The sequence below is a fragment of the Streptomyces sp. NPDC050842 genome (genome assembly GCF_044456565.1).
Lineage (GTDB): Bacteria > Actinomycetota > Actinomycetes > Streptomycetales > Streptomycetaceae > Streptomyces.
In genome coordinates this window covers 1-57671 of record NZ_JBITGA010000004.1, presented here as the reverse complement: position 1 = coordinate 57671, position 57671 = coordinate 1, and the positions used below count along the sequence as shown (strand labels likewise).

Sequence of the window (57671 nt, the reverse complement as noted above, 5' to 3'; positions counted from 1 at the left end):
TTCCTGCCCCGCCTCGCCCGTACGGACCTCTCCGCCTTCCTTCTCACCGAGCCCGACGTCGGCTCCGACCCGGCCCGCCTCGCCACCACCGCCGTGCCGGAGGACGACACGTACGTCCTCGACGGGGTGAAGCTGTGGACCACCAATGGCGTCGTCGCCGACCTGCTGGTCGTCATGGCCCGCGTGCCCGCCTCCGAGGGGCACCGCGGCGGCATCACCGCCTTCGTCGTCGAGGCCGACTCGCCCGGCATCACCGTCGAGCACCGCAACGCCTTCATGGGCCTGCGCGGCCTGGAGAACGGCCTCACCCGCTTCCACCGCGTCCGCGTCCCGGCCGGCAACCGCATCGGCCCCGAGGGCAGCGGTCTCAAGATCGCCCTCACCACCCTCAACACCGGCCGCCTCTCGCTCCCCGCCGCGTGCGCGGGCGCCGGCAAGTGGTGCCTGAAGATCGCCCGCGAATGGTCCGGGGTCCGCGAGCAGTGGGGCGGGCCCGTCGCCCGCCACGAGGCCGTCGGCACCAAGATCTCCTTCATCGCGGCCACCACCTTCGCCCTGGAGGCCGTCGTCGACCTCGCCTCGCAGCTGGCCGACGAGGACCGCAACGACATCCGCATCGAGGCCGCCCTCGCCAAGCTGTACGCCTCCGAGATGGCCTGGCTGATCGCCGACGAACTGGTCCAGATCCGCGGCGGCCGCGGCTACGAGACCGCCGACTCCCTCGCCGCCCGCGGCGAGCGCGCCGTCCCCGCCGAGCAGGTCCTGCGTGACCTGCGCATCAACCGGATCTTCGAGGGCTCGACCGAGATCATGCACCTGCTGATCGCCCGCGAGGCCGTCGACGCCCACCTCTCCGTCGCCGGCGACCTCATCGACCCCGACGCGTCGCTCGCCGACAAGGCGCGGGCCGGCGCCCGGGCCGGCGGCTTCTACGCCCGCTGGCTGCCGGGACTCATCGCCGGCGCGGGGCAACTGCCCGGTGCGTACGGGGAGTTCCGCGACCTCGCCGGTCACCTCCGGTACGTCGAGCGGACCTCCCGCAAGCTCGCCCGCTCGACGTTCTACGCGATGTCCCGCTGGCAGGGCCGCATGGAGCTCAAGCAGGCCTTCCTCGGGCGGATCGTCGACATCGGCGCCGAACTCTTCGCGATGAGCGCCGCCTGCGTACGGGCCGAACTCCTCCGCACCACCGGCGACCACGGCCGGGAGGCGCACGAGCTCGCGGACACCTTCTGCCGCCAGTCCCGGCTGCGGACCGAGGAACTCTTCGGCCGCCTCTGGTCCAACACCGACGACCTCGACCGGCGGATCGTCGAGGGCGTCCTCGACGGCCGGTACACCTGGCTGGAGGCCGGCATCGTCGACCCCGGCGACGACGGCCCGTGGATCGCGGACGCCACCCCGGGGCCGTCGACGGAGGAGAACGTCCACCGCAGGATCCCCTGAGGCGCCCGCCCGCCGACCGCCCGGTGACCGCCCCCGTTCCGCCATGCGGAACGCGGGGCCGCCCGCCCCGCCCACACGGCAGGATGACGCCCGTGACCGTCATCGACATCCCCGGCTCCAAGTCCGTCACCGCCCGCGCGCTCTTCCTCGCCGCCGCCGCGGAGGGCACCACCACCCTCCTCGGGCCGCTCGTCTCCGACGACACCGAGGGCTTCGCCGAAGGCCTCGCCGCCCTCGGCTACGAGGTCCGCCGCGAGCCCGGTGCCTGGCACATCGAGGGCCGTCCCGACGGCCCCGGCGCGGACACGGCCGAGGTCTACTGCCGCGACGGCGCCACCACCGCCCGCTTCCTGCCCACCCTCGTCGCCGCGGGCCGCGGCACGTACCGCTTCGACGCCTCGGCCCAGATGCGAGGCCGTCCTCTCGGACCCTTGTCGACGGCTCTGCGTACTCTCGGTGTCGATCTGCGGCACCTGGAGAAGGAGGGCCACCACCCGCTCGCCGTCCACGCCCACGGTGTGAAGGGCGGCGCGCTCACCCTCGACGCCGGGCAGTCCTCCCAGTACCTGACGGCCCTGCTCATGCTGGGCCCGCTCACCGCCGAGGGCCTCGACATCACCGTCACCGACCTGGTCTCGGAGCCGTACGTCGAGATCACCCTCGCGATGATGCGCGCCTTCGGGGCCGAGATCGCCCAGGACGGCCGTACGTACCGGGTCGCCCCCACCGGCTACCGGGCGAGGACGTACGGCATCGAGCCCGACGCCTCCACGGCCAGCTACTTCTTCGCCGCGGCCGCCCTCGAACCGGGCCGCTCCGTCACCGTCCCCGGCCTCGGCACCGGCGCCCTCCAGGGCGACCTGGCCTTCGTCGACGTCCTGCGCCGCATGGGCGCCGACGTCGAGATCACCGGCACCGGCACGACCGTCCGCTCCACCGGCACCCTGCGCGGACTCACCGTCAACATGCGGGACATCTCCGACACCATGCCGACCCTCGCCGCGATCGCGCCCTTCGCCGACGGCCCCGTCCGCATCGAGGACGTCGCCAACACCCGGGTCAAGGAGTGCGACCGCCTCGACGCCTGCGCCGAGAACCTGCGCCGCCTCGGCATCACCGTCCGCACCGGCCCCGACTGGATCGAGATCCACCCCGGCACCCCCGCCGGACCCGTCGAGATCGCCACCCACGGCGACCACCGGATCGTCATGTCCTTCGCCGTCACCGCCCTGCGCACCCCCGGGATCACCTTCGACGACCCCGGCTGTGTGAAGAAGACGTTCCCCGACTTCCACCGGGTCTTCGACGCGTTTGTCCACACCCCGTGAAGTCCGCACAGCGTTTGCGGCAAGAATGGGGGGCATGAGCGACCGCCCCTCTCCTCTCGCCGATCCCCATATCGCCTTCGACGTGTCCGAAGGACGCCGGGACATCGTCGTCCTCGGCTCGACCGGGTCCATCGGCACCCAGGCCATCGACCTGGTGCTGCGCAACCCCGACCGCTTCCGGGTCACCGCCCTGGCCGCCTCCGGCGGCCGGGTCGCCCTGCTCGCGGAGCAGGCGCACCGGCTGAAGGTCGCCGCGGTCGCGGTCGCCCGTGAGGAGGTGCTGCCCGCGCTGCGCGAGGCGCTGAAGGCGCTGTACGGCTCCGAGCCGCTGCCGGAGCTCCTGGCCGGGCCGGACGCGGCCACCCAGCTGGCCGCCTCCCCGTGCCACACCGTGCTCAACGGCATCACCGGCTCCATCGGCCTCGCGCCCACGCTCGCCGCCCTCGAAGCCGGCCGCACGCTCGCCCTCGCCAACAAGGAGTCGCTGATCGTCGGCGGCCCGCTGGTCAAGGCGCTCGCGAAGCCGGGGCAGATCATCCCGGTCGACTCCGAGCACGCGGCCCTCTTCCAGGCGCTCGCCGCCGGCACCCGCGCCGACGTCCGCAAGCTGGTCGTCACGGCCTCCGGCGGCCCCTTCCGCGGCCGTACGCGCGAGCAGCTGGCCGACGTCACCCGCGAGGACGCGCTGGCCCACCCGACCTGGGCCATGGGCCCGGTGATCACGGTGAACAGCGCCACCCTGGTGAACAAGGGCCTGGAGGTCATCGAGGCGCACCTGCTGTACGACATCCCCTTCGACCGCATCGAGGTCGTCGTGCACCCCCAGTCGTACGTCCACTCGATGGTGGAGTTCACGGACGGCTCCACGCTCGCGCAGGCGACCCCGCCCGACATGCGCGGCCCCATCGCCATCGGCATCGGCTGGCCCGAGCGCGTCCCGGACGCGGCCCCGGCCTTCGACTGGACCAAGGCCTCCACCTGGGAGTTCTTCCCGCTCGACACGGAGGCCTTCCCGTCGGTCGGCCTCGCCCGGCACGTCGGCGAACTGGGCGGCACGGCCCCCGCCGTCTTCAACGCGGCGAACGAGGAGTGCGTCGAGGCGTTTCTCGCCGGGCGGCTGCCGTTCAACGGCATCATGGATACGGTCACAGCGGTCGTCGCGGAGCACGGCGTTCCCGGTACGGGAACCTCCCTCACCGTCCCGGACGTCCTCGAAGCGGAGACCTGGGCACGGGCCCGGGCCCGTGAGCTGGCGGCGAAGGCAACGGCGGAGGCGCGCGCATGACCGAAGTGCTCTTGTACACGCTGGGCATCGTGCTGTTCGCCCTCGGCCTCCTCGTCTCCATCGCGTGGCACGAGCTGGGCCACCTCTCCACCGCCAAGCTCTTCGGCATCCGCGTGCCCCAGTACATGGTCGGCTTCGGCCCCACGATCTGGTCGAAGAAGCGCGGCGAGACCGAGTACGGCATCAAGGCCATCCCCGCCGGCGGCTACATCCGCATGATCGGGATGTTCCCGCCGGGCGAGGACGGCAAGATCGAGGCCCGCTCCACCTCGCCCTGGCGCTCGATGATCGAGGACGCCCGCGAGGCCTCCTACGAGGAGCTGAAGCCCGGCGACGAGTCCCGGCTCTTCTACACGCGCAAGCCCTGGAAGCGCGTGATCGTGATGTTCGCCGGACCGTTCATGAACCTGGTCCTGGCGGCGGCGCTGTTCTTCGGCTCGATGATGACGCTGGGCATCGAGGGCCAGACGACCAAGGTCGCCGGCGTCCAGAAGTGCGTCATCAAGCAGAGCGAGAACCGCGAGAAGTGCGCTGCCAGTGACCCCGTCTCCCCGGCCTTCCGGGCGGGCCTGAAGGAGGGCGACCAGATCGTCGCCTTCAACGGCGCGCCGGTGGGGGACTGGGACACGCTCTCGGACCGCATCCGCGACACCATCGGCGCGGCGACGATCACCGTCGAGCGGGACGGGCAGCGCGTCGACCTGCACCCGACGCTCGTCTCCAACAAGGTGCCGAAGAAGGACGAGGACGGTCAGGTCGTCCAGCCGCTCCAGTACATCGACGCCGGTTACCTCGGCTTCGCCTCGAAGACCGAGGTCGCCGCCCTCAGCTTCGGCGAGACCACCGAACGGATGTCCGACCTCCTGGAGAACGGCGTCGAGTCGGTCATCGCCCTCCCCGGCAAGATCCCCGGCCTCTGGGACGCCACCTTCGGCGACGGAGAGCGCGCCAAGGACTCCCCGGTCGGCGTCGTCGGCGCCGCGCGGCTCACCGGTGAACTCATGAACGTCGAGGCGCCGCCGACGACGATCCTCGTGATGTTCATGAACCTCCTGGTGTTCTTCAACGTCTCGTTGTTCCTGTTCAACATGCTTCCGCTGCTGCCGCTCGACGGCGGCCACATCGCGGGCGCGCTGTGGGAGTCCGTACGCCGCCACACGGCCCGGATCTTCAAGCGACCCGACCCGGGCCCGTTCGACGTGGCCAAACTGATGCCCGCCGCGTACGTGGTGGCCGGTGTCTTCGTCTGTTTCACGCTGCTCGTCCTCGCCGCCGACATCGTCAACCCGGTGAGACTGACGTAGCGCCCGTCCCTGGGGGCCCGACCCGCTGGTGTCGGGCCCCCGCCCCCGGGGCGGTAACCTCGGAGACCTGAGCCCGCCGACGCACAACCTTGAGGTTGCACAAAAGATGACCGCGATTTCTCTCGGTATCCCGACCGTCCCGACCCGGCTCGCCGAGCGGCGCAAGAGCCGCCAGATCCAGGTCGGCAGCGTGGCCGTCGGCGGTGACGCCCCCGTCTCCGTGCAGTCGATGACGACGACCCGCACCTCCGACATCGGCGCCACGCTCCAGCAGATCGCCGAGCTGACCGCCTCCGGCTGCCAGATCGTGCGCGTGGCCTGCCCGACGCAGGACGACGCCGACGCGCTCGCCACGATCGCCCGGAAGTCGTCGATCCCGGTCATCGCCGACATCCACTTCCAGCCGAAGTACGTCTTCGCCGCGATCGACGCGGGCTGCGCGGCCGTCCGCGTCAACCCGGGCAACATCAAGCAGTTCGACGACAAGGTCAAGGAGATCGCCAAGGCGGCCGGCGACGCCGGTACCCCGATCCGTATCGGCGTCAACGCCGGTTCGCTCGACGCGCGGCTCCTGAAGAAGTACGGCAAGGCCACTCCCGAGGCGCTCGTCGAGTCCGCCCTCTGGGAGGCCGGCCTCTTCGAGGAGCACGGCTTCCGCGACATCAAGATCTCGGTCAAGCACAACGACCCGGTGGTCATGGTCGAGGCCTACCGCCAGCTCGCCGCCCAGTCCGACTACCCGCTGCACCTCGGCGTCACCGAGGCGGGCCCGGCCTTCCAGGGCACCATCAAGTCGGCCGTCGCCTTCGGCGCGCTCCTCGCCCAGGGCATCGGCGACACCATCCGCGTCTCGCTCTCCGCGCCGCCGGTCGAGGAGATCAAGGTCGGCATCCAGATCCTGGAGTCGCTGAACCTGCGCCAGCGCCGCCTGGAGATCGTCTCCTGCCCGTCCTGCGGCCGCGCCCAGGTCGACGTCTACAAGCTCGCGGAGGAGGTCACCGCCGGCCTCGACGGCATGACCGTCCCGCTGCGCGTCGCCGTCATGGGCTGCGTCGTCAACGGCCCGGGCGAGGCCCGCGAGGCCGACCTCGGCGTCGCCTCCGGCAACGGCAAGGGACAGATCTTCGTGAAGGGCGAGGTCATCAAGACCGTCCCCGAGTCGAAGATCGTCGAGACCCTCATCGAAGAGGCGCTCAAGATCGCCGAGCAGATGGAGAAGGACGGGGTCGCCAGCGGCGAGCCGTTCGTCGCCGTCGCGGGCTAGCCGGCGGGACCTTCACACGAAACCCCTCCACCCCACCGGGTGGAGGGGTTTCGTGTGCGGGACAGGCATCGCCACAGGGCGCAGGGGTAAAGTGCGGAGACCAGCAGATCCGTACCGTGAGGCCCCCTCGTGCTGACAGAGACCACCACCCGGGTCCTCGAACCCGCCGACCTCGGCGCCGCCCTGGCCGTCCTGGAGAGCTCCCCCGTCGAGAACGCCTTCGTGACCGCCCGCGTCCAGGTCGCCGGGCTCGATCCCTGGCGGCTCGGCGGCGAGATGTGGGGCTGGTACGCCGAGGGGCGACTGCGCTCGCTCTGCTACTCCGGCGCCAACCTCGTCCCCATCTGCGCCACCCCCGAGGCCGTCCGCGCCTTCGCCGACCGGGCCCGCAGGATCGGCCGCCGCTGCTCCTCGATCGTCGGCCCCGTCGAGCCCACCACCGACCTGTGGCGGCTTCTGGAGCCCAGCTGGGGCCCGGCGAGGGACGTCCGCGCCCGCCAGCCGCTGATGATCGCCGAGGAGCCCTCGACCACGGTCGCCGCCGATCCGCTGGTCCGCCGCGTCCGCAAGAACGAGATGGACGCGATCATGCCCGCCTGCATCGCCATGTTCACCGAGGAGGTCGGCGTCTCCCCGCTCGCGAACGACGGCGGACTGCTCTACCAGGCCCGGGTCGCCGAGCTCGTCGGCGCGGGCCGCTCCTTCGCCCGGATCGAGGACGGCAAGGTCGTCTTCAAGGCGGAGATCGGCGCCGCGACCCGCCTGGCCTGCCAGATCCAGGGCGTCTGGGTCGCCCCCGAGCACCGCGGCAAGGGCCTGTCGGAGACGGGCATGGCCGCCGTCCTCCAGTACGCCCTCGCCGACGTCGCCCCCGTGGTCAGCCTGTACGTCAACGACTACAACACCCCCGCGAGGGCCTCGTACCGCCGCGTCGGCTTCCGGGAGACCGGCGCCTTCATGAGCGTGCTGTTCTAGGGGGCTTGTAGGGTGCGCCGCATGGATGACGCAGACGTCGTGATCGGACCGGTCAATCTCGCCGCCCGGGTGGACGAGGCCCTCGCCGTGCAGGCGGTCGCCTTCGGCCTGGACCAGGACGAGGTCGCCGTGCGCCGCCACATCGTCCTGCGCCACCTCATGAGCCCCGGCGCGTGCGCCTACGGCGCCATGACGCCCGACGGGCGGCTCGTCGGCTTCGTGTACGGCATGCCCAACGACCGTACGCACTGGTGGTCCACGGTCGTGGAGCCGTACCTGCGCGCCACGGGCACCGCCGACTGGCTCGACGGCTCCTTCGTCATCACCGAACTCCACGTCCACCCCGACTTCCAGGGGCGGGGCGTGGGCAGCGAGCTGATCACCACGATCACGGACAAGGCGGACGAGTCGCGCTCGATCCTCTCCGCCATCGACACCGATTCCCCGGCCCGCGGCCTCTACCGCGCCCTCGGGTACGACGACCTCGCGCGCCAGGTGCACTTCCCGAGCGCCGCCCGCCCGTACGCCGTGATGGGCGCCGCCCTGCCGCTCAAGCGCCGGAACTGATTTCTCCGAGGAGGGGCGGCCCGGCTAATCTCGGGCCATCACCCTTCCCCCGGCAGGAGTACGAGAACCATGGCCAACGTTCCGGTCCAGCGCATGTCGAAGTTGATGGCGAAGACGCTGCGCGACGACCCGGCGGACGCCGAGGTCCTCAGCCACAAGCTCCTCGTCCGCGCCGGCTACGTCCGCCGTACGGCCGCCGGCATCTGGAGCTGGCTGCCCCTCGGCAAGAAGGTCCTCGCCAACGTCGAGCGGATCGTCCGCGAGGAGATGGACGCCATCGGCGCCCAGGAGGTCTCGCTGCCGGCGCTGCTGCCCCGCGAGCCCTACGACGCCACCGGCCGCTGGGACGAGTACGGCGCCGAGCTGTTCCGCCTCCAGGACCGCAAGGGCGGCGACTACCTCCTCGGCCCGACCCACGAGGAGATCTTCACCCTGCTGGTGAAGGACCAGTGCTCGTCCTACAAGGACCTGCCGGTCATCCTGTACCAGATCCAGAACAAGTTCCGCGACGAGGCCCGTCCCCGGGCCGGCATCCTGCGCGGCCGCGAGTTCCTCATGAAGGACTCGTACTCCTTCGACACGGAGGACGAGGGCCTCGCCCAGTCCTACGCCCTGCACCGCCAGGCCTACCAGCGCGTCTTCGAGCGCCTCGGCCTCGACTACCGCATCGTCGCCGCGACCGCCGGCGCGATGGGCGGCTCGAAGTCCGAGGAGTTCCTGGCCCCGGCCGAGGCCGGCGAGGACACCTTCGCCGACTGCCCGAACTGCGACTTCGCTGCCAACACCGAGGCCGTCTCCTACGAGCTCGCGCCGGTCGACGGCTCCGCCGTCCCGGCCGCCGAGGAGATCCCCACCCCCGACACCCCGACCATCGAGACGCTCGCCGCCTCGCTCGGCGTGCCGGCCTCCGCCACGCTCAAGAACCTCCTGGTCAAGATCGACGGCGAGATCGTCGCCGTGGGCGTCCCCGGCGACCGCGAGGTCGACCTGGGCAAGGTCGAGGAGCACTTCGCCCCGGCGACCGTCGAGATGGTCACCGAGTCCGACTTCGCCGATCGCGCGGACCTGGTGCGCGGCTACGTCGGCCCGCAGGGCCTGGAGAAGGTGACGTACATCGCCGACCCGCGCGTCGCGCCGGGCACGGCGTGGATCACCGGCGCCAACAAGGACGGCATGCACGCGAAGAACGTGGTCGCGGGCCGTGACTTCGAGGTCGACGAGTACGTCGACGTCGTCGTCGTGACGGAGGGCGACCCGTGCCCGAAGTGCGGCACCGGCCTGAAGCTGGACCGCGCCATCGAGATCGGCCACATCTTCCAGCTGGGCCGCAAGTACGCCGACGCCCTCAAGCTCGACGTCCTCGGCCAGCAGGGCAAGCCGGTCCGCGTGACCATGGGCTCGTACGGCATCGGCGTCTCGCGCGCCGTGGCCGCGCTCGCCGAGCAGACCGCCGACGAGAAGGGCCTGTGCTGGTCCGCCGAGGTCGCCCCGGCCGACGTCCACGTCGTCGCCGCCGGCAAGGCCCTCCAGACCGAGCTGGCCCTGGAGGTCTCCGACAAGCTGGCCGCCGCCGGCCTCCGCGTCCTGGTCGACGACCGCGCGGGCGTCTCCCCGGGCGTCAAGTTCACCGACGCGGAGCTCATCGGCGTCCCGAAGATCCTGGTCGCGGGCCGCCGCTCCGGCGAGGGTGTCGTGGAGCTGAAGGACCGCCGCACGGGCGAGCGCGAGGAGCTCACGGTCGACGAGGCGATCGCCCGCCTGACCGCCTGACGGTCACACACGCGACGGAGGGGCCGGGCCCGCGTGGCCCGGCCCCTCCGCCGTGCCGCGTGCGGCTCGGCGGCGTGGGTCTCACTCGCGGGCGCTGTCCTCCCGCGGGGACGGCTCCACCGACGCACCGGTCAGGTCTTCCACGGCCTCCGTCGCGTCCACCCGCCCCTTCAGGTACGCGTCACTCAGCGGCGCGGTCACCGGCTCCGGGCCCGCCGCCGGGCCCGCCACTGCCTTGTCCGTCCCGGGCATTGGCGCCGCACGCTCCAGGAACCTCAGCAGTTCCACCGGGATCGGCAGGACCAGCGTCGAGTTCTTCTCCGCCGACACCGCCATCACCGTCTGCAGCAGCCGCAGCTGGAGCGCCGCCGGCTGCGCCGACATCACCCCCGCCGCCTCGGCCAGCTTCTTCGACGCCTGGAGCTCCGCGTCCGCGTTGATCACCCGCGCCCGCCGCTCCCGGTCCGCCTCCGCCTGCCGTGCCATCGAGCGCTTCATCGTCTCCGGCAGCGAGACGTCCTTGATCTCGACCCGGTCGATGGCGACGCCCCAGCCCATCGCCGGGCTGTCGAGCATCAGCTCCAGGCCCTGGTTGAGCTTCTCCCGGTTGGACAGCAGGTCGTCCAGGTCGCTCTTGCCGATGATCGACCGCAGCGAGGTCTGCGCCATCTGCGAGACCGCGAACTTGTAGTCCTCCACCCGGACCAGCGCGTCCGCCGCGTCGACCACCTTGAAGTAGACGACCGCGTCCACGCGCACCGTGACGTTGTCCCGGGTGATGCCCTCCTGTGCGGGCACGGGCATCGTGACGATCTGCATATTGACCTTGTGGAGGCGGTCGACGACCGGAACGATCATCGTGAAGCCGGGCGACCGTATCTCGTCGCGCAGCCGGCCGAAGCGGAAGACGACCCCGCGCTCGTACTGCTTCACGACCCGCGCCGCCGCGCCCGCGTACACCGCGACCGCCGCGGCCGTGCCGGCCACCGCCACCAGCAGCTCTTCGATCATCACGGCCCCCTGGAGCCGAGCCGGTCGTACGCCGAGGACCGGCGAACGTTACAAAAAGGGTATTCCCCTACAGCCAGCTCGCGAACTCCATGAGCAGCTCGGCGTCCTGCCGCCGCCCCGCCGTGTACGCCCGCGTCCCCGACTCGACCGCGCGGAACAGCGTCCAGCCGCGCAGCCGCTCCCGGTCCATGTCCAGGGAGTCCGCCAGCTTGTTCACCCGCCGCCGGGCGGTCGAGGCACCCGCCGAGGCGCCCACCAGGTCCTCCACCCGGTCGCGGACGAGCCGCGCCAGGTCGTAGGCGCGCTCGCCGACGAGCGGCTCGGGCCCGACGGCGAGCCAGGGGGCCCGGTCGCCGCCCAGCACCTTGCCCTGGCGGAAGCAGCCGTGCAGCAGCAGCGACTCGTCCGGGGCGGCCACCAGCTCCTCGCGGGCGGCGAGCGCCGCCGCGGTCAGCTCACCGGTCGCCGGGTCCGCGCGGTACGGCTCCATCGCCGCGGCCTGCCGCGCCGTCCGCTCGGCCACCGACTCGAAGCCGTGCCCCGCCGGAGGCTCGACCCACAGCTTCCGTACGGTCCCCGCGGCCTCCAGGAGCGCCTTGGCCTCCGGCAGGGAGCGCAGCGACACCTCGGGGTGCAGCCGTTCGAGGACGAGTCCGCCCTCGGCGGTCTCGTCGAGCAGCCGGACGGCGCCCCAGCCGTTCCAGTGCGCCAGCGCGTCCCGCTCCAGCTCCGGCCGGGCGAACGACGGCGCGATCTTGAGGGCGGCGGAGGAGTCGTCGGGGCGCCGGACGAGGAGGACCAGACTGCTCCGCCCGCCGGGGGCCATCACCCGCTCGGCGTCGAGGGACGCCTGGTCGAGCATGGTCCGCGTGCGCTCCGGCAGCGGCCCGAGCCACTCGGTCGCCGCGGTGTCCCCGTACGTCTCGCCGAGCGCCCGTACGAGTCGCTGCGGCGGTTCGAAAACCATGCGTGCGTTGTCCTTCTGACGTTCGGTCGGTCCCCGGTCGGGGGCGGGCTCACACCCGCTCGGCGAGCCCAGGAAAGGTTACGTCGCTGCCGCGCCAGCGGACGGCGCGTACCGCCGCCTCCCGCAGCGCGGCGGCCGCGTCGCGCCGCAGCGGTCCCTCGGCGGCCCTGACGAGGTCGGAGTAGACCCCGGCCACCCGGTCCTCCAGGACGGCCGCCAGCCGCACGGCGCCGGCCGCGTCGGCGACCCGGAACGGCAGCTCGTACGCGGCGGCCGCGACCACCGGCGCGCCGCCGAGGTCGCGCACGGTGCGGCGCAGCGCGTCCCGGCGGGCCCGGTGGGCCTCGTACGCGGCGGTGGCCTCCGCCCGGCGCGCCGTACCGATCCGGCCGCCGACGACCCCGTACCCGTACACCGCCGCGTGTTCGGCGGCCAGGGCCGCCTGGGCGGCGTCGAGGGCGCTCATGCCGGTGCTCCTTCGGTCAGCAGGTAGGCGTGCGCGGCGCCCGCCGCCGCCACGGAGGCGAGCAGCCTGGCGTACTCGGGCGGCGCCGTGAGCAGGGCGTTCGTGTGTCCGTCGGCGGCCTTGCGCGCGGCCCCCGCGAGTTCCTCGAGGGCCGCGCGGGGATCGGCCGGGACCCGTACGGGTGCGGGTGCCACCGCCGATGCCGATGCCGATGCCGAAGGGGAGGCGGTCACGGGCTTCACCGTCGTCCCGCCCTCGCCCAGGGCCGTCGCGTGCGCCGCCACCGAGCGCCGCAACGGGGTCAGCCGGGGCGCGAGGGCGGGATGGGCGGCGAGCACCGCGTCGTAACGTTCCAGCAGGTTCCGCGCGGCGGTCACCGAGCGGAGCCGCAGCGCCGCCTCGGCGCGCGCCACCCGTTCGGCCTCGAGCTCGGCGGCGCTCGGCCGCCGCGGGCTCTCGCCGTCACCGGAGGAGGTGCAGCCCACGAGGGCCGTCGCGCCCGCCGCCGCGCCCGCCCTGAGGAGTGCGCGCCTGCCCGTCGTCGTCACGCTCTCTCCCTCGTCCGTCGTCCGTCGTCGAAGATCGTCGAGATCACCGCAGGCGAGCGTACCCGCGGGCCCCGGGGCGGTGGACGGCAACACCCTCCGGGACCGGATACCCTTTGGTCTGACGCGCGACGACACGCGACGAACCCACAACAGCACACGCGGCCGAGGAGTCACCCGGATGAGCACCACCCAGAGCGACAGGCTGCGCGGACTCCTTGAGCCGCTCGTCCACGCGAAGGACCTGGATCTGGAAGAGATCGAGGTGTCCCGGGCCGGCCGTCGCGGACTGCTGCGGGTGGTCGTCGATTCGGAAGAGGGCGTGGAGCTGGACGTCTGCGCCGAGCTGAGCCGTGAGATCTCCGAGAAGCTCGACGAGACCGACGTCATGGGCGAGGGCGAGTACGTCCTCGAAGTCAGCTCTCCCGGCGCCGACCGCCCCCTGACCGAGCACCGCCACTACGTGCGGGCCACCGGCCGGCTGGCCAAGCTCCAGCTCGTCGAGGGCGACGAACTCGTCGCCCGGATCCTCGCCGTGGACGAGGACGGCCTCGACCTCGAAGTACCGGGCGTGAAGGGGCGCAAGCCCACCGCCCGCCGGGTCGAGTTCGCCGACATCGCCAAGGCGCGTGTCGAGATCGAGTTCAACCGCAAGGACAAGAAGGAAGAGGAGGCGTAGCCGTGGACATCGACGTGAAGCTGCTCAAGGGCTTGGCGAATGAGAAGGAGATCTCCTTCGACCTGCTGGTCGAGGCGATCGAGTCGGCCCTCCTCATCGCCTACCACCGCACCCCCGACGCCCGCCGCCACGCGCGTGTGGAGCTGAACCGGCAGACCGGTCACGTGACGGTGTGGGCGAAGGAAGACCCCTCCGAGCTGGAGGAGGGCCAGGAGCCCAAGGACTTCGACGACACCCCGTCGGACTTCGGCCGGATCGCGGCGAGCACGGCTCGCCAGGTGATCCAGCAGCGTCTGCGGGACGCCGAGAACGACGTGACGTTCGGCGAGTACGCGCGCCGTGAGGGCGACGTCGTCGCCGGTGTGGTGCAGCAGGGCAAGGACCCGAAGAACGTCCTGGTCCGTCTGGACGACAAGCTGGAGGCCATTCTTCCGGTGCAGGAGCAGGTGCCGGGCGAGGACTACTCGCACGGTCTGCGGCTGCGGACGTACGTCGTCCGGGTGGCCCGCGGTGTCCGTGGTCCGTCCGTCACCCTCTCGCGCACGCACCCCAATCTGGTGAAGAAGCTCTTCGCCCTCGAGGTGCCGGAGATCGCCGACGGTTCCGTCGAGATCTCGGCCATCGCGCGTGAGGCCGGTCACCGCACCAAGATCGCCGTGCGTTCCACCCGTTCGGGCCTGAACGCCAAGGGCGCCTGCATCGGCCCGATGGGCAGCCGCGTCCGCAACGTGATGGCGGAGCTGCTCGGCGAGAAGATCGACATCGTCGACTGGTCGGACGACCCGGCCGAGATGGTGGCGAACGCGCTCTCCCCGGCGCGGGTCTCCAGGGTCGAGGTCGTGGACCTGGCCGCCCGGTCCGCCCGGGTGACGGTGCCCGACTACCAGCTGTCGCTGGCGATCGGCAAGGAGGGCCAGAACGCCCGCCTGGCCGCCCGCCTCACCGGCTGGCGGATCGACATCCGTCCGGACACGGAGCCGACCGGTCCGCAGGACTGAGACCGCTTTTTGGCCAACAGCTGTTCGATTCTTGCCCCGAACGGGTGGGGTCGGTACGGGGAGGTAGACTTAATCGTGTCTGGCCGGACGCAAGCCCGCGTATGCCCTGAACGAACCTGTGTGGGATGTCGGGAGCGAGCGGCCAAGAGCGATCTACTGCGGATCGTGGTGAATAAGGACGAGTGTGTTCCGGATCATCGCGGTACGCTGCCCGGCCGGGGTGCGTACCTGCACCCCGCCGTGGTCTGTCTCGACCTGGCGGTCCGCCGCCGAGCGTTCCCGAGGGCCTTCAAGGTCCAGGGCCCACTCGACACCGCGGAACTCCGTCACCACGTCGAGAGGCCGGCACCGCAGTGAAGAAGTACGGCACGGATCACCGTGCGGTCAGGTACCTCGCGAGTTGGAAGTAGGTCGAGATTGCGATGAGCACTCGATGAGTACGCGATGAGTACGCCCATGAAGTAGCGACGGTCCGGCGGTAACCGGACCTAAAAGGAGCGAAGTGGCTAAGGTCCGGGTATACGAACTCGCCAAGGAGTTCGGCGTAGAGAGCAAGGTCGTCATGGCCAAGCTCCAAGAACTCGGTGAATTCGTCCGTTCGGCGTCCTCGACTATCGAGGCGCCGGTCGTGCGCAAGTTGACTGACGCTTTGCAGGGTCCCGGCGGCAACGCCGGCAAGACCGCTGCCAAGCCCGGCGCGCCCCGCAAGGCAGCGCCCTCCCCCGCCGCGCCGAAGCCGGCTGCGGCATCCCCCGCGCCGTCCCCGGCGCAGGCTGTACGTCCCTCGGCCCCGAAGCCTGGAGCGCCCGCCCCGGCGGCGCCCAAGCCCGTGGTCGCGGAGAAGCCCGCCGCGGCGCCCACCTCGGGCTCGCGTCCCACCCCGGGTCCGAAGCCCCCGGCCGCGCCCAAGCCGGCGCCGGCCTCCCCGGCTCCGACGACTCCGGAGTTCACCGCGCCTCCGGCGGCTCCGGCCGCCGCACAGCGTCCCTCCGGCGCGACCCCGGGCCCCCGCCCGGCGGCTGCCCGCCCCGCCCAGCAGGCCCCGCGCCAGCAGGGTCAGGGCCAGGGTGCCCCGCGTCCGCAGGGCCAGGGTGCCCCGCGTCCGGGCGGTGCCCGTCCGGCCGGTCCGCGTCCGGGCAACAACCCGTTCACCTCGGGTGGCTCCACCGGCATGGCGCGCCCGCAGGCGCCCCGTCCCGGTGGCGGCGCCCCGCGTCCGCAGGGCGGCCCCGGCGCCGCTCCGGGCGCTCCGCGTCCGCAGGGTGGCCCCGGTGGCGCCCCGCGTCCGCAGGGCCAGGGCGGCGCGCGTCCCACCCCCGGTGGCATGCCGCGTCCCCAGGCTCCCCGTCCGGGCGGCGCGCCCGGCGGTAACCGTCCGAACCCGGGCATGATGCCGCAGCGTCCCGCTGCCGGCCCGCGCCCCGGTCCCGGCGGTGGCGGCCGTGGTCCCGGTGGCCCCGGCGGCCGTCCGGGTGGTCCCGGCGGTGGCGGCGGCGCTCGTCCCGGCTTCGCCGGTCGTCCGGCCGGTCCCGGCGGTGGCGGCGGCGGCTTCGCCGGTCGTCCCGGTGGTCCCGGTGGTGGCGGCGGCGGTCGTCCGGGTGGTCCCGGCGGCGGTGGCGGCGGCTTCGGCGGTCGTCCCGGTGGCTTCGGTGGCCGTCCCGGCGGTCCGGGTGGACGTGGTGGCACGCAGGGCGCCTTCGGTCGCCCCGGCGGTCCCGCGCGTCGTGGTCGCAAGTCGAAGCGTCAGAGGCGCCAGGAGTACGAGGCCATGCAGGCCCCGTCCGTGGGCGGCGTGATGCTTCCCCGCGGTGGCGGCGAGGTCATTCGCCTGTCGCGCGGTGCGTCCCTCACCGACTTCGCCGAGAAGATCGGCGCCAACCCGGCGTCGCTCGTCGCGGTGATGATGAACCTCGGCGAGATGGTCACGGCGACGCAGTCGGTCTCCGACGACACGCTGACGATGCTCGGCGAGGAGATGAACTACACCGTTCAGATCGTCTCGCCGGAGGAAGAGGACCGCGAGCTCCTCGAGTCCTTCGACATCGAGTTCGGCGAGGACGAGGGTGGCGAAGAGGCTCTGGTCTCCCGTCCGCCGGTCGTCACCGTCATGGGTCACGTCGACCACGGTAAGACCCGACTTCTCGACGCGATCCGCAAGACGAACGTCGTCGCGGGCGAGGCCGGTGGCATCACCCAGCACATCGGTGCCTACCAGGTGGGTACCGAGGTCAACGGCGAAGAGCGTCGCATCACCTTCATCGACACCCCGGGTCACGAGGCGTTCACCGCCATGCGTGCCCGTGGTGCGAAGTCGACCGACATCGCGATCCTCGTGGTCGCGGCCAACGACGGCGTCATGCCGCAGACGATCGAGGCGCTCAACCACGCCAAGGCCGCCGGCGTCCCGATCGTCGTCGCGGTCAACAAGATCGACGTCGAGGGTGCGGACCCGACCAAGGTCCGCGGTCAGCTGACCGAGTTCGGTCTGGTGGCCGAGGAGTACGGCGGCGACACGATGTTCGTCGACATCTCCGCCAAGCAGGGTCTGCACATCGACTCCCTGCTGGAGGCCGTCGTCCTCACCGCCGACGCCTCGCTCGACCTGCGGGCCAACCCGAACCAGGACGCGCAGGGTATTGCGATCGAGTCCCACCTCGACCGCGGTCGCGGTGCCGTCTCGACCGTCCTGGTCCAGCGCGGAACGCTGCGCATCGGCGACACCGTGGTGGTCGGCGACGCGTACGGCCGCGTCCGGGCGATGCTCGACGACAAGGGCAACAACGTCGAGGAGGCGACCCCGTCGACTCCCGTCCTGGTGCTCGGTCTCACCAACGTGCCGGGTGCCGGCGACAACCTCCTGGTGGTCGACGAGGACCGTACGGCGCGTCAGATCGCCGAGAAGCGCGCTGCGCGTGAGCGCAACGCCGCCTTCGCCAAGCGCGTCCGCCGGGTGTCCCTCGAGGACCTCGACAAGGTGCTCAAGGCCGGTCTCGTCCAGGAACTCAACCTCATCATCAAGGGCGACGCGTCCGGTGCGGTCGAGGCCCTCGAGGCTTCGCTGCTCCAGCTCGACGTCGGCGAAGAGGTCGACATCCGTGTCCTGCACCGCGGTGTGGGTGCGGTCACCGAGTCGGACATCGACCTGGCCATGGGCTCCGACGCCATCGTCATCGGCTACAACGTCCGCGCTGCGGGCCGCGCGGCGCAGATGGCGGAGCGCGAAGGCGTCGACGTCCGGTACTACTCGGTGATCTACCAGGCCATCGAGGAGATCGAGGCGGCCCTGAAGGGTCTCCTCAAGCCGGAGTACGAAGAGGTCGAGCTCGGTACGGCGGAGATCCGCGAGGTCTTCCGCTCGTCCAAGCTGGGCAACATCGCCGGTGTCCTCATCCGCTCCGGCGAGGTCAAGCGCAACACCAAGGCGCGCCTCGTCCGCGACGGCAAGGTCATCGCCGAGGACCTCACGATCCACGGTCTGCGCCGCTTCAAGGACGACGTCACCGAGATCCGCGAAGGCTTCGAGGGTGGTATCAACCTCGGAAACTTCAACGACATCAAGATCGACGACGTCATCGCGACGTACGAGATGCGCGAGAAGCCCCGCGCCTGATCGCGTCCGATCGCTGTAGCGAGCCGGGGCCGGTCGGCGGAAGTAATTCCGTCGAGCGGCCCCGGCCGTTGCGTGTACGGTTCTGGTGTCCCTGCCGAGCGACGGCCCGGCAGGCCACCGAACCCGAACCGGCGGGACATCCGGCACCGCATGTACGTGGGGACTCTGTCCTTCGATCTGCTCCTCGGCGACGTTCACTCGCTCAAGGAGAAACGCTCCGTGGTCCGCCCCATCGTCGCCGAGCTCCAGCGCAAGTTCTCTGTGAGCGCGGCCGAGGTGGGCGACCAGGACCTCCACCGCAGGGCCCGGCTGGGCGTCTCGTTGGTGTCCGGGGACCCGGGGTTCGTATCGGACGTGCTCGACCGCTGTGAGCGGCTCGTCGCCGCGCGTCCCGAGGTGGAGCTGCTTTCGGTGCGCCGAAGGCTCCACACTGATGAAGACTGATTGAGCAAGGCAAAGAAGGAGAAGGACCAGTGGCCGACAACGCGCGGGCGAAGAAGCTGGCAGACCTCATCCGGGAGGTGGTCGCCGAGAAGCTGCAGCGTGGCGTCAAGGACCCCCGCCTGGGCACGCACGTGACCATCACGGACACCCGCGTCACCGGTGACCTGCGGGAGGCCACGGTCTTCTACACGGTCTACGGCGACGACGAGGAGCGGGCGAGCGCCGCGGCCGGCCTGGAGAGCGCCAAGGGCGTCCTCCGTTCGGCCGTGGGCCGGGCGGCGGGGACCAAGTTCACCCCCACGCTGACGTTCATCGCCGACGCCCTCCCGGAGAACGCCAAGACGATCGAGGACCTCCTCGACAAGGCGCGGGCCTCGGACGCGCAGGTGCGGGAGGCGTCCTCGGGCGCCGCCTTCGCCGGCGAGGCCGACCCCTACAAGAAGCCGGGCGAGGACGAAGCCGCCGAATGAGCAACGCAGCAAAGACGCCCGACGGCCTTGTCATCGTCGACAAGCCGTCGGGCTTCACTTCGCATGACGTCGTGGCCAAGATGCGCGGGATCGCCAAGACCCGCCGGGTCGGCCACGCGGGCACGCTCGACCCCATGGCCACGGGCGTCCTCGTCCTCGGCGTGGAGCGGGCGACGAAGCTCCTCGGTCACCTCGCGCTGACCGAGAAGGAGTACCTGGGCACCATCCGCCTGGGCCAGACCACGATCACCGACGACGCCGAGGGCGAGATCACGGCGTCGGTCGACGCTTCGAAGGTCACCCGGGAGCAGATCGACGCGGGCGTGGCCGAGCTGACCGGCGCCATCATGCAGGTGCCGTCGAAGGTCTCCGCGATCAAGATCGACGGCAAGCGGTCGTACGCGCGGGTCCGCGGCGGCGAGGAGTTCGAGATCCCGGCCCGCCCGGTGACCGTCTCCTCCTTCCAGGTGTACGACGTCCGCGAGGCGGAGGCGGAGGACGGCACGGCCGTCGTCGACCTCGTCGTCTCCGTCGTCGTCTCCTCCGGTACGTACGTCCGGGCGCTCGCCCGGGACCTCGGTGCCGGGCTCGGGGTGGGCGGTCATCTGACCGCGCTGCGCCGCACCCGCGTCGGCCCGTACAAGCTGGACGCGGCCAAGACGCTGGACCAGCTCCAGGAGGAGCTCACGGTCATGCCGGTCGCCGAGGCGGCCGAGGCGGCGTTCCCGCGCTGGGACGTCGACGAGAAGCGGGCCAAGCTGCTCCTGAACGGTGTCCGGCTGGAGATGCCGACGTACCCGCCAGGTGCGGTCGCCGTCTTCGGACCCGAGGGGACCCTGCTCGCGCTGGTCGAGGACCAGCGGGGGAAGGCCAAGAGCCTCGCCATCTTCGGCTGAGGACCCACCCCGGCACGACCGGATCGTCCCTTGTGGGGCGGACACGCACGCGTGTCCGCCCCACAAGCGTCTTCCGTGAGATTCACCCCATCGGGGAGGCGCTCGGAGTGAAACGGGGAGCGTCGGGGGGCGCGTTTGCCGACTTGGTTTTCCGGGTGATCACCGTCGACCTACCGTCGACACCATGGGACGCGGGGACCTGGCGACGCTGGTGGAAATCTGTGATCCGGCGGGCCGGCCGCGCGGTACCGGATTCCTCGCCGATCATCACGGCACGGTCGTGACCAGCCACGAAGCAGTCGACGGGCTCGCGCGCGTCGTCCTGCACGCCCCCGGCGACCTGACCTGGCTCGCCGAGGCCGAAGCCGTCACCCGCCTGCCGGAGCGCGGCCTCGCGCTCGTACGGACCGAAGGGCTCGGCGTCCGCCCCGTCGCGCTCGCGACCCGCCCCGAGATCGAACCCGGCACGTACGTACGGATCGCCGCCCACGGGTGGCGCGAGGCACGGGTCCTCGGCCCGGCCGCCGTCACGTACACCGCCGCCGACCGCTTCCACGTCCTCGCCGACGCCCTCGAACTCGCCATCGGCACCGAGGGCGCGGAGGCGCTCCGCCGCGGGGGCCGGGCCGCGGGCGGCCCCGTCCTCGACACCGCCACCGGCACCGTCGTCGCCGTCCTCGGCACCGCCCTGTACGGCGAGCGCCCCGCCGCCGGGTACGCGGTGCCGCTCCGGCCCGACGGCCCGCTCGCCGCCCTCCTGCGGCGCAACGCGGCCACCGTCCCCGCCTACGGACCGGACCTCAACCTCGCCGGAATCCTGGAGCTCACCGCCACTTCCACCGGCCCCGCGAGGGAACCCGACCCATGGCCGGAGCCCGTCGAACGCCCCGAGTGCGTCCGGGAGTTCGCCCGTTTCACGGCCGGGGAGGCGCTCGTCCTCGCGGTGGTCGGCGCCCCCGGCACCGGCCGCACCACCGCCCTCGCCGCGCTCTGCGCCCGCCGCGCCCAGGGCGCCGCACCCGCCCCGACGGTCCGGCTGCGCGGCGCCGACCTGCGGGCCGAGGACCCCTCGCTCGCCGACGCCGTCGGCCGTGCCCTGCGCCAGGCGGGCCGGATCGTCGCCGCCTCCGGGGCGCTCGGCGACACCGCGACCGCCACTCCGGAGCGGGCCGCCGCCCTCGCCCGGGACGCGGGCCGCCCCCTCCTCGTCGTCCTCGACGGACCCGAGGAGATGCCACCGCTCCTCGCCCACCGCCTCGCCGACTGGACGGCCGCCACCGAGCAGTGGCTGCGCGTCCACGGGGTACGCCTGGTCACGGCCTGCCGCCCCGAGCACTGGGATCTGGCCGGCGCCCTCTACGGCCCGGGAACCCTGCACCGGTCTGCTTCCGGGAACGGGGAAGGCCAGCCCGGCGCCCTCGTACTCGGCCCGTACACCGAGACGGAGGCACGGGCCGTCCGGCAGGGGTACGGGATCGGGGAGACCGACCTCGCCGAGGCGGACGCCCGCCACCCGCTCGCCCTGCGGCTGCTCGCCGAGGTACGGGCGGCGCTCCCGGGCGAGGTGCCGGGGCGGCCGGGCAGGGAGGAGATCTTCACGGCCCATCTGGACCTGATGTGCCTGCGCGTCGCCGTCCGGGTCGCCGCGGGCTCCCGGCCCCTCGTACGGGGGACCGCCGTGCGGCTGCTCGCCGCACGGGTCGCCGGGCAGGTCCACGAGGCCGCCCGCCGCTGTCTCGGCCCGGGCCACGGCGTCCTCGACCGGGCCTCCTTCGAGGAGCTGTTCCCGTGGCGGGAGGGGTGGGCCTCGGCCGTCCTCACCGAGGGCCTCCTCGTCCCCGCGGGCTCCGGCTACCGCTTCGCCCACGAGGAGCTCGCCGACTGGCTCCAGTCCGCCCACCTCGACCTGGACGCGGCCCTGCACGCACTGGTCCACAGCCGGGGCGGGGTGATCCCTCCGCGGGGAGAGGGGGCGGGCTCGGGTACGGCTCCGGGGGCCGAGGCGGCTTCGGGCGCCGAGGAGGCCCAGGGGCGCGATGCCGTGACGGGATCCGGTGCTGCGGCGGGACACGATCCCGGCCCGGGGGGCGGTTCCGCCTCGGGGGGCGGCCCGGTCCCCGCTCTTGGGTGTGCCTCCGCTCCCGGGTCCGATGCTGTCGCGGAGCGCGGGTTCGCTCCCGGATCCGGTCCGCTTCCTGGGTCCGCGTCCGCGTCCGCGCCCGTTCCCGTTCCCGTTCCCGTTCCCGTTCCGGGGCACGGTGCCGACGCCGAGTGGGTCGGCCCTTGGTCCGGCTCCGCTTTCGGGTCCGAGTCCGGGTCCGGGCTCGGCTCTGCTCTCGGCTCGGGTTCCGGTCCCGCTCCTGGGCACAGCGTCGCGCCCGCGCGGGGTTTCGCTTCCGGATCCGGTTGGGCGGCCGTGGCGGGCCCCTGGGCCGTTTCCGCGCCGGTTGGGCGGGGCGGGGTGCTCGTTCCCCTGGCAGGTCCGGCCGGCTCCGTATCTCCCTCTTCCCCTTCCTCTCCCTCTCCCACTCGTCCGGCCGACCGCGCGGCGGTGCCGTGCGCGAGCCCGCCCGACCGGGACCCCGCCGAGCCGGGGAGCGCCGACGCCGAGGTGCCCCGGCAGCGGAGCGCGCCCCCGGCGGATCACCTTCCCGTGCCCCGCCACCGCATCGGCCCCGTTCTCCAGGCGCTGCTGCGCCTCCACCGCGAGCACGGGCCCGGTGCCCTCGCCCCGCGGCTCGCCGCGCTCCTGGAGTCGCTCGACCGGTTCGCGGACGGGGGAGCGCGGGCCGCCGACCCCCGCGCGCCGTCCGGCGGCGCCCGGTCCGCCGAGCCCGCCGCCCCCCACCCGTACGCCGACCCGGTCTGGTGGGCGGTCCGCCTGTTCGGGGAGACCGTGCGTCGGGTGGGCGACCCCCGGCCGTACCTGCCCGTCCTCCGGCTCCTCGCCGATCGGATCGGCGGCCGGCCCGCGCCCCAGCCGGTCTTCGCCGCCTTCGGCGCGGCCTTCTGGCAAGGGCTCCCGCTCGGCGAGGACGAGCGGATCGACCTGCTGCGGCGGCTCGTGCCCGCCGACCCGCCGGCGGGCGAGGCGGCGACCGGCGAGGCGGCGACCGGCGACCGGTGCCTCGACACCGTCGCCGGGATGCTCGTCGCCGATCCCCGGGGCGTCCAGCCGCTGCTGTGCCGTTGGTTCGGCGACGAACGCCCGCTGCCCGCCGCCCCGCACGCCACCGTCGCCACCGCCGCCCAGGCCCTCCTGCACACCCATCGCGGGCTGGCCGTCGACGACCTCTGCGAGGCGCTCGTCTCCACCGCCCACCCGCTCGCCGACGGGCTGCTCGCCTCCCTCGCCGAGGACGAGCCGTCCGCACTCTGCCGGGCCGTCGACCGCTGGGCCCACGACGACGGCCGCCCCGAGCGCCGGGTCGCCGCCGCCGCGTACGGCCATCTCGTCGCCGGCCGCCTCACGGCCCCCGCCGACCGCGAACTCCTCCGCTACGCCGCCCTCGCCCTGCTCGCCCGCCCCGCCGACCAGGCCCTCCACGGCCCCGCCCTCGGCCTGCTCGTCCGCGACCCGCACACCCGCGCCCGCCATCTGCCCCGCGCCATCGCCGAGCCCCGGGTGCCCGCCTCCGCCCTCGCCGAGGCCCTCGCGACCCACCCGGGGCCGGTCCTCACCGCCTTCCGGTCCCGGCTGCACGGCACGGGAGAGGAGGCCGCCGCCGCGCTGCGCGCTCTCGCCGAGATCGACACGCCCGCCCTCACCCGGCACGTCGCCGCCCTCGTCCGCGACTACGTGGCCCGCCTCCCCGAGGGCGCCGGGCACGTGGCCCGCTACGTCGACCGGCGGTTCGAGGATGGCCCGGCCGGCCGGGCCGTCCTCTTCCCCCTGGTCTCGGGGCTGATCCGGGGCCGGCCCGCCGTCGTCCGCCGCGCCCTCGCCCCGGTGCTCGCCGCCCCCGGCACCGGCGCCTCCCGCCATCTGCGGGCCGAGCTGCTCGACGTACTCCTGGAACACGAGCGGTACGAGGCCGAGGCCGGCGAGCTCTCCGTCCTGGACGCCCTTCTGGCGGCCGCCGCCGAGGGCGCCGACCTGCGCAGCGAGCCCCGCACCCGGGAGCTCGTGCACCGGGCCGCCGCCCTGTACACCCGTACGCCCGAAGGCGCCGGACGGCTCGACCGTGCGCTGGCCGGGGTCGCCCGCGAGCGCCCCGGCTTCGCCCTGCTCCTCATCGGCTGGACCGTCGCCGTACCGGGGGAGTGGGCTCCGCTGCTCGGTCCCGAGACCCTCCGGGTGCTGCGGAACCCCGGCACTTCCATGCCGATGCGGACCGACGGGCGCGGGCATGGCAGTCTTAGACCTGCGTAATCGGCGAACAGGCGGACGAGGAGCGGTCACAGTGCAGCGCTGGCGTGGCTTGGAGGACATCCCCCAGGACTGGGGGCGCAGTGTTGTCACCATCGGCTCCTACGACGGGGTGCACCGCGGGCACCAGCTGATCATCGGGCGCGCCGTCGAGCGCGCCCGGGAACTCGGCGTCCCCTCGGTCGTGGTCACCTTCGACCCGCACCCCTCCGAGGTCGTGCGGCCCGGCAGCCACCCGCCGCTGCTCGCCCCGCACCACCGGCGCGCCGAGCTGATCGCGGGCCTCGGCGTCGACGCGGTGCTCGTGCTGCCGTTCACCGCCGAGTTCTCCCAGCTCTCCCCGGCGGACTTCATCGTCAAGGTGCTCGTCGACAAGCTGCACGCCAGGGCCGTCATCGAGGGCCCCAACTTCCGCTTCGGCCACCGGGCCGCCGGAAACGTCGCGTTCCTCGCCGAGCTCGGCGAGACGTACGACTACGAGGTCGAGGTCATCGACCTGTACGTCAGCGGCACGGCCGGCGGCGGTCAGCCGTTCTCCTCCACCCTCACCCGCCGACTCGTCGCCGAGGGCGACATGGCCGGCGCGGCTGAGATCCTCGGCCGCCCGCACCGCGTCGAGGGCATCGTGGTGCGCGGCGCGCAGCGCGGCCGCGAGCTCGGCTTCCCGACGGCCAACGTCGAGACCCTGCCGCACACGGCGATCCCGGCGGACGGCGTCTACGCCGGCTGGCTGACCGCCGCCGGCGAGCGCATGCCGGCGGCGATCTCCGTCGGCACGAACCCGCAGTTCGACGGCACGGAGCGGACGGTCGAGGCGTACGCGATCGACCGCGAGGGCCTCGACCTGTACGGGCTCCACGTGGCCGTGGACTTCCTGGCCTACGTGCGCGGCATGCTCAAGTTCGACACCCTCGACGACCTGCTGCTCGCGATGGCGGCGGACGTGAAGCGGAGCCGTGAGCTGACGGACACGTACGACCGGGAGAACCCCGCCGTCTAGGGCCTGTTCGTCACCACGTGACGAGGAGCTCCTTCGGACCGCGGATCAGCCCGTCGTCTCCCGCGCCACCCAGTGGCACGCCACCGCCCGTGCCCCGCCGCCGTCGAGGACCGGCAGGCTCTCGCCCCGGCAGCGGTCCGCGACCGCGGCGGCCTCGCCCGAGGCGAGGACCTGGCAGCGGGCGTGGAAACGGCAGCCGGACGGGATGCGGGACGGGTCCGGCGGCTCGCCGGTCAGCACGACCGGAGCGCCCCCGGATTCGGGCAGGACCGACAACAGCGCCCGCGTGTACGGATGTTGCGGAGCCGTCAGGACGGACTCCACGGGGCCCGTCTCCACGACCCGGCCCAGGTACATCACCGCCACCCGGTCCGCGATGTTCCACGCGAGTCCCAGGTCGTGCGTCACCACCAGGGCCGAGAGGCCGAGTTCGTCCCGCAGGCGCAGCAGCAGCGCCAGGATCTCGCCCCGTACGGACGCGTCGAGCGACGCCACCGGCTCGTCGGCGACGATCAGTTCGGGTTCCAGGACGAGCGCGCCCGCGATGACCACGCGCTGCCGCTGACCGCCGGACAGCTCGTGCGGATAGCGCAGGAAGAAGCGCTCCGGCGGCCGGAGCCCGGCCCGTGCGAGGGCCCCGGCGACCGCCTCCCGCTCGTCCCCCGCGTAGCCGTGGATCCGCAGCCCCTCCGCCACCGCGTCGTACACGGTGTGCCGGGGGTTCAGCGAACCGCTCGGGTCCTGGAGGACCAGCTGGGCCCGCTTCCGGTAGGCCTTGAGGGCCCCGGAGGAGTACGCGAGCGGCTTCCCGTCGAAGGAGACCGTGCCCGACGTGGGCCGCACCAGGCCCAGGAGCGAGCGGGCCAGTGTCGTCTTGCCGCACCCCGACTCGCCGACGAGCGCGACGATCTCGCCGGCGCCGATGTCCAGGTCCACGCCGTCCACCGCGCGGGCGGGCGGGGCGCCCCGCCGCCCCGGGAAGACGACGTGCAGGCCGCTGGCCGCGAGCAGTGGACCCGTGGGGGCGTCCGCGTCCCGGACGGCGCTCGCGACGGTACTCATGACGTACTCCCCACGTGTACGCAGGCGGCCCGGCGCCCGGCGCCCGCCTCCCGCAGTTCCTGGTCCTCCGCCGCGCAGACGTCCACGGCCACCGCGCAGCGCGGATGGAAGGCGCAGCCGCCCGGCAGGTCCGCCGGGTCCGGCGGGTCGCCCGGCAGGCCGCGCGGCGCCCGCCGGGAGGCGAGATCGCCGATCCGGGGGAACGCCGAGGACAGCGCCCGCCCGTACGGGTGCTCGGCGGCCTCGTACACCGCCCGCGCCGGGCCCTCCTCGACGACCCGCCCCGCGTACATCACGGCCAGCCGGTCGCAGGTGTCGGCGAGGACGGCCAGGTCGTGGCTGATCATCAGGAGGCTGATGGACTGCTCGGCGACGAGTCCCTCGATCAGCCGCAGGATCTGCGCCTGGATCATCACGTCGAGCGCGGTCGTCGGCTCGTCCGCGACGATCAGCCGCGGGTCGCAGGCGAGCGCCATCGCGATCATCACGCGCTGCCGCTGGCCGCCGGACAGCTCGTGCGGGTAGGCGGCCGCGCGGGCGGCGGGCAGCCCGACGTGTTCGAGCAGCTCGCCCACGCGTCTGCGGGCAGCAGCCGGGGTCGACCGGCCGTGCACGAGCAGCGGCTCGGCGATCTGGTCCCCGATCCGGTGGACGGCGTTGAGCGAGTGCATCGCGCCCTGGAAGACGATCGACGCGCCCGCCCAGCGGACGGCCCGCAGCCGTCCCCACGACATGGCGAGGACGTCCTCGCCGTCGAGGAGGACCTCGCCTTCGATCCGCGCCGAGGCCGGGAGCAGCCGCAGCAGCGCGAGCGCGAGCGTCGACTTGCCGCAGCCGGACTCGCCCGCCACGCCCAGTTTGGTCCCCGCCTCCAGGGTCAGGTCGACCCCGCGTACGGCGGGCACGGCGGCGGCCCCCGAGCCGTACGTCACCCGCAGGTCCTTGATCTCGAGCAGGCTCAACGCCCCACCCCCAGCTTCGGGTTGAGAACGGCCTCGACGGCCCGGCCGCAGAGGGTGAACGCGAGCGCGACCAGCGCGATCGCGATGCCGGGCGGGGCCAGGTACCACCAGTGGCCGGAGGAGACCGCGCCCGCCTCCCGGGCGTCCTGGAGCATCCCGCCCCAGGAGACGACCGTCGGGTCGCCGAGTCCGAGGAAGGCGAGGGTCGCCTCGGTGAGGATGGCCGTCGAGATGCCCAGCGTGGTCTGCGCGAGCACCAGCGGCATCACGTTCGGCAGGACGTGCTTGCTCATGACGTGCCGGTGACCGCCGCCGAGCGCGGTCGCCCGCTCGATGTACGGGCGGGACTCGACCGCGATCGTCTGCGCCCGCACGAGGCGGGCCGTCGTCGGCCAGGAGGTCACGCCGATCGCCAGGACCACCGTCCACATCGACCGGGACATGACCGTGGCGAGCACGATCGCGAGGACCAGGGTCGGCATCACCAGGAACCAGTCGGTGATCCGCATGATGACCGTCGAGAACCAGCCGCCGTAGTGTCCGGCGATGATTCCCACCAGGGTGCCGACGGCGACCGAGAGGGCCGCCGCGAGCAGCCCCACGAGCAGCGAGATCCGGGCTCCCCAGATCAGGAGCCCGAGCAGCGAGCGCCCGAACTGGTCGGTGCCGAGCGGGAATTCGGCGCTCGGCGGCTCCAGTGCCGTACCCGGCGCCTGGGTCACCGACTGGACGTCGGCGCCGACGGTCAGCGGGGCGGTGAGGGCGAGCAGCGCGATGAGGGCGAGCCCGGCCAGGCCGTAGAGGCCGGCGCGGTGGGTGCGGTACTGCTTCCAGAAGCGGGCGACGGAGGCCCTGCGGCGCTGCCACGCCAGGGACGTCGCGGTGGAGGGCGTCTTGGCGGCCTTCTTGGCGGGCTGGGTGTTGGTAGCCGTCTCGGCAGTCGAGTCAGCAGTTGTCTCGGTCTTCTTCGCGGTCGTCATCGGCCCACCCGGGGATCGAGCAGCGGATAGAGCAGGTCGGCGATCAGGTTCATGAGGATCATCGCCCCGGCGAAGACCACGAAAAGGCCCTGGACGAGCGGCAGGTCGGGCACGCTGAGCGCCTGGTAGAACAGCCCGCCGAGGCCCGGCCAGGAGAACACCGTCTCCACCAGGATCGAGCCGGCCGCCACATGACCCAGGTTGATGAAGATCATGGTGACGGTCGGGAGCAGCGCGTTCGGTACGGCGTGCCGGCGCCGTACGACGTCGTCGCGCAGCCCCTTCGCCCGTGCCGTCGTCAGGTAGTCGCCGCCCATCTCGTCGAGGAGTGAGGAGCGCATCACGAGCAGCGTCTGCGCGTAGCCGACGGCCACGAGCGTGACGACCGGCAGGACCAGGTGATGGGCGACGTCGAGGACGTACGCGAAGCCGGTCTCACCGGTCCCCGACTCCATGCCGCCGGTCGGGAAGAGCCCCGGGATCGGCCCCATGCCGACCGAGAACACGATGATGAGCAGCAGCCCGAGCCAGAACGAGGGCACCGACCACAGGGTCAGCGCGATCCCCGTGTTCAGCTTGTCGCCGAGACCGCCGTGGCGCCAGGCCGAGCGCGTGCCGAGCCAGAGCCCGAGCGCCGAGTAGATCACCACGGCCACCCCGGTGAGCAGCAGCGTCGCGGGCAGCTTCTCCGCGATCAGCTCCCCGACGGGGGCACGGAACTGGAACGAGGTGCCGAGATCACCGCTCAGCGCCTTGGCGCAGTAGTCGGTGAACTGCTGCCAGAGCGGCAGATCGAGCCCGAACTGGCGTCGGAGCGTCGCGAGTTGCTCCGCCGTGGTGGGCACGCCGTGGGTCATCGCCTTCACCGGGTCACCGGGGATGATCCGGAAGAGGAAGAAGCTGGTGACCAGGACGGCGAGGAGCGAGACGAGCGCGCCGCCCAGCTTCCCCGCCGCGTGGCGGAGATAGCCGAGGGAGGAACCGGTGCGGGGTGCGCCGTCCGTGGCGCGGGCCTCTTCGGCCCGCGCCACGTCGGCGGGGGTGCTTGCCGTCGTCACGGACTACTCGCGGTCGTCGGCGGTGGTGCGGCGGCGCCGGGCGGCCCAGACGCCGACGCCGACGATGACGATCGCGGCCGCGCCGATGCCGATGATCAGTCCGGTGGACGAGCCGCCGCCCTCGTCACCGGACGCCGAGGCCGAGGCGGTGGGCACGGCCGACCACCAGCTCCAGTAGCCGTCCTGTCCCCACAGGTTGCCGGCGGCCTCCGGCATGGTCGTGATGGACTTGATCTGGTCCGTGCGGTACGCCTCCAGGGCGTTCGGGTAGGCCATGATGTTCATGTACCCCGTGTCGTACAGCCGGGACTGCATCCGCTTGACCAGATCCGCCCGCTTGGCGGCGTCGTACTCCACCGCCTGCTGCGCGTAGAGCGTGTCGAACTCCTTGTCGCAGATGAAGTTGTCGGTGGCGCCGCTGTCCTTCGGCGTCGCCGGCAGCGTGCCGCAGGTGTGGATCGACAGGACGTAGTCCGGGTCGGGGTTGACCGACCAGCCGTCGAAGGCGAGGTCGTAGTCGCCCTTGACCCACGGGTCGGAGACGCTGTCCAGGCATTCGACCTTCAGCCCGATGCCGAGCTCGCCCCACCACTCCTGGAGGTACTTGCCGATCGCCTTGTCGTTCGGGTCGGTGGCGTGACAGAGGATGCGGAAGTCCAGCGCCTTGCCGTCCTTGCCGACCCGCTTGCCGTCGGCGTTCTTCCTGTACCCGGCGGCGTCGAGTACCTTCTCCGCCGCGACCGGGTCGTACGCCCGCTTCTGCGTGGCCTCCGGCTTCCAGAAGTACGAGCCGAAGCGCGGCGGGATGTACCCCTCGCCCTCGACGGCGTGTCCCTGGAAGACCTTGTCGACGATGGTCGTCCGGTCGACCGCGAGGAAGAGCGCCTTGCGCACCGCCGGGTCGAGCAGCGCCTTGTGGCCGTTGCCGAAGGTCTTGCCGTCCTGGGAGCGGGCGCCCGGGTTGGTGGCGATGGCGAAGAAGCGCCGGCCGGGCGCGTCGTTCACCTTGATGTCCTTCTGTGTCTTCAGCGCCGCCGCCTGGGCGGGCGTCAGATTCGGTACGAAGGACACCTCGCCCTTCTGGAGCGCGGCGACGGCGGCGTCACCGTCCTTGTAGTACTTGAACACCAGCTCGTCGAACTTGGGTGCGCCCCGCCAGAACGTCTTGTTCGGCTTGAGCTTGATGTACTGGTCGACCTTGAAGTCGGTGATGACGAAGGGGCCGTTGCCGACGATCGGGAACTGCTGGTCGTTGTTGAACTTCGAGAAGTCGCCGACCTTCTCCCAGACGTGCTTCGGCACGATCGGCACGTCGAGCGCCGTCATCGTCGCCTGCGGCTTCTTGAGCTCGATGACGAGCGTCTTCGGGTCGGGGGCGGTGACCTTCTTGAAGTTGGCCGTGAAGCTGCCGTTCGCGGTGGCGGCGTTCGGGTCGGTCATCATCTTGTTGAAGGTCCAGGCCGCGTCCTCGGCGGTGGCCGGCTTCCCGTCGGACCACTTCGAGTCCTCGCGGATCGTGTACGTCCACGTCAGCTTGTCCGCCGAGGGCGTCCACGCGGTCGCCAGGCCCGGGACCGTCCGGGCGTCCTTGGCGTCGTAGTTGGTGAGGTACTCGTACGCCAGCCGGTGGATGCTGGTCGAGGTGAGCTTCTGGGCGAGGAACGGGCTCAGCGAGTCGATGCTCTGCGAGACGGCCACCGTGAGGGTGGCCGAGCCGCTCTTGTCGTCGCCGTCGTCGGCCTGCGCGGCCTGGGGGACGGCCGCGAGCGCGGTGGCGGCGACGCCCGTGGCGAGAAACAGCCGGAGGAGTCTTCGGGGGGCGGCCGGACGGGAAGGGACCTTCGTGACCATGACCATAGGACGTGACCTCGTGTCGTGGATCTTGGGGGCGCCAACTGGTGAAGCGAAGGTCTATCAGCGGCGGCCGACCGCGTCAACGATGCCTCAAACCCCTTGTGGGCTGCGGGAATGCCAAGAGGCCCCGTATCGGACGACCGATACGGAGCCTCATTGGTCTAAGCCTGTGACGCCTTACTGCTGAGGGGCTGGCGGAGCCTGCGGAGGCCCCTGGGGGTCGGTCTGCGGGGGCAGCGGCTGCCCGGCCTGGGGCTGCGCCGGATCCTGCGGCGGCTGCTGCTGTTGCCAGGCCTGCGGCACTCCGGCCTGACCCGTCTGGCCTGCCTGCCCCGGCTGCCCGGGCTGTCCCGGCTGCTGCGGATAGGGCTGCGGGGTCTGGGCCGCGTACGGCTGACCGGGTGCCGGCTGCCCCGGCGCGTACTGGCCCGGCGCGTACTGCCCGGGCACCGGCTGACCCGGCATCGGCTGACCCGGCTGGGGGTACGCCTGCGGGGGGTACGGCTGCTGCGCCTGCGCCGGGTACGGCTGCCCGGGCTGCGGCGCCTGGGGCGCGTACGGCTGACCCGGCGCGGGCTGCCCGGGCGCGTACTGGCCGGGCATGGGCTGACCCGGCATCGGCTGCCCGGGTGCGTACTGGCCAGGCGCGGGCTGCCCCGGCACCGGCTGGCCGGGCGGGAACTGTCCGGGCATGGGCTGTCCGGGCATCGGCTGGCCAGGGGCGTACTGCCCGGGTGCGGGCTGCCCCGGCGCGTACTGCTCGGGCATCGGCTGGCCCGGCATCGGCGGGGCCATGTGGGGAGGCAGCCCGCCCTGGCCGTCGCCGGTCCACAGCCCCTGCACCTGCTGCGCACGGACGAAGTCCTCGGCCACCATCGCCGACAGGTGGAAGTACGCCTCGCGCGTCTTCGGCCGCATCATGTCGAGGTCCACCTCGGCGCCTGCCGACAGGTGCTCGTCGAAGGGCACGACCACGACACCGCGGCAGCGGGTCTGGAAGTGCTGCACGATGTCCTCGACCTTGATCATCTTGCCGGTCTCGCGGACACCCGAGATGACCGTGATCGAGCGCTGCACCAGGTCCGCGTAGCCGTGCGCGGACAGCCAGTCCAGCGTCGTCGACGCGCTGGACGCGCCGTCCACGGAGGGCGTGGAGATGATGATCAGCTGATCGGCGAGGTCGAGCACGCCCCGCATGGCGCTGTACAGCAGACCCGTACCCGAGTCCGTGAGGATGATCGGGTACTGCTTGCCGAGGACGTCGATCGCGCGCCGGTAGTCCTCGTCGTTGAACGTCGTCGAGACGGCCGGGTCCACGTCGTTGGCGAGGATCTCCAGACCGGACGGCGCCTGCGAGGTGAACCGGCGGATGTCCATGTACGAGTTCAGGTACGGGATCGCCTGCACCAGGTCGCGGATGGTCGCCCCGGTCTCGCGCCGCACGCGGCGGCCGAGGGTGCCGGCGTCCGGGTTGGCGTCGATCGCCAGGATCTTGTCCTGCCGCTCGGTCGCCAGGGTCGCGCCGAGCGCGGTCGTCGTCGTGGTCTTGCCGACACCGCCCTTGAGCGAGATGACCGCGATCCGGTAGCAGGAGAGGACGGGCGTACGGATCAGCTCCAGCTTCCGCTGCCGCTCCGCCTCCTCCTTCTTGCCGCCGAGCTTGAAGCGGGCGGCCGCGCCGCTGGGGTTGCGGCTCGACTTCGGCTTCTGCTTGTTGTTCCGAAGGAGCCGGTCCGAGGACAGCTCCACGGCCGCGTTGTAGCCGAGGGGGGCGCCCGGCACGGACCGCTCGCGCTGATCGTGCGTCACGGGCGAGGGCCAGGCGGCCCCGGTCCGCGGGTCGACGGGCGGCTGCGCCTCCTGCGGCGGTACGGCGCCGGGGTGCGGGTAGCCGTACCCGTCCGCGGCCTGCGCCTGCGGCGGCACACCGCCGGGCTGCTGCTGCGGGTAGCCGTAACCGCCCTGCGGCGACTGCGGGGGAGTACCGGGCTGCTGCTGCGGGAAGCCGTAGCCACCCTGCGGCGCCTGCGGAGGAGTACCGGCGTGCGGGAAGCCGTAGCCGCCGCCCTGGGGGGCCTGCGGGGGTACGGCGCCGGGCTGCGGATATCCGTAAGCGCCCGGAGCCTGCGGTGCCACGGGAGCCTGCGGCGGTACGGGAGCGGGGGCGGCGGGCCCGGGCGCGCCGGGCGCCGCCGGCGCGGACCACTCGGCGGTGGGCGGCAGCGGCGCGGCCTGGGGCACCGGCTGGGCGCCCGGAACCGACTGTGCGGGCCACTGCTGCGCGGGCGCGGGCGCGGCCGGCTGGAACGACGGCGGCAGCGGCGGCAGACCGGCCCCGCCCTGCGGGGCGGCGGGCGGATAGGCCCCGGGGGCCTGGTCGGCCTGGGGCACGGCGCCCGGGAGCGGTCCCGGAGCCGCAGGCGCGAAGTCCGGCTGCGCGGCGCCGGGGAAGGGCGCCGGAGCGGCGTCGGGCTGGGGCGCGGCGCCCGGGAAGGGTCCCGGTGCCGTGGCGTCACTGGCCTCGGGGTCCGCGGCCGGTGCGGCGACGACGCCGTGCTCCGTACCGCCGTCCGCGTCGGCGACAGGATCGGCGTCAGCGGCATCAGCGTCGGTCTCGGCGTCCGCCGCGGGGGCCGGCGGGGTGTCCGTCGGCCCACCGTCGGTGTCGGGCGCGGCCGTCACCACGTCGTCCGAGCTCGTCGCGGCCGCGGCCGCGTCCGTGCCGGCCGCCGGCGCTCCGGCGGAGGCGTCGCCCTCGACGGTTCCCGGCACCTCGGCACCGTCCGTACCGGCAGCCTCCCCGCCGGCGGCCTCGCCCCGCGCGGCCTTCGCCGCGGCCGAGCGCTCGGCCATCTCGCGCTTGAGCGAGCCGGGAGAGAAACGCATGGTCGCGCCGCTCTCCACGTCGCCGCCGCCGAACGGCTCACCGGCCCCGGCGCTCGCCGCCGCGGGCGCCTCGGGCGCGGGCGCGGGGATCGGCAGGGGCACGGGTGCGGTCGCGGCAGGTACGGGCAGCGGCGCGGGCGGCACAGCGACCGGCATCTCCGGCGTACCCATGGCAGGCGCCACCGGGGTCACCGGAGCGACAGGCCCCACCGGAGCGACAGGCGCCACCGGCGTCGGAGCCACCGGAGCCACCGGAGCCACCGGGCTCACCGGCGCCACCGGCTGCTGCGCGCCGCCCCAGCCGGGCTCGAAGCCGCTGCCCGCCGGGAGCCCGGGCACCGCGACCGGCGCCCCGCTCGGCGGCGGGGGAGTGGCACCGCCCGCCGCCGCACCGCCCGACGCGTTCTGCGTGTACCAGGCGGGCGGGGTGTAGTCGATGGTGAACTCACCCGTCATCTCGGCGGGATCCGCGTCGGACTGATCGTCGGCGGGTGGATTCCAACCCCCGTGGATCTCGTCGCGATCGCCGTTCACTTTGCCTCCTGGTGTGGTCGAGCACCCTTGTGCCGTTGTGGGCGGGGCTCTTCCAGCCTAATCGGCGCGGCATCCCGCGGGCAGGCCCGGCAGCCGCTCCGCGACAGCGGTTCCGACCGGGTCAAGCCCCCAAGTGACCCGGTCGCGTCGCAGAGTGAGAACCCCGACCGTTCAAATCAGTGCAAAAACGGACGTACTTGAACGACTTCGTGCCGCTCAGTCCATTCTGCGCGCGCCGCCCAACAATCCGGTCTCGGCGTCCGTCGCCTGTGTCATCACGAACTGCCGGTCGCCGGGGGTGCACCAGAGGGTCACCCCGTCCGCGAGCGTCGACAGCGCCTCGTACTCGTGGCGCGGGAGGCCCATGATGCGGCCGATCTGCGTGGCCTCGTCCGGGGAGACCCGCTGGACGCCGACCAGCGAGGACTTCTCGAGCAGCCGGGGCGCGACCGGGCTCAGGTACGGGAGCAGCGTCACGACCGACTGCCAGGGCGCCGACACGACACGGCCGCGCGGCGGCCGCATGCCGCAGTCGCGCACCACGACGACCGGGCTGCCCGCCGAGGCGCCTTGCGGCGGCACCCGGCCCACGTCGTGCAGCGAGACGCACGGCTGACCGCCGCCCGCCGCCTGTGCGAGCGGGGTCCACGCCTGGGCGCGGCCGGTCTCGACGGCCACGCGCGCGCCGGTGGCGGCCGCGCGCAGCGCGAGCACCTGGGCGGTCCACAGGCCGCCGATGAGCGTGATGTCGTACGGGACGGGCCGGTTGATGCCGAGGACGGCGGGCCGGCTCTCGGCGTCCACACCGATCACGACGCCGTCGTCCCCGACGGGCAGGGCCAGCGCGTCGAGCTGATCGACGGGTACGGAGTGCCGGTCGCGGCGCGGCCCGACGAGCCCGAAACCGAACCGGGGCCGCGCGTCCCGCCCCGCACGCCCGGAAGCGCGCGAGGAGCGGGAGTCGCGGCGGGAGGACGGCGCACCGGAACCCGGCGGCGTACCGAATGGAGAGGCGTGGGACATCAGCGCGCACCCCCCAGCGGCAGCGTCGCGAGCATGCCCGGCACCTGTTCCCGGTCGAGCCGCACCAGGCCCGTGCGCACCCCGCGCGCCGCGCGCTCCAGTTCGTGCCGCGCGGCGACCAGTTCCTCGTCGCTGCGCCCGGTGATCCGCACGTGTCCGGTCACCGTCACCTCCTGCCGGTCCCCGCCGCTGAGCGTCAGGCTGAACGTCGTCGCGAGCGCGGGCAGCGAGGTCAGCAGGGCCACCAGCTGCGGCATCGAGGCGCCCGCGCTGCCGCCGGGACCGCCCAACTGGGGCCAGCGCCCCACCCAGTACGTCGTGTGGCGCCGGTCGTCGACCCGCCAGGTCCGCGCGGTCTCCTGCGTCCGCCGTGCCTGCGCCTGCCCGCGGCCCGCCTGCGCGATCGCCATCGGGCTCGCACAGGTCGAGGTCGCGATCGCCGAGGTCAGCTCCTGCTCGGTCAGCACGCTCGCCCGGAATCCGGCGCCCGCGAGACGGCTCGCCAGCTGGTCCGCCGCCCGCACCACGCACTTCTGCGCGCCCGTCATGCCGCCGCCGCGCGCGGCGACCGCCTCCGGGCACAGCTCGGGGTCGAGCTTGAGCGCGATCCAGGTGATCCGCACCGCGGGCGAACCCGTCTGCGCCTGGAGCGGCCCGTAGTTGCGCGCGGCCATCGACTGCGCCGGCAGGTGCGGCGCGGGAGCGGGCTGCGTGTGCTGCACGATCTGCGCCGACTCCAGCCGGATGCCGTCCACGCTCAGGACGTCCCGCACGAGCCCGACGGGCAGCGGCCGCGCCCCGCGGTCAGGCCGCAGCGCAGTGCCGTCCGACTCGACCCGCAGCACGGCGGTCAGGAAGGTGCCGTCGCCGATCATCCCGACCGGCCGCCGGTCACGGTCGCTGTACGCGTACGTCCGCAGCGCCGGGTCGCACTCCACGACCGGGGCGAGCCCCGGCTCCGTGCCCTCCGGCACGGCGAAGGAGGCCGCCCGGCGCGACCGGGCGCGCAGCGCGAGGAAGGTGCCGAGCCACTCGGGCAGCGACCGCCGGTGCCGGCGTACGAGCGCCAGCAGGACGAGCACGAGGGCGACCACGCCCGCGGGCACCAGCATCAGCTGGTCCACGACCCAGGCGACGGCGAGCAACGCCGCCGCCACCTCTATCAGTACGAGCTGTTGCAATCGGAACGAACCGAAGTGTCCGGGACGTGCCTGAAGCCTCGGTGAGACCGAGGAAACGGATCCCGTGGAAGGGGGTGCGGAAGGTGTGGCCGCGCCGGGCCGCGTCCGCGTGGCGGAAGCCATGATGGAGAATCCCCCTCAATTCGTCCCGATCGCCCTGGCCCGCCAGGGCTTTGGCGGCCGGATCACCCTACCCGCCCCACGAACACCACGGGACAGCAGGCATAGTAGGGGGCCGGTCCGACAGCCGGGGCCCGGGTGTCACCTCCCCCGGACCCCGCGCGAAGACTGCGCCTGACGAGAATGGGGACTCATGGCATCGCGCCGGGACGAGCTCAACGCGTACACCTTTGCGAAGAAGCGCACGGTGGCGGCATTCCTCCAACCCTCGCCCTCCGGCACGGAGGAGGGGGCGCCGAGGCCGCTGCGTGCGATCATCCCCGGCCTCATCGTCGCCGCGCTGGTCATCGCGGGATTCGGCGCCTGGGGCATGTTCAGCCCGCAGGCCCCCAAGGGCTGGGACGTCCCCGGCACCCGGGTGATCGTCGGCAAGCAGTCGACGACCCGGTACGTCGTCCTGGAGACGGGCAAGGGCAAGGACGCCAAGACGCTCCTCCACCCCGTCCTCAACCTCGCCTCCGCCCGGCTCCTGCTCAACCCCGACCAGTTCCAGGTCGTGCAGGTCAGTGACAAGAAGCTCGACGAGGACAAGCAGCGCGGCCCGATCCTCGGCATCCCCTACGCCCCCGACCGGCTGCCGGCCGCGGACGACGCGGGCGCGGAGAAGCGCTGGGCCGTCTGCGAGCAGCCCGGCGGCGGCAAGGGCGCCAGCGTCCAGAAAGCGACCTTCCTCTTCGCCCAGCGCGACCTCAAGCGCACCGAGGACAAGAACAAGCTCGGCGACGGGGAGATCCTGTACGTCAAGGGCCAGAAGGGCGCCGCCCAGTTCATCGTCGACCACACCGGCACCAAGTACCCGGTGAAGGCCGACCGGGCCGGACTGCTCACCGCCCTCGTCGGCCTCGACAAGGGCCTCAACAAGGAGCCGCAGCCCGTCACCGACGACTGGCTCGCCACCCTGAAGACCGGCGACGCGATCGACTTCCCGACGCTCAAGGGTCTCGGCGGCACGGTCGGCGCCGCCGCCGACATCCCGGGCGCCGACCTCAACGGGATCGAGAGCCGGATCGGCATGGTGCTCCTCGGCCAGACCGGTTCCGGTCCCCAGCACTACGTCGTGCTGCCCGGCAAGGTCCAGCCCGTATCCGCGTTCACCGCCTGGCTCCTCATCAACTCCCCGGAGACCGGCGTCCTCGACATGGACGGCAAGCCCGCCACCGTCGACTCCTCGTCCTTCGTCCCGGACCCGACTGTCTTCAACGGCACGGCGAAGTGGCCGCAGAAGAGGTCCAAGGCGGTCAACTCCTCCACCGGCGAGGGCGCCCGCGACACCATCTGCAGCGTCCTCACCGACGTCGACGAGAAGGGCGACACGACCCTCGCCACCTGGGCGGGCACCAAGTACCCCGCCGAGATCACGGCCGGCGGCACCAGCACGTACGTCACCCCGGGCAGCGGCCTGCTCTACATGCAGGTCCAGGGCCAGGGCCAGCAGAAGACCCCGGACGGCTCGCTCTTCCTCGTCACCGACACCGGCCTGCGCTACGCCGTCCAGGCCAACGGCGACAGCGACGCCGCCCGTTCCGAGATCGGCACCGGGGACCAGGAGAAGCAGGCCGACGGACGCCCGGAACCCTCCGAGGCCCAGAAGCGTCTGGGCTACGAGAAGGTCATGCCGGTCCTCGTCCCGATCGAATGGTCGGAGTTCCTGTCGAAGGGCCCGCGACTCGACACCAACAGCGCGCGTCAGCCGCAGGGTTCCTAGGGGGTGGCACCGGTGACGACGACGTACCGCACGGCGGCCGCCCTGCTGACCGCCGCCACCCTGACGGGCCTGCTCGCGGCGCCCGCGGCGGCGGTGGCGCCCGGACCGGAGCCCTGGGCCCTCGACGGCAGCGGCGAGTGCACGTTCCCCATGAAGAAGCAGATCGAGGGCACCCCCTGGCCGCTCCAGCGGGTCCTCCTCGACGAGCTCTGGCAGCACACCAAGGGCAAGGGCGTCAGGGTCGCCGTCATCGACACCGGCGTCGACGACGTCAACCCGCAGCTGCGCGAGGCCGTCGACGCCAAGGCGGGCAAGGACTTCCTCAAGCCCGACCCGAAGAACCCCGGCTTCGGCGACGAGAAGCGCGGCAAGACCGACGGGACCGTCGACGACGTCGGCCACGGCACCAAGGTCGCCGGCATCATCGCGGCCCGCCCCCGCAAGGGCACCGGCTTCGTCGGCCTCGCACCCGAGGCGACGATCATCCCGATCCGCCAGAACGACGAGAAGAACAGCGGCAAGTCCGACACGATGGCCAAGGCGATCGACTGGGCCGTCGCCAAGGGCGCGGACGTCATCAACATCTCGCAGGACACCACCCAGCGCCTCGACACCGACTCGGACATGGGCGTCTCGATCGCCAAGGCGATCGAGAAGAAGATCGTGGTCGTCGCCTCCGCGGGCAACGACGGCATGGACGGCAAGTTCAAGAAGACCTACCCGGCCGCCTTCCCCGGGGTCCTGGCCGTCGCCTCGTCGGACCGGAACAACGAACGGGCCGCCTTCTCCCAGGCCGGCCCCATGGTGGGCGTCGCCGCCCCCGGCGTCGACATGGTCTCCACCGTCCCCGGCGGCGGTCAGTGCGTCGACAACGGCACGAGCTTCTCCGCCCCGTACGTCGCGGGCGTCGCCGCCCTGCTCAAGGCCAGGTATCCCGACTGGTCCGCCGCCCAGATCGTCGCCCGGATCGAGCAGACCGCCATCCGCTCCATCAACGGCCGTGACGGCTACGTCGGTTGGGGGGTGGTCGACCCGGTCAAGGCGCTCGCCGACGCGCCCCCGGGGACGCCGCCGTCCGCGCCCACGCCCGATCCGGGCCCGCCCAAACCGCCGGCACCCGAGCCGGCCCGCCTGGCGCTGACGGAGACTCCCCAGGAGCGCTCCGAGCGGCTCGCCACCTATGCGTTGGGGATCGGTGGTGTGCTGGTGGCCGTGGTCGCCGGAACCGCCATCGTGATCCGCGACAGCCGCCGCAGAAGGGGGGTTCGTTGAACGGCCCACCGGTCAAGTATCCGGTCCCCCCTTTGCAGTTGGAACTGCCGCCGTCAATGGCTAAAGTGACCGTCGGGCGCACGGCAGTGCGAACCCAGCACGGGGGCGGCATCAGAAGATTCCCGTCCGCATCACGAGCGGAAGGCCCGACGGCCCGGCCGTCGACGCCACCGAAGGAAGAAGGGGCAAGATGTCGAAAGACCTGAACGTAACCAGTGCCGAACAAGTTCGGCTCGCAGGCCGGATCCAGGACTTCTCCGACGAGCTCCAGTCCCGCATCACCAACCTCAATGGCGTGGTCGACCGCGTCCAGGCGGGCTGGCAGGGCGCTGCGAGCAAGGAGTACGACCGGGTTCAGAACGACCTGAACCAGCGTCTGCGCAGCATGCGCGCCGAGCTCTCCAAGCTCGAAGAGATGATGCGCATGAGCGCCGACGGGTTCTCGCGTGAGGAGGAGGACCGCCTGCGGTCCTTCCGCACGATGGACGCAAGCGGCGGCGCGGGCGGCGGCGGCCAGAGCGCCATCCTCGGCGTCTGAGCCACTCACCAGTCCTCCGCGCCACTCTCACTTCAGGAGTCAACACCATGACCACTGCGGTCAATTACGACACCGTGACGCAGGCGGCGGCCGACACCCGCCTGACCTCCACCACGCTCACGCAGAAGCTGGACGACCTCATGGCCGAGGTCAACCGCGTCGCCAACAACTGGGAGGGTGAGGCCAAGATCGCGTACCGCGAGACGCAGGACCGCCTGACCCGCGACATGGCCGGCATGAACCAGGACCTGGCGCGCATCGCCCAGCTCCTGGACGAGTCGGTCGCCGGCTACCAGGACACCGACCGGGGCAACGCCGCCCGGTTCCGCATGTGACATCCCGCGGACGCATGTGAGGGGGTGGCCCGTTCCGACGGGCCACCCCCTCACGCGTACCCCTTGGGCCCGGTCGTCAACGTCCCGCCTGGGCCGCGGCGTCCGGGCCTACCGCAGGTCGAACTCGCCGTCCCTGGCGCCGAGGACGAACGCGTCCCACTCGGCCTTCGTGTAGCGCAGCACCGTCTCCTTGTCGAGCGACGAACGCATCGCCACCGCCCCCTCGGGCAGCCGCGCGATCTCCACCCGCTCCTCGTCCGGGTCGGTCCCCGGAGCGCCCTCCCACTCGGCGCCGGAGATGTCGAGCGCGTACAGCTCGTCCTTCTGCCGCTGCTTCTCGGCGGCGCGGGCGCTGTCGGCGGCGCTCACCGGGGAGTCGTCGGTGGTGGTGGCCTGTGCGTCGGTCATCGGCGCTTTCCCTTCGCGGTGGTACGGCGGTCCCTTCCACAGTAGTGGGACCGCCGCACCCGAACGGCGGGAAATCACTCAGTGCTGTTCCGGCAGCCAGCCCAGCTGGACCAGCGGCGTCCCCCGCTTGCGCGAGACGAACGTGGCCCGGCCCTGAGGCATCGGCCTGGCCCGGACGTTGCCGAGGATGTCGCCCTCCTGCGGATCGCCGGAGAGGATCACGCCCTGCGCGCCCAGCTCCCTCATGCGCTGCATGAACGGCTCGTACATCGCCCGCGAGGCACCGGCCTGGTTGCGTGCCACGATGAACCGGATGCCGACGTCCCGCGCGAACGGCAGGTTCTCGACGAGGACCGCCAGCGGATTGCCCGAGTTGGTGGCCACCAGCTCGAAGTCGTCGATCAGCACGAACAGCTGCGGCCCCGTCCACCAGCTCCGGTCGCGCAGCTGCTGCGGCGTGATGTCCGGCTTGGGAGCACGCTTCGTCATCACCGTGTTGATGGCCTCCATGTGCATCTGCATGGCCGAGGCCATCGGCGCGTACTCCAGGAGGTGCGAGGGCGCGACCGCCTCCAGCATCGTCCGCCGGTAGTCGCCCACCACGATCCGCGCCTGCTCCGGCGTGTACCGCTCGCACAGCTGCTTGGCGATCAGCCGGAGCAGTCCCGTCTTGCCGGACTCGCTCTCACCGAAGACCAGGAAGAACGGATCCGACTCGAAGTCGACGAACACCGGCTCCAGGTTCGTCTCGTCGATGCCGATCGCGATGCCGTGCTGCGGGTATTCGAAGCCCTTCGGCAGCTGCTCCGCCGGCAGCCTGCGCGGCAGGAGCCGCACCGCCGGGGCCGGAGCCCCGGTCCAGCTCGCCCGCACGGCCTGGACGAACGCCGCCGTGCCCTCCGAGAGATCGGCACCCGAGCTCGATCCGTCGATCCGCGGCAGCGCGCCCATGAAGTGCAGCTTCTCCGCCACCTGACCGCGCCCCGGCACCCCGGTCGGCACGTTCGCCGCGACCTTGCGGTCGAACTCGGAGTCCATGACGTCACCGAGCCGCAGTTCGAGCCGGCCCAGCATCTGGTCCTTGAGCGCCGCCCGCACCTCCATGTACCGGGAGGCGGTGATCACCACGTGGATGCCGTAGCCCAGACCGCGCGCGGCGATGTCGGAGACGATCGGCTCCAGCGTGTCGTAGTCGTTGCGGAAGCCGCCCCAGCCGTCCACGACCAGGAAGACGTCGCCCCAGGCCTCGCCCGGCAGTTCGCCCGCGGCCCGCTTGCGCCGGTAGGTCGTCATCGAGTCGATGGCGTGCGAACGGAAGAACTCCTCCCGCCGGTTGAGGACCCCCAGCACCTCCGCGACCGTCCGCCGCACCCGTTCCGGGTCGAGCCGCGACGCCACCCCGCCGACGTGCGGCAGATCGGCGAGCGAGATCATGCCGCCGCCACCGAAGTCCAGGCAGTAGAACTGCACTTCGGCCGGAGTGTGGGTGAGCGCGAACGACGAGACGAGCGTCCGCATCAGCGTCGACTTGCCCGACTGCGGACCGCCGACCACCATCATGTGACCGGCCGCGCCGGAGAAGTCCCGGTACAGCACCTCACGCCGCTGCTCGAACGGCTTGTCGATGAGCCCGAGCGGCACCGTGAGCCCGCCCTGACGCGTGTACTCCGTCGCCGTGAGCCCCCGGTCCGCCGTCTGCGCGAGCCCGGGCAGCAGCTGGTCCAGCGAGGGCGCCTGGTCGAGCGGCGGCAGCCACACCTGGTGCGCCGGCACGCCCTGACCCTCCAGACGGCGCACGATCACGTCGAGGACCGTGTCCGCGAGCGCGTCGTCCTCCTCGGCGCGCTGCGCCGTGAGGTAGGCCGGGTCCGGCGCCGCGTACACCACGGGCACCGGCGACGCCGTGAACAGCGCGGGCCGCCGCTCCACCGGCAGCTGCCCGATCTCCAGGCGAGGCCCGCCCGACCGGTGCGTTCCCGAGACGTACGCCGCCTTGAAGCGGGTCATCTCGTCCGTACCGAACTTCAGATAGCCCGAACCGGGCACCGACGGCAGGTGGTACGCGTCCGGCACACCGATCGCCGTCCGCGACTCCGCCGCCGAGAAGGTCCGCAGACCGATCCGGTACGAGAGGTAGGTGTCGAGGCCCCGCAGCTTGCCCTCCTCCAGGCGCTGCGAGGCGAGGAGCAGATGCACACCCAGCGAACGGCCGATCCGGCCGATCTGGATGAACATGTCGATGAAGTCCGGCTTGGCGGTGAGGAGTTCGGAGAACTCGTCGATCACCAGGACCAGCGAGGCCAGCGGTTCCAGCGGAGCACCCGCCGCCCGCGCCTTCTCGTAGTCGTGGATGTTGGCGTAGTTGCCCGCCGACCGCAGCAGCTCCTGACGGCGCTGCAACTCGCCGCGGATCGCGTCGCCCATGCGGTCGACCAGCGTCAGGTCGTCCGACAGGTTCGTGATGACCGCCGCCACGTGCGGCATCTGCGACATGCCCGCGAAGGTCGCACCGCCCTTGAAGTCCGCGAGGACGAAGTTCAGCGTCTCCGAGGAGTGCGTCACCGCGAGACCGAGGACGAGCGTCCGCAGCAGCTCCGACTTGCCGGAACCCGTCGCGCCGACGCACAGACCGTGCGGGCCCATGCCCTCCTGCGCGGCCTCCTTCAGGTCCAGCATGACCGGCTGGCCGTCCTCGCCGACACCGATCGGCACCCGGAGCCGCTCGGCGACCGTCCGCGGCCGCCACGTCCGCGCCACGTCCACCGACTCCGCGTCCCCGAGGTTCAGCAGGTCGGTGAAGTCCAGATTGGCGAGCAGCGGCTCGTCGTCGTCCCCGCCGCCCATCCGCAGCGGAGCCAGCTGCCGGGCCAGCGCCTCGGCCGCCGGCAGCGAGATGCCGTCCGGCAGCCCCTCGTACGCGAAGCCGCCGCCGAACTCCAGACTCAGCCGCCCCGGTCGTACCACCACCGAAAGACCACCGCGCGGCTCGTCGAGCTCGCCCGAGACGACCTCCACGATCGTCACGCCCTGAAGGCCCTCGGCCGCCGCGAGCAGCGAGTCCGGCGGCACCATCCCGCCGTCCAGGACCACGACCACGTGCGGCTGGTCCAGGACCGGCTGGTTGTCCCGGGAGAACCGGGGCCGCCCGTCGAGCTTCGACCTGACCAGGTTCTCCAGCTCGCCCAGGTCGTCGCCGAACAGCCGCTTCGTACCGGCCCCGTCGACCTGCCCGGGCACCTGCGTGTGCGGCAGCCACTTCGTCCAGTCCCACCGCTCCTGCGAAGCCCGCGCCGCGACCACCGCGAGCATCAGGTCGTCGGGGGAGTGCAGCGTCACCAGCTGCGCCACGAGAGCACGCGCCGCCGCCTGCGCCGACTCGGGCTCACCCGACACCGTCACGTGGTAGAACGCCCGCATCGAGACCGCCATCGGCAGCCCGTCCAACGTGCCGTGCACCGCGAGGAACTGCTGCATCGCGCCCGCGCACAGCGGCTCCAGCTCGTCCACCGGAGCCGTGTCCGGCGCGACGAGCGCCGTCGCCAACTGCTGCGCCCCGAGCCCGATCCGCGCCTGCCCGAAGTCGTGGTCGCCCACCCGGCGCTCCCACACCCGCGAGCCCTCGGCCACGACCGACCACAGCTGCTCGGGGGAGGGGTGCAGATACAGCTGAGCGTCCCGCTGCTTGCGTGCCGTGCGCCGGACCGTACGCCGCGTCTGGGCGAGGTATTTGAGGTAGTCGCGGCGGACATCGGCCATTTGCCCCTGCGTACCGCGACGGAATCTGACGAACTGGGCGACGGCCATCGCGACCGTCGACGCGAGCATCAGCACACCCATGATCCGCATGATCGGCGACGGCGTCATGAAGAAGAAGACCACCGAAGAACCCATGCCGAGCATCGGCAGGAGCTGCATCAACGCCGACTCCTGCTGCCCCCGCGGAAGTTCCGGCGGAGACTCCAGGACGAGTTCCTCACCGGGCACTTCCGGCGGAAGCGCCCTCGGCGGGCGTTTGACGACGATCTGGCTCACCGGCGCATCAATCCCTCGTAGGAGGCGGGCTCGTGGCGGGAGCTTCCGCGCCGGCACCCCGGTCTGCGGCCGGGTGCGCGGACTTCCCCCATGGGACGGCGATCCTACTTGCAGCCCCCACCGGCCGTCCCCGGTAGGGTGGCGCGCGCATCGTGCGCAACCGCGAATCAGGGGGTCCAGACACGTGAGTACGACCGCAGCGACCGGCTTCTGCCGCGTCACCGTCGTGGCGCCGGACAGCCGCATCGACGTCGCGCTCCCGGAGGACATCGCCGTCGCCGACGTCTACCCGGAGATCCTGCGGCTCACCGGGCAGTCGCAAACAGCGGGCACTCCGACCGGCTACCACCTGGTGCGCCGCGACGGGTCCGTCCTCGACGGCGCCCGCACCCTCGCCGCCCAGCAGGTCCTCGACGGCGAGGTGCTCTCCCTGCGCCCCTTCGCCCAGTCCCTGCCACCGGCGGTCTACGACGACGTCTCCGACGCCGTCGCCTCCGCAGTCACCCGCGACCGGCACCTCTGGGGCGACGAGCTCCTGCGCGGCGCCGGTCTCCTCGGCGGCGTCCTGCTGCTCGTGCTCATGGGCTTCGTGCTCTGGTTCGCGGACCCGGTCCGCCACGACATGCACAGCCTGCCCGGGATCATCGCGGGCGCGGCGGGCTTCCTCCTCACCGCCTTCGCGGGCGTCCGAGCCCGCGTCTACGCGGACCGGGCGACCGCCGTCGCCCTGGGCCTCGGCGCCCTGCCGCTGCTGCTCATCGCGGGCTCCGGCATCGTCGCCCCCGACGCCGGCGAGGGACCCGGCCGCCTCCAGTTCCTGCTGGGCTGCGTCACCGTCCTCGTCGCCTCCGTGGCCCTCGTCGCGCTCACCCCGAGCGGGGACGCCCCCTTCGTCGCGGCGACCTTCCTCGCGACCGTCGGCACCCTCGCCACCTTCGTGATGATCCTCACCGAGAGCACCGCGACGGAGACCGCCGCCGTCTGCGCCCCCGTCGCCATCGGCATGGTCGCCTTCCTGCCAGGCCTCTCCGCCCGCTTCGCCCGGCTCCCCATCGGCTACGCCGCCCCGCGCAGCGCCGCCGACGACGAGTTCCTCGGCGAATCGCCGCAGCAGAACGGCGACGACGACCGGGCCGTCGACGGCGAGCGCATCGCCCTCCAGGCGCGCCGCGGCCACGAGATGCTCCTCGGCCTGGTCGGCGGCTGCGCGGCCGTCGTCGTCGGCTCCGCCGCGGTCCTCGGCTTCGCCGGAAACCTCTGGGGCCAGCTCCTCGCCCTCGCCTCCGGCCTGGCGATGCTGCTCCGCGCCCGCCTCTTCCGCTACACCTCGCAGGTCGCCTGCGTCCTGGTCGCCGGCATCGCCGCCATCGCGCTGCTCGTCCTCGGCCTCTCCCTCAACCCGCCGCTCGACCTCGTCAAGGACCTCCTCATGTACGGGGACCGCGGCGGCCTCGACATCCGTACGATCTGGCTCACCGCCTCCGTCGCCGCCGGCGCCGCGCTGATCACCGCCATCGGCCTGATCATCCCGAAGAAGGGCCTCTCGCCGTTCTGGGGCCGCCTCCTCGACCTCGCCGAGGGCTTCGTCCTCCTCTCCCTCGTCCCCCTCTGCCTCGCCGTCCTCGACGTCTTCATGTCGGTCCGCTCCCTCACCAGCAAATAGCACCGCGCGCGATCGGGCTCCGCCGAACTGGTACGCTGTGTGACGGCCGTTTGTGTACGCGCTCCCGGAAAGCCCCCGACCTGCTCGGGAAGCCTCTGGAAGCTGCGCCCATCGGACCTTCGCCCGCCGAGTCACGGAAGCTTCCCCTGAGATCTAGACCAGGGGCACTCGCGGGCGCACGAACACTCAAGAGGAGATCAGCGTGGCTCTCGACGCCGCTGTCAAGAAGCAGATCATGACCGAGTTCGGCCAGAAGGAGGGCGACACCGGCTCCCCCGAGGTCCAGGTCGCCATGCTCTCCCGTCGCATCTCGGACCTGACCGAGCACCTCAAGCAGCACAAGCACGACCACCACTCCCGTCGTGGTCTGCTGATCCTGGTCGGCCAGCGCCGCCGCCTGCTGCAGTACCTGGCCAAGAAGGACATCCAGCGCTTCCGTGCCCTGGTCGACCGCCTCGGCATCCGCCGCGGTGCGGCCGGCGGCGCCAAGTAAGCACGCCGTGAAGGGAGCGGTTCCCACTTTCAGGGGGCCGCTCCCTTTGCTGTACGTGCACAAAGTGCACACAGACACTTAGTCTGGTCGCACAACCCCATACGACGGACGAGCGAGGAGCCGCCGGCTCGCCGCCGGTCCTCGGTAGTGGCCCCCGGAAGATGCCGGGTGCTTCGATCGAAGACCGGCCCGCACCCAAGGCGCGTCTCTCCGCCCCGTCGACACCGTCCCCGGCCACACGGGCCCCGGACGCAAAGACGAACACGTAGGAGAAACCACTAGTGGAGAACGAGACCCACTACGCCGAGGCCGTCATCGACAACGGCACCTTCGGTACCCGCACCATCCGCTTCGAGACGGGCCGTCTCGCCAAGCAGGCCGCCGGCTCCGCCGTCGCCTACCTGGACGACGACACGATGGTCCTCTCCGCGACCACCGCCTCGAAGAAGCCCAAGGACCAGCTGGACTTCTTCCCCCTGACGGTCGACGTCGAGGAGCGGATGTACGCGGCCGGCAAGATCCCCGGCTCCTTCTTCCGCCGGGAGGGCCGCCCCTCCGAGGACGCGATCCTCACCTGCCGCCTGATCGACCGGCCGCTGCGCCCCTCCTTCAAGAAGGGCCTGCGCAACGAGATCCAGATCGTCGAGACGATCATGGCGCTCAACCCCGACCACCTGTACGACGTGGTCGCGATCAACGCCGCCTCCGCTTCCACGATCCTGGCGGGCCTGCCCTTCTCCGGCCCCATCGGCGCCACCCGCGTCGCCCTGATCAAGGGCCAGTGGGTCGCCTTCCCGACGCACACCGAGCTCGAGGACGCGGTCTTCGACATGGTGGTCGCCGGTCGCGTCCTGGAGGACGGCGACGTCGCGATCATGATGGTCGAGGCCGAGGCCACGGAGAAGACCATCCAGCTCGTCGCGGACGGCGCGGAGGCTCCCACCGAGGAGATCGTCGCCGCCGGCCTCGAAGCCGCGAAGCCCTTCATCAAGACCCTCTGCAAGGCCCAGTCGGACCTCGCCGCCAAGGCCGCCAAGCCCACCGGCGAGTTCCCGGTCTTCCTCGACTACCAGGACGACGTCCTGGAGGCGCTCACCGCCGCCGTCAAGGGTGAGCTCACCAAGGCGCTCACCATCGCCGGCAAGCAGGACCGCGAGGCCGAGCTCGACCGCATCAAGGAGCTCGCCGCCGAGAAGCTCCTCCCGGCCTTCGAGGGCCGCGAGAAGGAGATCGCCGGTGCGTACCGCGCGCTGACCAAGAAGCTGGTCCGCGAGCGCGTCATCAAGGACAAGGTCCGCATCGACGGCCGTGGCCTCACGGACATCCGTACGCTCGCGGCCGAGGTCGAGGCCATCCCGCGCGTGCACGGCTCGGCGCTGTTCGAGCGTGGCGAGACCCAGATCCTGGGCGTCACCACCCTCAACATGCTCCGCATGGAGCAGCAGCTGGACACCCTCTCCCCGGTGACCCGCAAGCGCTACATGCACAACTACAACTTCCCGCCGTACTCCGTCGGCGAGACCGGCCGCGTGGGCTCGCCCAAGCGCCGCGAGATCGGCCACGGCGCGCTCGCCGAGCGCGCCATCGTGCCGGTCCTCCCGACCCGCGAGGAGTTCCCCTACGCGATCCGTCAGGTGTCCGAGGCCCTCGGCTCCAACGGCTCGACGTCCATGGGCTCGGTCTGCGCCTCCACCATGTCGCTGCTGAACGCCGGTGTGCCCCTCAAGGCCGCCGTCGCCGGTATCGCCATGGGTCTGATCTCCGAGGAGATCGACGGCAAGACGCACTACGTCGCCCTCACCGACATCCTCGGTGCCGAGGACGCGTTCGGCGACATGGACTTCAAGGTCGCCGGTACGAAGCAGTTCGTGACCGCGCTCCAGCTCGACACCAAGCTCGACGGCATCCCCGCCTCGGTCCTGGCCGCCGCGCTGAAGCAGGCCCGTGACGCGCGTCTGCACATCCTCGACGTGATGAACGAGGCGATCGACGTTCCGGACGAGATGTCGCCGAACGCGCCGCGCATCATCACCGTCAAGATCCCGGTGGACAAGATCGGTGAGGTCATCGGCCCCAAGGGCAAGATGATCAACCAGATCCAGGAGGACACCGGCGCCGACATCACGATCGAGGACGACGGCACCATCTACATCGGTGCCCAGCAGGGCTCGCAGGCCGAGGCCGCCCGCGCCACGATCAACGCGATCGCCAACCCGACCATGCCGGAGGTCGGCGAGCGCTACCTGGGTACGGTCGTCAAGACCACCACCTTCGGTGCGTTCGTCTCCCTGATGCCCGGCAAGGACGGTCTGCTGCACATCTCGCAGATCCGCAAGCTCGCCGGTGGCAAGCGCGTGGAGAACGTCGAGGACGTGCTCGCGATCGGCTCCAAGGTCCAGGTCGAGATCGCCGAGATCGACCAGCGCGGCAAGCTCTCCCTGATCCCCGTGATCGCGGACGAGGACGCCGCTGACGCGAAGGACGACACCGACCAGTGACGTCCCGTAGTTCCGTGACGACGGCCCGCCCCTCTTCGGAGGGGCGGGCCGTCGCCCGTACCCAAACGCTTCTCCCGGGCAAGGACGGCATCGGCACGGTCCGTCGCACGACCCTCCCCGGCGGCCTGCGGATCGTCACGGAGACCCTGCCCTCCGTGCGCTCCGCCACCTTCGGCATCTGGGCGCACGTCGGTTCCCGCGACGAGACCCCGAGCCTCAACGGCGCGACCCACTACCTGGAACACCTCCTCTTCAAGGGCACCCACAAGCGGTCCGCCCTCGACATCTCCGCCGCGATCGACGCGGTCGGCGGCGAGATGAACGCCTTCACGGCGAAGGAGTACACCTGCTACTACGCCCGGGTCCTCGACACCGACCTGCCGCTGGCGATCGACGTCGTCTGCGACATGCTCACCGGTGCCCTCGTCCTCGAAGAGGACGTGAACGCCGAGCGGGGAGTCATCCTCGAAGAGATCGCGATGACCGAGGACGACCCCGGCGACGTCGTGCACGACCTGTTCGCGCAGACCATGTTCGGCGACACCCCACTGGGCCGCCCGGTCCTCGGCACCGTCGACACGGTCAACGCCCTGACCCGCGGCCAGATCGCCCGCTTCTACAAGAAGCACTACGACCCGACCCACCTGGTCGTCGCCGCCGCGGGCAACGTCGACCACGCCACGGTGGTACGCCAGGTCCGCCGCGCCTTCGAGAAGGTTGGCGCCCTGACCCGTACCGACGCCGTCCCCGTCGCCCCCCGCGACGGCCGGCGCGTCATCCGCACGGCGGGCCGCGTCGAGCACCTGAACCGCAGGACCGAGCAGGCCCACGTGGTCCTCGGCATGCCGGGCCTGGCCCGCACCGACGAGCGCCGCTGGGCCCTCGGTGTGCTGAACACCGCCCTCGGCGGCGGCATGTCCTCCCGCCTCTTCCAGGAGGTCCGCGAGAAGCGCGGCCTGGCCTACAGCGTGTACTCGTACACCTCGGGCTTCGCCGACTGCGGACTCTTCGGGGTGTACGCGGGCTGCCGCCCCAACCAGGTCCACGACGTGCTGAGGATCTGCCGGGACGAGCTCGACAAGGTCGCGTCCGAGGGCCTCACGGACGAGGAGATCGTCCGCGCCGTCGGCCAGCTCCGCGGCTCGACCGTCCTCGGCCTCGAGGACACCGGCGCGCTCATGAACCGCATCGGCAAGAGCGAGCTGTGCTGGGGCACCCAGATGTCGGTCGACGACATGCTCACCCGGATCGCCGAGGTCACCCCGGACGACGTCCGGGCGGTCGCCCGCGATGTACTGGACCAGCGGCCCTCCCTGTCGGTGATAGGACCGCTGAAGGACAAGCAGGCGGACCGCCTCCACCAAGCGGTCTCCTGACCCCCGAGCCCTTTTAAGGAATTCAGAGCAATGAGCAAGCTGCGCGTGGCGGTCCTCGGAGCCCAGGGCCGTATCGGCTCCGAGGCGGTCAGGGCCGTCGAAGCCGCCGAGGACATGGAACTGGTCGCCGCCCTCGGCCGGGGCGACAAGCTGGAGACGCTCACCGAGGCGGGCGCCCAGGTCGTCGTCGAGCTGACCACCCCCGCCGCGGTGATGGACAACCTCGACTTCTGCGTGCGCCACGGCATCCACGCGGTCGTCGGCACCACCGGCTGGACCGAGGAGCGCCTCGCGCAGCTGCGGACCTGGCTCGCGGCCTCCCCGGAGACCGGCGTCCTCATCGCGCCGAACTTCTCCATCGGCGCGGTCCTCACCATGAAGTTCGCCCAGATCGCGGCCCCGTACTTCGAGTCGGTCGAGGTCGTCGAGCTGCACCACCCGCACAAGGTGGACGCCCCCTCGGGCACCGCCACCCGTACGGCTCAGCTGATCGCCGCGGCCCGCGCCGACGCCGGCCTCGGCGCCCAGCCGGACGCCACCGCGACCGCCCTGGAGGGAGCGCGCGGCGCCGACGTCGACGGCGTCCGCGTCCACTCCGTACGCCTGGCGGGCCTCCTCGCCCACCAGGAGGTCCTGCTCGGCGGCGAGGGCGAGACCCTCACCGTCCGCCACGACTCGCTGCACCACTCCAGCTTCATGCCGGGCATCCTCCTGGGCGCCCGCCGCGTGACCACCGCCCCGGGCCTCACCTTCGGCCTGGAGCACTTCCTGGACCTGGGCTGACGACCATGGGCGGAAAGATCACGTACGTCTTCCTCGCCACCGTCCTCGTCCTCGTCTTCGGCGTGGTGGCGATGGAGGGCGTGCTGCTCCTGCTCACCGGCGAGCCCGCCGCCATGGGCATGGGCGCGGTGGCGTTCCTGCTGCCGGCCGTGGGCGGCTGGTTCCTCTGGAAGAACACCCGGTTCGCCCGGCAGGCCGGCCGCCTCGCCACCGAGCTGGAGGCCGAGGGCGGCCTGCCCGTCGACGAGCTGAAGCGGACGGAGGGGGGCCGGATCGACCGGGACTCGGCCGACGAGGTCTTCGCCCGGCGCAAGGCCGAGACGGAGGACACCCCGGGGGACTGGCGCTGCTGGTTCCGGCTCGCGGTCGCCTACCACGACGCCCGCGACACCCCCCGGGCCCGCAAGGCGATGCAGCGGGCCATCGCCCTCCACGAGGGACGTACGGTCAGCGCGTAGTGGCCGGGACGACGCCGTACTCGGCGTTCCAGGCCTCGACCGTGTCGGCCGCGCGGTCGAAGGCCTCGACCCGGGAGAGGAAGTCGGCATTGTGGTCGGTGAGCAGCAGCAGCTGCTCACCACCCTGCCGGCCGAGCACCAGGGCCTGGCCCTGGACCGTGCGGGGGAGCCCCAGCCAGCGCACCGGCTGCTGCGCGGTCCGTACGTAGGTCACCTTCGCCCACGGCACGGTGACGGTCCTGAGGAAGCCCACGCGCCGCACCCCGGCGCGGCTCACCCATGTGCCGACGCGGAGCATGCGCAGGGCGGCGAGGATGACGAGCACGGCGAGCGCGAGGGTCACACCGGCGGCGCCGAAGCCCCCGGCGGCGACGATGATCACGGCGGCGAGCAGCACGAACGAGGCGAGCAGCAGCGAGAGCGCCGCGGCTCCGACACGCCACGACCCCGGCCGGTACGGACGACGCCACTGATCGTGGTCGTCGAACGGCAGGGCGATGTGGTCGGTCGTGTCAAAAGCACGGTCGGCCGTCAGGAAGGGCAGGGGCACGACAGGTCCTCACTCACAAGCACGCTCGAAGGGGCAGTGCCCGGTGAGGCTACCTCAGCGGTTGTCGGAGGCTTCGGACTGCTGCTGATGAGTGGCGGCTTCCCCCGACTGGAGGGAGGGCATACCGAAGATCACCGAACCGACGAGGCCCGCGACGACGGTCAGCCCGATCAGCGTACGACCCACGATCTGCGAGGCGCTGAGGCGCTCCCGGGGTGGTGGAGTGACGTTACTGCGGAAGTGGTCGGCCTCCGCGACGAACGCGAACGGTACGGCCTCTCTCCGGCGGAACATCAGGGCCACTCTCCTCTGTCGTTGTCGTGCTTCACCGGTACAGACGAGGGAACGGACACTTTGGTGCCCTATTTCACCAAAGCGGCCGAATCTCATCCTCGGGTAGGACGCCGCAAGGAGGACGCGAGGACGTCGTTAAAGTGGGCGCTGCAACACCCCGACTGGAAGGACCGCTGGTGACCGACACCCCCACCGAGAACGTGAAGATCGACTTCCGGAGCGACGTCACCGTTGATCTGGTCAAGAGCGCGGCGAGCGACTCCGACGTCCTCTGGGCGGCGCGTGTGTCCACGGCGGGGGAGCAGTCCCTCGAAGAGCTCCAGAAGGACCCGGAGCGTTCCAAGGGCCTGATCAACTACCTGATGCGGGACCGCCACGGCAGCCCCTTCGAGCACAACTCGATGACGTTCTTCATCAGCGCCCCGATCTTCGTGTTCCGCGAGTTCATGCGGCACCGCGTGGGCTGGTCGTACAACGAGGAATCGGGCCGCTACAGGGAGCTCCAGCCGGTCTTCTACGTCCCGGACACCTCCCGCAAGCTGGTCCAGGAGGGCCGCCCCGGCAAGTACGTCTTCGTCGAGGGCACCCAGGAACAGCACGACGTCGTCAGCCGCACGATGGAGGAGTCGTACCGGACGGCCTACGCCACGTACCAGGAGATGCTGGCCGCCGGCGTCGCCCGCGAGGTCGCCCGCTCGGTCCTTCCCGTCGGCCTCTTCTCCTCGATGTACGCCACGTGCAACGCGCGCTCGCTCATGCACTTCCTGGGCCTGCGCACCCAGCACGAGCTGGCCGCGGTCCCGTCCTTCCCGCAGCGGGAGATCGAGATGGTCGGCGAGAAGATGGAGGAGCACTGGGCCCGGCTGATGCCGCTGACCCACGCAGCCTTCAACAAGAACGGCCGTGTGGCCCCGTAGGGCACACATGTCCGAGTCACTCGCGCGAAGTGTCCGTATTGCGACGTTTCACGAAGTTCATCTAGGCTGATCAAACGGACCCGGCACTGCCTGAACCCCCGAGCAGGCAGTGCCGGGCTCCTCTTCTTCCTGTCCCCCCAGGGGGACACCCGGCGCTGAGCAGCGAGTAGCGTGTTACCCATGGCTCCGATCTCCACTCCGCAGACCCCCTTCGGGCGGGTCCTCACCGCCATGGTCACGCCGTTCACGGCGGACGGCGCACTCGACCTCGACGGTGCCCAGCGACTGGCCACCCACCTGGTGGACGCAGGCAACGACGGCCTCGTCGTCAACGGCACCACCGGCGAGTCCCCCACCACCAGCGACGCGGAGAAATCGGAGCTGGTACGAGCTGTGCTGGACGCGGTCGGAGACCGCGCCCACGTCGTCGCCGGCATCGGCACCAACGACACCCACCACACCCTCGAGCTCGCCCGCACCGCCGAGCGCGACGGCGCCCACGGCCTGCTCGCCGTGACGCCGTACTACAACAAGCCCTCGCAGGAGGGCCTCTACCGGCACTTCTCGGCCATCGCCGACGCCACCGAGCTCCCGGTCATGCTCTACGACATCCCCGGCCGCAGCGGCGTCCCGATCGACACCGAGACGCTCGTCCGCCTCGCCGAGCACCCCAGGATCGTCGCCAACAAGGACGCCAAGGGCGACCTCGGCCGCGCCAGCTGGGCCATCGCCCGCTCCGGCCTCGCCTGGTACTCCGGCGACGACATGCTCAACCTGCCGCTGCTCTCGGTGGGCGCGTGCGGCTTCGTCTCGGTGGTCGGCCACATCGTCACCCCGGAACTCCGCGCCCTCCTCGAAGCCCACCTGGGCGGCGAGGCCCAGAAGGCCACCGAGATCCACCAGCGACTCCTGCCGATCTACACCGGCATGTTCCGCACCCAGGGCGTCATGACCACCAAGGCGGCCCTCGCCCTCCAGGGCCTCCCGGCCGGCCCGCTGCGCCTCCCGCTCGTGGAGCTCTCCGCCGAGGAGACCGAGCAGCTCAAGGTCGACCTGGCCGCCGGCGGGGTAGAACTCTGACAACGGACTTCACAACTGAACACTGACAACAGCAAGTGCACGAATGTCATGCGCGCCACGTGCCAGAACGGCACGTGGCGCGCGTGGTGAGGAGAGTCTTTTGAGTCATCCGCATCCTGAACTCGGTGCCCCGCCGAAGCTCCCGAAGGGCGCCTTGCGCGTCACCCCGCTCGGCGGGCTCGGCGAGATCGGCCGGAACATGACGGTCTTCGAGTTCGACGGCCGTCTGCTCATCGTCGACTGCGGCGTCCTCTTCCCCGAAGAGGAGCAGCCGGGCGTCGACCTGATCCTGCCCGACTTCACCATCATCCGGGACCGTCTCGACGACGTCGAAGGCATCGTGCTCACGCACGGCCACGAGGACCACATCGGCGCCGTCCCCTACCTGCTCCGGCTCAAGCCGGACATCCCGCTCATCGGCTCCAAGCTGACCCTCGCGCTGATTGAGGCCAAGCTCCAGGAGCACCGCATCCGCCCCTACACCCTTGAGGTGAAGGAGGGCGACCGGGAGATCCTGGGTTCGTTCGACTGCGAGTTCATCGCCGTCAACCACTCCATCCCGGACGCGCTCGCGGTGGCCATCCGCACCCCCGCGGGCATGGCCGTCGCCACCGGCGACTTCAAGATGGACCAGCTCCCGCTGGACGGCCGCCTCACGGACCTGCACGCGTTCGCGCGTCTGAGCGAGGAGGGCATCGACCTTCTCCTCTCGGACTCCACGAACGCCGAGGTCCCGGGCTTCGTCCCGCCGGAGAAGGACATCTCCAACGTCCTGCGCACGGTCTTCGCGAACGCCCAGAAGCGCATCATCGTGGCCAGCTTCGCCAGCCACGTGCACCGCATCCAGCAGATCCTCGACGCCGCCCACGAGTACGGCCGCCGGGTCGCCTTCGTCGGCCGCTCGATGGTCCGCAACATGGGCATCGCCCGTGACCTGGGCTACCTGCGCGTCCCGGCCGGCCTCGTCGTCGACGTGAAGACCCTCGACGACCTGCCGGACGACGAGGTCGTGCTGGTCTGCACCGGCTCGCAGGGCGAGCCCATGGCGGCCCTGTCCCGCATGGCGAACCGCGACCACCAGATCCGGATCGTCCCCGGCGACACGGTCATCCTGGCCTCGTCCCTCATCCCGGGCAACGAGAACGCGGTCTACCGCGTGATCAACGGCCTGACCCGCTGGGGCGCGAACGTCGTCCACAAGGGCAACGCCAAGGTCCACGTCTCGGGCCACGCCTCGGCCGGCGAGCTGCTGTACTTCTACAACATCTGCCGACCGAAGAACCTCATGCCGGTCCACGGCGAGTGGCGCCACCTGCGCGCCAACGCCGAGCTCGGCGCGATGACGGGTATCCCCAAGGACCACATCGTCATCGCGGAGGACGGCGTCGTCGTCGACCTGATCGACGGCAAGGCCAAGATCGTCGGCAAGGTCCAGGCGGGTTACGTGTACGTCGACGGCCTCTCGGTCGGCGATGTCACCGACGCCCACCTCAAGGACCGCCGGATCCTCGGCGACGAGGGCATCATCTCGGTCTTCGTGGTCGTGGACTCCTCGACCGGCAAGATCGTGAGCGGCCCGAACATCCACGCCCGCGGTTCCGGCATCGAGGACTCGGCGTTCGACGCCGTGATCCCCAAGGTCGACCAGGTCCTGAACAAGTCGGCCCAGGACGGCGTCGTCGAACCCCACCAGCTCCAGCAGCTGATCCGCCGCACCGTCGGCAAGTGGGTCTCCGACACCTACCGCCGGCGCCCGATGATCCTCCCGGTCGTCGTAGAGGTCTGAGTCCGACCAGCGCCACACCGGAGCGGGGCCCCTCGATTTGCATCGGGGCGCCCCGCTCCAGTACGTTTACGGCTCCGCCAGACCGGGAAACCCCGGCGCCGTCGTGCGCCAGGACGGGTGAACGGGAGGCGGAAATACCGACTCAGAACTTCTGATAAAGTCGGAACCGCCGAAAGGCCCCCTGAGTGAAAACAAAAGGGACCGGAAAGCACCGAGGAAATCGGATCGGAAAGATCTGATAGAGTCGGAAACGCAAGAACACGAAGTACCGAAGGGAAGCCCGGAGGAAAGCCCGAGAGGGTGAGTACAAAGGAAGCGTCCGTTCCTTGAGAACTCAACAGCGTGCCAAAAATCAACGCCAGATTAGTT

46 protein-coding genes (1 of these 46 running past the window's edge) are annotated in these 57671 nt (G+C 71.9%); 30 read left to right on the top strand and 16 right to left on the bottom strand.

The window, feature by feature from the left end:
- From ACIBG6_RS13370 to ACIBG6_RS13335, 8 genes are all read left to right on the top strand, one after another.
- Positions 1-1446 carry the 3' portion of an acyl-CoA dehydrogenase family protein gene (locus ACIBG6_RS13370; RefSeq protein ID WP_399222743.1) on the top strand. Its footprint begins 477 nt before the window's first position, so the window shows 1446 of its 1923 coding nt (coding positions 478-1923); its start codon lies beyond the left edge, outside the window; the stop codon is at positions 1444-1446.
- Between the two features lie 92 nt (positions 1447-1538).
- Complete coding sequence (gene aroA / locus ACIBG6_RS13365; protein WP_399222742.1) at positions 1539-2774, top strand: 3-phosphoshikimate 1-carboxyvinyltransferase; 1236 nt, start codon at positions 1539-1541, stop codon at positions 2772-2774.
- Positions 2775-2808: 34 nt separating this feature from the next.
- Positions 2809-4059, top strand: coding sequence for a 1-deoxy-D-xylulose-5-phosphate reductoisomerase (gene dxr, locus ACIBG6_RS13360; protein WP_399222741.1), 1251 nt, complete (start codon positions 2809-2811; stop codon positions 4057-4059).
- Positions 4056-5363, top strand: a complete 1308-nt coding sequence (locus tag ACIBG6_RS13355; RefSeq protein WP_399222740.1) for a M50 family metallopeptidase — start codon at positions 4056-4058, stop codon at positions 5361-5363. Before dxr ends, ACIBG6_RS13355 begins: the two co-directional genes overlap by 4 nt.
- A gap of 106 nt (positions 5364-5469) precedes the next feature.
- Positions 5470-6627, top strand: coding sequence for a flavodoxin-dependent (E)-4-hydroxy-3-methylbut-2-enyl-diphosphate synthase (gene ispG / locus ACIBG6_RS13350; protein ID WP_399222739.1), 1158 nt, complete (start codon positions 5470-5472; stop codon positions 6625-6627).
- 129 nt (positions 6628-6756) lie between these two features.
- The gene (locus ACIBG6_RS13345) at positions 6757-7602 is read left to right on the top strand and encodes a GNAT family N-acetyltransferase (RefSeq protein WP_399222738.1); all 846 of its coding nucleotides are present in this window, start codon (positions 6757-6759) and stop codon (positions 7600-7602) included.
- Positions 7603-7623: 21 nt separating this feature from the next.
- On the top strand, positions 7624-8169 hold the full coding sequence (locus ACIBG6_RS13340) for a GNAT family N-acetyltransferase (RefSeq protein ID WP_399222737.1): 546 nt from the start codon (positions 7624-7626) through the stop codon (positions 8167-8169).
- 69 nt (positions 8170-8238) lie between these two features.
- Positions 8239-9939, top strand: a complete 1701-nt coding sequence (locus ACIBG6_RS13335; protein WP_399222735.1) for a proline--tRNA ligase — start codon at positions 8239-8241, stop codon at positions 9937-9939.
- 81 nt (positions 9940-10020) lie between these two features.
- On the opposite strand, the gene ACIBG6_RS13330 is transcribed toward ACIBG6_RS13335, so the two are convergent.
- The 4 genes from ACIBG6_RS13330 to ACIBG6_RS13315 form a co-directional block, all read right to left on the bottom strand.
- Positions 10021-10950, bottom strand: a complete 930-nt coding sequence (locus ACIBG6_RS13330) for a slipin family protein (protein ID WP_399222733.1) — start codon at positions 10948-10950, stop codon at positions 10021-10023.
- A gap of 67 nt (positions 10951-11017) precedes the next feature.
- Positions 11018-11917, bottom strand: coding sequence for an aminoglycoside phosphotransferase family protein (locus tag ACIBG6_RS13325; RefSeq protein ID WP_399222732.1), 900 nt, complete (start codon positions 11915-11917; stop codon positions 11018-11020).
- 49 nt (positions 11918-11966) lie between these two features.
- Positions 11967-12383, bottom strand: a complete 417-nt coding sequence (locus ACIBG6_RS13320; RefSeq protein WP_399222731.1) for a ferritin-like domain-containing protein — start codon at positions 12381-12383, stop codon at positions 11967-11969.
- Entirely contained in the window at positions 12380-12931 is a 552-nt protein-coding gene (locus ACIBG6_RS13315; protein ID WP_399222730.1) for a hypothetical protein, read from the bottom strand. Before ACIBG6_RS13315 ends, ACIBG6_RS13320 begins: the two co-directional genes overlap by 4 nt.
- Positions 12932-13109: 178 nt before the next feature.
- On the opposite strand from ACIBG6_RS13315, the gene rimP reads away from it, so the two are divergent.
- From rimP to ACIBG6_RS13270, 9 genes are all read left to right on the top strand, one after another.
- Complete coding sequence (gene rimP, locus ACIBG6_RS13310) at positions 13110-13607, top strand: ribosome maturation factor RimP (RefSeq protein WP_317599660.1); 498 nt, start codon at positions 13110-13112, stop codon at positions 13605-13607.
- A 2-nt stretch (positions 13608-13609) separates the two neighbouring features.
- Entirely contained in the window at positions 13610-14605 is a 996-nt protein-coding gene (gene nusA, locus ACIBG6_RS13305; protein ID WP_317599662.1) for a transcription termination factor NusA, read from the top strand.
- 75 nt (positions 14606-14680) lie between these two features.
- Positions 14681-14962, top strand: a complete 282-nt coding sequence (locus tag ACIBG6_RS13300; RefSeq protein WP_317599664.1) for a YlxR family protein — start codon at positions 14681-14683, stop codon at positions 14960-14962.
- Between the two features lie 145 nt (positions 14963-15107).
- Positions 15108-18215, top strand: a complete 3108-nt coding sequence (gene infB / locus ACIBG6_RS13295; RefSeq protein ID WP_329620900.1) for a translation initiation factor IF-2 — start codon at positions 15108-15110, stop codon at positions 18213-18215.
- Between the two features lie 150 nt (positions 18216-18365).
- The gene (locus ACIBG6_RS13290) at positions 18366-18659 is read left to right on the top strand and encodes a DUF503 domain-containing protein (RefSeq protein ID WP_317599667.1); all 294 of its coding nucleotides are present in this window, start codon (positions 18366-18368) and stop codon (positions 18657-18659) included.
- 29 nt (positions 18660-18688) lie between these two features.
- Positions 18689-19129 (top strand): 30S ribosome-binding factor RbfA, encoded by a 441-nt coding sequence (rbfA, locus tag ACIBG6_RS13285; protein ID WP_267046149.1) that lies wholly within the window; start codon positions 18689-18691, stop codon positions 19127-19129.
- Positions 19126-20025: a tRNA pseudouridine(55) synthase TruB gene (gene truB / locus ACIBG6_RS13280; protein ID WP_399222728.1), complete on the top strand. Its 900-nt coding sequence runs from the start codon at positions 19126-19128 to the stop codon at positions 20023-20025. The genes rbfA and truB overlap by 4 nt, the downstream gene beginning before the upstream one ends.
- A gap of 184 nt (positions 20026-20209) precedes the next feature.
- Positions 20210-24397 carry a trypsin-like peptidase domain-containing protein gene (locus ACIBG6_RS13275; protein ID WP_399222726.1) on the top strand — a complete coding sequence of 1396 codons (4188 nt, stop codon included), beginning with the start codon at positions 20210-20212 and terminating at the stop codon, positions 24395-24397.
- 31 nt (positions 24398-24428) lie between these two features.
- Positions 24429-25394: a bifunctional riboflavin kinase/FAD synthetase gene (locus tag ACIBG6_RS13270; RefSeq protein ID WP_317599674.1), complete on the top strand. Its 966-nt coding sequence runs from the start codon at positions 24429-24431 to the stop codon at positions 25392-25394.
- A gap of 45 nt (positions 25395-25439) precedes the next feature.
- Here the strand turns inward: ACIBG6_RS13270 and ACIBG6_RS13265 are convergent, their stop codons facing one another.
- From ACIBG6_RS13265 to eccE, 8 genes are all read right to left on the bottom strand, one after another.
- Complete coding sequence (locus ACIBG6_RS13265; protein WP_399222725.1) at positions 25440-26456, bottom strand: ABC transporter ATP-binding protein; 1017 nt, start codon at positions 26454-26456, stop codon at positions 25440-25442.
- Complete coding sequence (locus tag ACIBG6_RS13260; protein WP_399222724.1) at positions 26453-27418, bottom strand: ABC transporter ATP-binding protein; 966 nt, start codon at positions 27416-27418, stop codon at positions 26453-26455. Before ACIBG6_RS13260 ends, ACIBG6_RS13265 begins: the two co-directional genes overlap by 4 nt.
- Positions 27415-28398, bottom strand: coding sequence for an ABC transporter permease (locus ACIBG6_RS13255; protein WP_399222723.1), 984 nt, complete (start codon positions 28396-28398; stop codon positions 27415-27417). Before ACIBG6_RS13255 ends, ACIBG6_RS13260 begins: the two co-directional genes overlap by 4 nt.
- Entirely contained in the window at positions 28395-29456 is a 1062-nt protein-coding gene (locus ACIBG6_RS13250) for an ABC transporter permease (RefSeq protein WP_329620891.1), read from the bottom strand. The genes ACIBG6_RS13255 and ACIBG6_RS13250 overlap by 4 nt, the downstream gene beginning before the upstream one ends.
- Positions 29457-29459: 3 nt before the next feature.
- Positions 29460-31307: an ABC transporter substrate-binding protein gene (locus ACIBG6_RS13245; RefSeq protein WP_399222722.1), complete on the bottom strand. Its 1848-nt coding sequence runs from the start codon at positions 31305-31307 to the stop codon at positions 29460-29462.
- Between the two features lie 180 nt (positions 31308-31487).
- Positions 31488-34730, bottom strand: a complete 3243-nt coding sequence (locus tag ACIBG6_RS13240) for an SCO5717 family growth-regulating ATPase (RefSeq protein ID WP_399222721.1) — start codon at positions 34728-34730, stop codon at positions 31488-31490.
- A gap of 216 nt (positions 34731-34946) precedes the next feature.
- On the bottom strand, positions 34947-35753 hold the full coding sequence (locus ACIBG6_RS13235; RefSeq protein ID WP_399222720.1) for a hypothetical protein: 807 nt from the start codon (positions 35751-35753) through the stop codon (positions 34947-34949).
- Entirely contained in the window at positions 35753-37057 is a 1305-nt protein-coding gene (eccE, locus tag ACIBG6_RS13230; protein WP_329625554.1) for a type VII secretion protein EccE, read from the bottom strand. The genes ACIBG6_RS13235 and eccE overlap by 1 nt, the downstream gene beginning before the upstream one ends.
- A 190-nt stretch (positions 37058-37247) precedes the next feature.
- Between eccE and eccB the strand changes: the two genes are divergently transcribed.
- From eccB to ACIBG6_RS13210, 4 genes are all read left to right on the top strand, one after another.
- Positions 37248-38819 (top strand): type VII secretion protein EccB, encoded by a 1572-nt coding sequence (gene eccB, locus ACIBG6_RS13225; RefSeq protein WP_399222719.1) that lies wholly within the window; start codon positions 37248-37250, stop codon positions 38817-38819.
- 12 nt (positions 38820-38831) lie between these two features.
- On the top strand, positions 38832-40091 hold the full coding sequence (gene mycP / locus ACIBG6_RS13220; RefSeq protein ID WP_399222718.1) for a type VII secretion-associated serine protease mycosin: 1260 nt from the start codon (positions 38832-38834) through the stop codon (positions 40089-40091).
- Positions 40092-40281: 190 nt separating this feature from the next.
- Positions 40282-40629: a WXG100 family type VII secretion target gene (locus tag ACIBG6_RS13215; RefSeq protein ID WP_317599696.1), complete on the top strand. Its 348-nt coding sequence runs from the start codon at positions 40282-40284 to the stop codon at positions 40627-40629.
- Between the two features lie 47 nt (positions 40630-40676).
- On the top strand, positions 40677-40964 hold the full coding sequence (locus tag ACIBG6_RS13210; RefSeq protein WP_317599698.1) for a WXG100 family type VII secretion target: 288 nt from the start codon (positions 40677-40679) through the stop codon (positions 40962-40964).
- Positions 40965-41072: 108 nt separating this feature from the next.
- Here ACIBG6_RS13210 and ACIBG6_RS13205 read toward each other — a convergent pair whose 3' ends face one another.
- Positions 41073-41372: a DUF397 domain-containing protein gene (locus ACIBG6_RS13205; protein ID WP_399222717.1), complete on the bottom strand. Its 300-nt coding sequence runs from the start codon at positions 41370-41372 to the stop codon at positions 41073-41075.
- Positions 41373-41450: 78 nt separating this feature from the next.
- A complete protein-coding gene (gene eccCa, locus ACIBG6_RS13200) occupies positions 41451-45404 on the bottom strand; it encodes a type VII secretion protein EccCa (protein WP_399222716.1) in 3954 nt (1317 codons plus the stop codon).
- A 184-nt stretch (positions 45405-45588) separates the two neighbouring features.
- Here eccCa and eccD point away from each other — a divergent pair, with 184 nt between their 5' ends.
- The 6 genes from eccD (at position 45589) to ACIBG6_RS13170 (ending at position 52675) form a co-directional block, all read left to right on the top strand.
- A complete protein-coding gene (gene eccD, locus ACIBG6_RS13195) occupies positions 45589-47067 on the top strand; it encodes a type VII secretion integral membrane protein EccD (RefSeq protein ID WP_399222715.1) in 1479 nt (492 codons plus the stop codon).
- 202 nt (positions 47068-47269) lie between these two features.
- Complete coding sequence (rpsO, locus tag ACIBG6_RS13190) at positions 47270-47560, top strand: 30S ribosomal protein S15 (protein WP_024758243.1); 291 nt, start codon at positions 47270-47272, stop codon at positions 47558-47560.
- A 281-nt stretch (positions 47561-47841) separates the two neighbouring features.
- On the top strand, positions 47842-50058 hold the full coding sequence (locus ACIBG6_RS13185; protein ID WP_399222714.1) for a polyribonucleotide nucleotidyltransferase: 2217 nt from the start codon (positions 47842-47844) through the stop codon (positions 50056-50058).
- The gene (locus ACIBG6_RS13180; protein ID WP_399222713.1) at positions 50055-51434 is read left to right on the top strand and encodes a M16 family metallopeptidase; all 1380 of its coding nucleotides are present in this window, start codon (positions 50055-50057) and stop codon (positions 51432-51434) included. The genes ACIBG6_RS13185 and ACIBG6_RS13180 overlap by 4 nt, the downstream gene beginning before the upstream one ends.
- Positions 51435-51464: 30 nt before the next feature.
- Positions 51465-52217 carry a 4-hydroxy-tetrahydrodipicolinate reductase gene (gene dapB, locus ACIBG6_RS13175; RefSeq protein ID WP_399222712.1) on the top strand — a complete coding sequence of 251 codons (753 nt, stop codon included), beginning with the start codon at positions 51465-51467 and terminating at the stop codon, positions 52215-52217.
- Between the two features lie 5 nt (positions 52218-52222).
- A complete protein-coding gene (locus tag ACIBG6_RS13170) occupies positions 52223-52675 on the top strand; it encodes a hypothetical protein (protein ID WP_399222710.1) in 453 nt (150 codons plus the stop codon).
- On the opposite strand, the gene ACIBG6_RS13165 is transcribed toward ACIBG6_RS13170, so the two are convergent.
- Together ACIBG6_RS13165 and ACIBG6_RS13160 are read right to left on the bottom strand one after the other, a co-directional pair.
- Entirely contained in the window at positions 52665-53225 is a 561-nt protein-coding gene (locus tag ACIBG6_RS13165) for a hypothetical protein (RefSeq protein WP_399222709.1), read from the bottom strand. The two genes, ACIBG6_RS13170 and ACIBG6_RS13165, sit on opposite strands and share 11 nt — an antisense overlap.
- Positions 53226-53279: 54 nt before the next feature.
- Complete coding sequence (locus tag ACIBG6_RS13160) at positions 53280-53519, bottom strand: hypothetical protein (protein WP_317599711.1); 240 nt, start codon at positions 53517-53519, stop codon at positions 53280-53282.
- A gap of 176 nt (positions 53520-53695) precedes the next feature.
- Here ACIBG6_RS13160 and thyX point away from each other — a divergent pair, with 176 nt between their 5' ends.
- From thyX to ACIBG6_RS13145, 3 genes are all read left to right on the top strand, one after another.
- Complete coding sequence (thyX, locus tag ACIBG6_RS13155; protein WP_317599712.1) at positions 53696-54436, top strand: FAD-dependent thymidylate synthase; 741 nt, start codon at positions 53696-53698, stop codon at positions 54434-54436.
- A 180-nt stretch (positions 54437-54616) separates the two neighbouring features.
- Positions 54617-55516: a 4-hydroxy-tetrahydrodipicolinate synthase gene (dapA, locus tag ACIBG6_RS13150; RefSeq protein ID WP_399222708.1), complete on the top strand. Its 900-nt coding sequence runs from the start codon at positions 54617-54619 to the stop codon at positions 55514-55516.
- A 100-nt stretch (positions 55517-55616) separates the two neighbouring features.
- Positions 55617-57302: a ribonuclease J gene (locus ACIBG6_RS13145; protein WP_399222706.1), complete on the top strand. Its 1686-nt coding sequence runs from the start codon at positions 55617-55619 to the stop codon at positions 57300-57302.
- Positions 57303-57671 lie beyond the last annotated feature (369 nt).

Excerpts from the sequence above, each read along its gene's own strand:
- ACIBG6_RS13340 (WP_399222737.1), top strand. The coding sequence starts at position 7,624 with ATGGATGACGCAGACGTCGTGATCGGACCGGTCAATCTCGCCGCCCGG.
- ACIBG6_RS13265 (WP_399222725.1), bottom strand. The coding sequence starts at position 26,456 with ATGAGTACCGTCGCGAGCGCCGTCCGGGACGCGGACGCCCCCACGGGT.
- ACIBG6_RS13320 (WP_399222731.1), bottom strand. The coding sequence starts at position 12,383 with ATGAGCGCCCTCGACGCCGCCCAGGCGGCCCTGGCCGCCGAACACGCG.
- ACIBG6_RS13235 (WP_399222720.1), bottom strand. The coding sequence starts at position 35,753 with ATGTCCCACGCCTCTCCATTCGGTACGCCGCCGGGTTCCGGTGCGCCG.
- rimP (WP_317599660.1), top strand. The coding sequence starts at position 13,110 with ATGAGCACCACCCAGAGCGACAGGCTGCGCGGACTCCTTGAGCCGCTC.
- ACIBG6_RS13170 (WP_399222710.1), top strand. The coding sequence starts at position 52,223 with ATGGGCGGAAAGATCACGTACGTCTTCCTCGCCACCGTCCTCGTCCTC.
- ACIBG6_RS13245 (WP_399222722.1), bottom strand. The coding sequence starts at position 31,307 with ATGGTCACGAAGGTCCCTTCCCGTCCGGCCGCCCCCCGAAGACTCCTC.
- ACIBG6_RS13255 (WP_399222723.1), bottom strand. The coding sequence starts at position 28,398 with ATGACGACCGCGAAGAAGACCGAGACAACTGCTGACTCGACTGCCGAG.
- ACIBG6_RS13335 (WP_399222735.1), top strand. The coding sequence starts at position 8,239 with ATGGCCAACGTTCCGGTCCAGCGCATGTCGAAGTTGATGGCGAAGACG.
- ACIBG6_RS13275 (WP_399222726.1), top strand. The coding sequence starts at position 20,210 with ATGGGACGCGGGGACCTGGCGACGCTGGTGGAAATCTGTGATCCGGCG.
- ACIBG6_RS13355 (WP_399222740.1), top strand. The coding sequence starts at position 4,056 with ATGACCGAAGTGCTCTTGTACACGCTGGGCATCGTGCTGTTCGCCCTC.
- ACIBG6_RS13215 (WP_317599696.1), top strand. The coding sequence starts at position 40,282 with ATGTCGAAAGACCTGAACGTAACCAGTGCCGAACAAGTTCGGCTCGCA.
- dapB (WP_399222712.1), top strand. The coding sequence starts at position 51,465 with ATGAGCAAGCTGCGCGTGGCGGTCCTCGGAGCCCAGGGCCGTATCGGC.
- ACIBG6_RS13330 (WP_399222733.1), bottom strand. The coding sequence starts at position 10,950 with ATGATCGAAGAGCTGCTGGTGGCGGTGGCCGGCACGGCCGCGGCGGTC.
- ACIBG6_RS13210 (WP_317599698.1), top strand. The coding sequence starts at position 40,677 with ATGACCACTGCGGTCAATTACGACACCGTGACGCAGGCGGCGGCCGAC.
- ACIBG6_RS13160 (WP_317599711.1), bottom strand. The coding sequence starts at position 53,519 with ATGTTCCGCCGGAGAGAGGCCGTACCGTTCGCGTTCGTCGCGGAGGCC.
- dapA (WP_399222708.1), top strand. The coding sequence starts at position 54,617 with ATGGCTCCGATCTCCACTCCGCAGACCCCCTTCGGGCGGGTCCTCACC.
- ACIBG6_RS13205 (WP_399222717.1), bottom strand. The coding sequence starts at position 41,372 with ATGACCGACGCACAGGCCACCACCACCGACGACTCCCCGGTGAGCGCC.
- ACIBG6_RS13290 (WP_317599667.1), top strand. The coding sequence starts at position 18,366 with ATGTACGTGGGGACTCTGTCCTTCGATCTGCTCCTCGGCGACGTTCAC.
- ACIBG6_RS13325 (WP_399222732.1), bottom strand. The coding sequence starts at position 11,917 with ATGGTTTTCGAACCGCCGCAGCGACTCGTACGGGCGCTCGGCGAGACG.
- truB (WP_399222728.1), top strand. The coding sequence starts at position 19,126 with ATGAGCAACGCAGCAAAGACGCCCGACGGCCTTGTCATCGTCGACAAG.
- eccE (WP_329625554.1), bottom strand. The coding sequence starts at position 37,057 with ATGGCTTCCGCCACGCGGACGCGGCCCGGCGCGGCCACACCTTCCGCA.
- eccB (WP_399222719.1), top strand. The coding sequence starts at position 37,248 with ATGGCATCGCGCCGGGACGAGCTCAACGCGTACACCTTTGCGAAGAAG.
- dxr (WP_399222741.1), top strand. The coding sequence starts at position 2,809 with ATGAGCGACCGCCCCTCTCCTCTCGCCGATCCCCATATCGCCTTCGAC.
- ispG (WP_399222739.1), top strand. The coding sequence starts at position 5,470 with ATGACCGCGATTTCTCTCGGTATCCCGACCGTCCCGACCCGGCTCGCC.